This window comes from Dictyobacter arantiisoli (genome assembly GCF_008326305.1).
Classification (GTDB): Bacteria; Chloroflexota; Ktedonobacteria; order Ktedonobacterales; family Ktedonobacteraceae; genus Dictyobacter; species Dictyobacter arantiisoli.
In genome coordinates, this window is sequence record NZ_BIXY01000052.1 from 1 (window position 1) to 50,963 (window position 50,963).

Below are 50,963 nucleotides of genomic sequence, written 5' to 3' on the forward strand. Positions count from 1 at the left end.
CTCGGATGCAGATCATGGAGCGGTGCCGATCGGTCGTCCGATTGCGAATACGCAGTTGTATGTGCTGGATGCCTGGTTCCAACCCGTCCCGATTGGCGTTCCAGGCGAGCTCTACATTGGGGGTAGCGCGCTGGCTCGTGGCTATACCCATCCCGACCTGACGGCGGAACGCTTCCTTCCTCATCCTTTCAGTACCGAGCCGGGAGCCCGCCTCTATCGGACGGGCGACCGGGTGTGGTATCGGGCCGATGGCACCCTGCAATACCTGGGGCGGATCGATCAGCAGGTCAAACTGCGCGGCTTCCGCATCGAGTTGGGAGAAATTGAAGCCGCCCTGCTGGCGTATCCGGCTATTCGCGAGGCGGTCGTCGTGGTACGAGATGATCCCCCCATCGGGAAACAGCTGGTGGCGTATCTGGTGGGACACCCCGAGCAGCCGCTGATCATCGACAAGATCCACGCCTTCTTACAGGGACGCCTGCCCTCCTATATGCTCCCCGGAGCCTGGGTCTGCCTGGACGTGCTACCTTTGACCCTGAATGGCAAAGTGGATCGACATGCCCTGCCAGCACCAGCAGAACAACCGGAGGCCGAAGGTCAGGCACGAGAGGGAGCCCAGACCCCCCTGGAAGAACTGGTCCTGGGAACGTGGAGCGCGGTGTTGGGCCGGCAACAGGTAGGACGACACGACAATTTCTTTGCGCTCGGTGGTCATTCACTCCTGGCGACGCAATTGATGACCCGGCTCCGCACCATATTCAACATCGAGCTCCCCCTGCGCACCGTGTTTGAAACCCCAACCGTCGCGGGCCTGGCGCACACAATCGAGCAACGTCTCACGCAGGAGCACACGCTCTCGGTGCCGCCACTGCTGGCCGGGACACGTCCCCTGCAACTTCCACTCTCCTTCGCCCAGCAACGCCTCTGGTTTTTGGATCAGTTAGAACCAGGAAATGCCGCCTATCTGGTTCCCAGCGCATTACGTGTGCAAGGAGAGGCAAACATACGATACCTGGAGGAGAGTTTTCAGTCACTGATCAGCCGCCATGAGAGCTTACGCACGACGTTCGCCGAGCACGATGGACAACCGCTACAGGTCATTCATGCCACCAGACCGGTCCAGTTACCCGTGATCGACCTCCAGGGACTCGATCCAGAGCGACGAGAGCGGGAGGCACACTACCTGGCCGAGCAAGAAGCACAACGCTCCTGTGACTTGACACAGGGACCGTTGCTCCGCACGTCCATCCTGCGCCTGGAACGAGAAGAGCATATCCTCTTGCTTACGCTGCACCATATCATCACCGATGGCTGGTCCAATGATGTACTGGTCCGTGAGTTACTGACCTTCTACCGTTCTTTTGCCGCTGGACAAACATCGTCTCCCCTGCCCCCACTGTCTCTCCAGTATGCCGATTACACCCTCTGGCAGCGGCAGTGGCTGCAAGGAGAGGCTTTAGATGCGCAATTAGCCTATTGGCGTGAGCAGTTAGCAGGCGTGTCTCCACTCGAATTACCCACTGATCATGCACGTCCCGTGATGCAGCGCTATCGAGGCGCAAATCTGACATGGCAATTGCCTGTTACGCTCTCTGAGGACTTGCAGGCGCTGAGTCGGGAACAGGATGTCACGCTGTTCATGCTACTCCTGGCTTCATTCCAGGTATTACTGATGCGCTACAGTGGACAGAGTGATATCAGCGTGGGGACGCCGATTGCCAATCGTCAGCATGAAGAGATTGAAGGCGTGATCGGCTTCTTCGTCAATACGCTCGTGCTACGCACCGATCTTTCGGGCGATCCGACCTTTGCCCAGGTACTCCAACGCGTGCGTGAGGTTTGTCTGGGAGCCTATGCCCACCAGGATCTCCCTTTTGAAAAAGTTGTGGAAGAGCTTGCGCCAGAGCGAGACCTCAGCCGTTCTCCTCTCTTCCAGGTCATGCTGACCATGCAGAATGTTCCCGAGGACCAGGGCACACTGGCAGGATTGAGCATGAGTCCCCTGGAAGTGGAACAACTGGTAAGTAAGTTTGATCTAACCCTCTCCATCGCCGAGATAGGACACCTCTTATGCGGAACACTCACGTATAATACCGATCTTTTTGCAGTGGAGACAGTGACGCGCTTGCTCAATCACTGGCAGGCATTGTTGGTGAGCATCCTACACGACCCACAGACGCGCGTTTGGGCGCTACCGCTGCTTTCACAGAAAGAACACGATCAAACAGTACGGCAATGGAACGAGACGCAGCAAGACTATCCACAGCACTCTGTCCATCACCTGTTCGAACAACAGGCCCGGCAAACTCCTGACATGGTAGCTCTGGTCTTTGAGGAACAAATGCTCACCTATGGAGAGCTTAATCAACGGGCCAATCAGCTTGCTCATTACCTCCAACAACAAGGAGCAGGTCCTGAAGTTCTGGTCGCGATCTGCCTGGAGCGTTCTCTAGAAATGGTCGTTGGGATATTAGCTGTGCTTAAAACAGGCAGCGCATATGTTCCGCTCGATCCCACGCTCCCCCAACAACGCCTGGCTTACATGCTTGAAGATGCTCAGATCTCATTCGTACTGACACAGTCCCACCTGCAAAACCATCCGACCCTTCAGGAGAGAAAATTATTCTGTATCGATACGAAGGATTTCTCGCAAAAAGCTGAGTTTACGACGAATCTCGATATTGCTCTCCAACCTGATAATCTGGTGTATATGATCTATACATCAGGTTCGACAGGCCAACCAAAGGGTGTCATGAACACGCAGCATGGCCTTCTGAATCGTCTGGCCTGGATGCAACAAATCTATCAGTTAACGGATCATGATCGCGTTCTCCACAAAACGCCTTTCAGCTTCGATGTCTCCGTCTGGGAATTTTTCTGGCCGCTGATCACTGGGGCTCAACTCATTGTGGCACAACCCGGTGGTCATCAAGATCCTGCCTATCTCAAACAATTGATCATTCAGCAGCATGTTACCACCATCCATTTTGTGCCATCTATGTTGCAAGCCTTCCTCTTTGAACCGACAACCCTGCGTGATTGTACAAGTTTGCGCCAGGTGATGTGTAGTGGGGAAGCTCTTTCTGCTGAATTACAAGCTCGTTTCTTTGCACTGGCACCACACCATATGCTACTCTCTAACCTCTATGGACCAACCGAGGCATCCATTGATGTCACCTATTGGCACTGCCAGCGGAATGATACGCGAGCAATTGTACCCATTGGCACCCCCATTGCTAATACACAGATGTATGTGCTCGATACACAGATGCGGCCTGTACCGATCGGGGTCACAGGCGAACTCTATATTGGTGGAATAGGTCTGGCACGTGGATACTTCGATCGACCAGATCTGACGGCAGAACGGTTTCTCCCTTCCCCATTTGGTTCACAAGGTGAACGGATTTACCGTACAGGAGATCTCGCCCGTCATCGGGTAGATGGGACCATTGAGTATCTGGGCCGCATTGACTTCCAGGTAAAAGTACGCGGCTTCCGCATCGAGTTGGGAGAGATCGAGGCAATCGTTGGATCACATCCAGACGTACAGGATACGGTGGTGCTAGCGCGCGAAGATATACCCGGCGAAAAACGCCTGGTTGCCTATGTCGTAGGTCGACAGGCAGCCACGCTTACAAGCAAAGATATGCGTTCCTATGCACAAGAACGCCTCCCAGCTTATATGATTCCCGCTATGTTTGTCTTTCTCCCATCACTACCGCTGACACCTCATGGCAAACTAGATCAACGGGCGCTCCCATTGCCACAATGGGAACAGAGGCAAGCAGATGACAATTTCCTGGCTCCGCACAACGAGCTTGAAAAAGCGCTGACGACAATCTGGGAAGAGGTGCTGCAAGTCCCGCAGATAGGCATTCGTGACAACTTTTTTGAACGGGGTGGTGATTCCATTCTAGGAATTCAACTCGTTGCACGCACCCGACAACAAGGATTGTCTTTAACGCTCAAGCAACTTTTCCACTATCAGACCATCGAGCAACTCAGCACTGTCGTTCACAGTGAAACGTTCATGCCAATTGAGCATCATCCGGCTGAAGGCAGCGTGCCTCTAACTCCTATTCAGCACTGGTTTTTTGACCTTGAACTTGTTCATGCCCGGCATTGGAATCAAGCGCTTTTGTTGGAAACGGCTACCCATCTGAAACCATCCCTGCTTGAAGAGGCGATTGGAGCCTGCATCAAGCAGCATGATGCATTCCGCCTCCGTTTCACGCATACAGATGAGAAATGGCAGCAAGCATTCTCGGAATTTGCTGATGCAATCCCCTTCACTCACATGGATCTTACAGATCTGGCTGTGGCAGAACAGGATGCAACGATCACATGTCTTGCGGAACAGACTCAGGCCAGCCTTGATCTGGATCATGGGCCTTTGATGCATGTGGTCTTATTTAGCAGGGGCGAGCACCGGAGGCAACTCTTACTGCTCGTCATTCATCATCTGGTTATCGATGGAGTTTCTTGGCGTATCCTTCTCGATGATTTACAGACTGCTTACCAGCAACGAGTACAAAGGCAAGCCATTCAACTCCCTGGCAGGACAAGCTCATTCCAGGCATGGAGTCAACGTCTCCTGGCATATGCGCAGTCAAATACGCTCCAGCAGGAACGGCAGTATTGGCTCACCCAGGCTAGAAAGCAGGTCTATTCGCTTCCCTGTGAAGTTTCTCAGGATGCGTTAGATAATACAGTCGCTACAGCGCAGGTTTTCTCAGCAGCGCTCGATAGCGAGGAAACGCGAGCATTGTTGGAAGAGCTTCCCTCTATCTATCACACCCAGATTAACGAAATTCTCCTGGCAGCACTGGCACTGACCTTGAGACAGTGGACACAGGCATCAACCATCCTGATAGATCTAGAAGGACACGGTCGTGAAGAGCTCTTTGAGGATATAGATCTCTCCCGCACCATTGGCTGGTTTACAACCCGTTTTCCAGTCCATTTGCAGATTGGAGAAGCATCCGACATAGCAGAGACTATTACTGCCGTCAAAGAACAACTCCGCTCTATTCCTCAACATGGAATTGGCTACGGCTTGTTACGCTATCTGAGTATGGATACAGAACTCGTTGCCCAATTGGCCGCTCAACCTCAGCCTGAAATCTCATTCAACTATCTGGGACAACTGGATCAGCAACGCCTGTCTTCCCTGATCACAGGAGCTTCTCCCTTATCGTCAGGATCAGCACAGAGCCCATTGGATAAACGAGCCTATCTGTTGGACATTATCTGCCAGGTCAGTGATCATCAGTTGCATGTATCCTGGGAATATTGCACGCAAGCCCATCACCAGGCGACGATTGAGCAGCTATCTAACGGCTTCCTGGATGCTTTGCGAGCGATCATTCAGCAGAGTACCTTACCCGGAGCTGGCAGCTATTCATCTTCTGACTTTCCGCATGTGCCCCTGCGTCAGGAGGACCTTACACAGATCCTGGCAACAATGGCTCCAGAAACACGGATGATTGAAGCTATCAACCTGGTCACACCTCTACAACAGGGTATGCTCTATGAAACCATTCGCAATCCAGGCTCTGGCATCCATATCGAGCAGTCTCTCTCGACCCTCATGGGTCCTCTGGATGTTGCAACCTTTGAACGCGCCTGGCAATGGGGCGTTCAAAGACACGACATTCTACGCACTGGCTTTATCTGGCATACACAATCAGAACCGTTGCAGATCACGCTACCTCATGTTTCTCTTTCCCTCGATTATCAGGATCTATCCGACCTTGCGAGAGATGAGCAAAGCCTGTTCGTGGAAAACGTCCTGCGCCAGCAACGTATGGAGGGTTTTGATCTCATTCATCCTCCCCTGATGCATGTGACGCTCTTCTGCCTGGAAGAACAGACCTATCGTTTTCTCTGGACCTACCATCATCTGATCATGGATGGTTGGTCCCAACAAGTCTTGCTCAGTGAAATCGTTGCCCGTTATGCGTCGCTACGCCAGGAGCAACCCCTGGCAGTATCACCAGCCCATCCCTATCGGGAGTATCTGACCTGGTTGCAGCAACAAGATCGCTCGCAGGCAGAAGTATTCTGGCAGACAACGTTACGTGGTTTTACGCAACCGACACCGCTGGGACGTGTACAGCCAGTAACACAGAGCCACGTTCAGGGGGATGAGCGTTCTGCGTCCGCGTACCTGTCGCTACCAGCATCATTCAGTAACGCCTTACAACGGGTAACGCAGAGTCATCGACTCACGTTGAGTACCCTGTTGCAAGGTGCCTGGGCACTCCTCTTGCAGCGCTACAGTAATACTGAGGATATCGTGTTTGGTATCACGGTTTCAGGACGTCCCGCCGAGTTGCCAGGCGTAGAGACAATGGTTGGACCCTGCATCAACACCTTGCCATTACGCGTCCAGGTCCCGCTGTCTCGCTCTTTATGGTCCTGGCTGGAGGATCTGCAAACGCATACGTTAGAAATGCATGCGTTTGAGTATAGTCCAGCCGGACAGATTCATCGCTGGAGTGATGTACCTGGTAAATCTTTATTGTATGAGAGCTTGTTGGTAGTTGAAAACTATCCCATCAGCACTGAGGATGCCTGGGCAGAGCATCAGATCGGCTTCACGGTAGGAGAGACGCTCACAAAAGGGGCCCAGACAAAATATGCGCTCACCTTTCTTGTGGGCAGAGACTCCATCCTGTGCATCTACGATTCAGCTCGTTTTACACTGCCAATAGTTGAGCAGATCCTGTCTCATTTCCAGGCTGTATTGACCGCCATGATGAACGATGCGACGGATGTGACGCTCGCCACACTGTCTGCCTTAATTCCAGAAGAACAGATCCCGCTCGTATCTATGCCAACCACTGAATTGCAAACGCCGCCAGACGCTGATGAACGCATGCCTCGCAGTCCTCTTGAGGAGGTGGTAGCAGGGGTGTGGTGTGAGGTGCTTGGCCTTGATCAGATTGGGCGCGAGAGCAACTTCTTTGCCCTCGGCGGGCACTCGTTGATTGCGACGCAGGTAATTGGTCGACTCCGAGCGATGCTTACTATCGAGGTACCATTGAGCGTGATGTTTGAGTACCAGACGGTAGCAGAGATGGCACGCTGGATTGAACAAACTGGCCGCGCTGGTGTCGCTCTCCCGCCGCTAAGTGCAGGCGAACGGCCCCAGGATCTCCTGCTCTCCTTTGCCCAACGACGCCTCTGGTTCCTGGATCAGTTAGAGCCTGACAATACTGCCTATCTGGTTCCAAACACACTCCTCATCCATGGAGCAATTGATGTGCCAGCGCTGGAGGAGAGTCTCCAGGTCCTGGTTCAGCGGCATGAGAGTTTGCGGACGACCTTTACCGAGCACAATGGACAACCTGTCCAGATTATTCATGCAAACGGACAGGTCTGGCTACCAGTGATCGATTTACAGGGACTTGATCCTGAGCGACGCGAGCAGGAGGCGCGCCACCTGGCTGAACAAGAGACGCAGCGACCGTGTGATCTTGTCAAAGGACCACTGCTGCGTACCACGGTACTACGCCTGGAGCAAGAAGCCCATGTACTCTTGTTAACGCTGCACCACATCATTACTGATGGCTGGTCCAATAATATACTGATCCGTGAAATGAGCATGCTCTACGGTTCATTCGCAGCGGGACAATCGTCACCACTGCCTCCATTGCCATTGCAGTATGCAGACTATGCCCTCTGGCAGCGGCAGTGGCTCCAGGGGAAAGCATTGGAGACACAGGTCTCCTACTGGCGTGAGCAGTTAGCCGGGATTACACCACTCGATCTGCCCACAGATCATCCCCGTCCAGTCGTTCAGAGCTATCGAGGTGCAAGTCTGGCCTGGCAACTACCAGCAGCCATATCAACAGAACTGCAAGAGTTCAGTCGACAGCAGGATGTGACGCTGTTTATGACACTACTGGCCTCTTTCCAGATACTCCTGATGCGTTACAGTAGACAGAATGATATTAGTGTGGGAACGCCGATTGCCAACCGTCAACATGCCGATATCGAAGGAGTGATTGGCTTCTTCATCAACACACTCGTGCTGCGCACCGACCTCTCCGCACATCCAACCTTCATCCAGGTGCTCCAACGCGTGCGCGAGGTCTGCCTGGGCGCCTATGCCCATCAAGATCTGCCTTTTGAGTATGTCGTAGATGCGCTCGAACCAGTACGAGATCTCAGCCGCTCCCCACTCTTCCAGGTGCTGTTCGTCTTGCAGAATACTCCACACGAGCAACATGAGGTAGCTGGCATCCAGATGAGTCCATTGGAGATTTCGCATCTGGTAAGTATGTATGATCTCACGCTCTCGGTCGTTGAGGACAGTCAAGGACTCCATGGAATCCTTGAGTATAACACTGATCTCTTTGAAGCTGAGACCATGCAACATCTCATTGACCATTGGCAGACGCTACTCCAGGCTTTGCTGGCTACTCCTGAGTCTCCTATCGGAACGCATTCCCTGCTCACAGAGGATGAGCAGGCGCAAGTGCTCGCTATCTCCACAGGGACCGTACGTCCCGCCTTCCAGGAACAATATGTCCATGTACTCTTTGAAGAGCAGGTTGCACGTACACCCGATGCAGTGGCTCTGGTCTTCCAGGAACAATGCCTGACCTATGAGGAACTCAACCGTCGTGCCAATCAGTTTGCTCATCATTTGCAGAAACTGGGAGTGAGACCTGATGTTCTGGTCGCGCTCTGCCTGGAACGTTCTCTCGCTATGCCGCTGGCCGTGTTGGCTGTGCTCAAAGCAGGAGGAGCCTACCTTCCCCTCGATCCAGGCGCACCATCCCAGCGTCAGATCCTCCTGCTCACACAGGCCCAACCGGCATTGCTCCTGACACAGCAGCACCTGGAAGCGCTCTTTACGGAAACATCCTGTCCAACGCTCCTCGTCGAGGATCTTGAGTCCAGGGTGTTCCATGGTCCAGCGAACACTCCACAATTGGATCTGTCATTGGATCATCTGGCATATCTCATTGCGACTTCTGGATCAACCGGTGTGCCCAAAGGCGTGCAGGTCACGCAACGCGGCCTGGGCAATCTAGCTCAGGCGCAGGCTCAGGCTTTTGCCGTGGCTCCAGGCAGTCGAGTGCTCCAGTTTGCAGCCTTGACCTTCGATGCTTCAATCTCTGAACTGCTGATGGCCTTACTCATGGGGGCCTGTCTGCATCTGGCTCCAACAACTGATCTCATGCCCGGCCCCGACTTGTTGCAGTTATTACGTGAACAGGCGATCACAGTGGTAACCTTGCCACCTTCGGCTCTGGCAGTTCTGCCCTCAACACCTCTGCCAGACCTCCAGACCCTCGTGGTCGCTGGAGAACCATGCCCGGTTGAGGTAATGACACACTGGGCTCAGGGACGAGGCTTTTTCAATGCCTATGGCCCTACCGAAGCAACCGTGTGTGCCAGCATTGCAGACTACTCTCTTGTGCCAGTCCCCCAACGCTCGTTGAGCCTGGGAGAGCCACTGAGCAATACCGAACTGTATCTGCTGGATGAGAATCAACAGCTTGTACCGACTGGTCTGGTTGGAGAGATCTATCTGGGAGGACCAGGATTAGCACGGGGCTATCTGCACCAATCTGGGCAGACTGCCGAGCGCTTTATCCCTCATCCCTGGAGCCTGGAACCAGGAGCACGCTTGTATCGTACCGGGGATCTGGCCCGCTGGCAGTTTGATGGTCGTCTGGAATACCTGGGACGAGCGGATCAGCAGGTAAAACTGCGGGGCTATCGCATTGAGCTGGGAGAGATTGAGGCGGTCTTGCGGCAACACGAAACCATTCGCGACATAGCGGTTGTTGTCCGAGATGAACCTCCGACGGGCAAACGTCTGGTGTCCTATGTAGTGGGACAGCCAGGATTACGCGTGTCTTTCAGCGAGTTGCGTGACTTCCTGCAACAGCGCCTCCCCTCCTACATGCTTCCCAGTGCCTGGGTTGCTCTCGATGCCTTGCCCCTGACTCCGAATGGGAAGATAGATCGTCGTGCATTGCCTGCTCCAGACGAGGTACGAGAAGTGGAGACCGTAGACGAAGCCCAAACCCCACTTGATGAGTTACTGATTGGAGTGTGGAGCGCACTCCTGGGTCGTCAACAGGTGGGACGCCACGATAACTTCTTTGCTTTAGGAGGTCATTCACTGCTGGCGGCTCAACTTGTCACGCGGCTCCGCACGCTGTTCAAGATTGAGCTACCGTTGCGCGCGGTGTTTGCAAATCCAACCGTGGCAGGTCTGGCTCAACAGGTTGAGCAGTACATACGCCAGGCTCAAGCGTTGCCGATGTCACCATTACTAGCTGGTCCACGCCCCCAGGAACTGCCTCTCTCTTTTGCGCAGCAGCGTCTCTGGTTCCTGGATCAGTTAGAACCAGGCAGTGCCGCCTATCTGGTTCCCAGTGCGTTGCTTGTACAAGGAGCACTTGATATATCAGGAGTGGAGAAAAGTCTCCAGGCTCTGATGCAGCGTCATGAAAGTTTACGCACGACCTTTACTGAACAGCATGGGAAACCAGTCCAGGTTATTCATACAACCGGGCAGATATGGTTACCATTGATTGATTTGCAAGAGCTCGATCCTGAGCAACGCGAGCAAGAAGCACGACATCTGGCCGAACAAGAGGCCCGGCAATCCTGTGATCTGACACAGGGACCGTTGTTACGGACGGTGGTAGTGCGCATGGAACCACAAACACACGTCCTATTGCTGACACTCCACCATATTATCACCGATGGCTGGTCCAATGGTATATTGGTACGCGAGTTGACAATCCTCTACCGCTCGTTTGCTGCTGGACAATCGTCTCCATTGCCCCCTTTACCAATCCAGTACGCAGATTATGCTCTCTGGCAACGGCAGTGGCTCCAGGGCGAGGCCCTCGCGACTCAGATGGCCTACTGGCGTGAGCAGTTGGCTGGAGCCCCACCGCTCGACTTGCCTACAGATCATCCCCGACCGGCAATACAAACGTTACGAGGTCGTAACCAGGCATGGCAGTTCTCTCCAACCTTGTCTGCTCAATTGCAAGAGCTAAGTCGGCAACAGGATGTCACGCTGTTCATGTTACTTCTGGCCTCTTTCCAGGTGCTGTTGATGCGCTATAATGGCCAACATGATATCAGTGTGGGGACGCCGATTGCCAACCGTCAGCAGGCTGAGATCGAAGGGGTGATTGGCTTCTTTGTCAATACCCTTGTGTTGCGCACGGATCTCTCTGGACATCCTACCTTTGCTCAGGTGCTCCAACGCGTACGCGAGGTCTGCCTGGGTGCCTATGCTCATCAGGATCTCCCCTTTGAAAAAGTTGTGGAGGAGATTGCGCCCGAGCGCGATCAGAGTCGCTCGCCTCTCTTTCAGGTCATGTTAGCCTTGCAAAATACTCCACGGGAACAGGAGACACTGGCAGGAGTACATATGTATCCTTTAGAGGTAGAGCATGCGGTGAGCAAATTCGATCTAACCCTCTTCGCAGAAGAAACAGAACAAGTCCTCCATGGTATCTTGCAGTATAATACCGATCTCTTTGAAGCAGAAACAATCACACGTATGCTGGGCCACTGGCAGAATTTGCTGGAAGAGGTTGTACAGAATCCACATGTATCTGTTGGGGAAGTGTCATTGCTGTCGGCTACAGAGCAAGTTCAAGTGCTTGAACAATGGAATGCTACACGCTATGAATATCCGCAACAGGGTATTCATCATCTGTTCGAGCGACAGGCCCTGCAAAATCCTGACGTGGTAGCCCTGGTCTTTGAGGAGCAAATGCTCACCTATGGAGAGCTCAATCGACGGGCCAATCAGCTTGCGCACTATCTCCAAAAGCAGGGAGTACGCCCTGAAGTCGTAGTGGGGATCAGTATGGAGCGTTGTAGCGAGATAGCCGTGGGAGTATTAGCCATACTCAAAGCAGGAGGGACATACATGCCAATTGACCCATCCTATCCGCAGCAACGTCTCAACTATATGCTACAGGATGCTCACCTCACCTGGCTTTTAACGCAAAAATCGCTCTTGCCAACGTTTGAGGGATTAACTCCAGATGTGCAGCGAGCATATATCTATCTGGATCAACCTCCGGCTGAGCTGTATCAACAACCTGACAGTAATCCTGCTTCGTTTATGACGAGAGACCAACTAGCGTATGTAATCTACACATCAGGCTCGACAGGTCGCCCCAAAGGCATCATGCTGCCTCATCAAGCACTCCTGAACTTGTTCATCTGGCAGGCACATGACCTCCCGCTACAGAGAGGGACGCGTGTTTTACAATTCGCCCCTCTCAGCTTCGATGTTTCCTGTCAGGAAATGTTCACAACCTGGCAGGGTGGTGGCACGCTTGTCGTTCTTCCTGATGATGAGTTGAGGCGTGATCCCGACGCGGTTTTACAACTCCTTGCGCGCCAACAAATCGAGCGCATTTTTGTTCCGTATGTCGCGTTACAACAACTGGCTCTGGCAGCAGAACAGCAGGTCAACGTCCCACTCGCTCTACACAGTATCATTACCGCTGGCGAACAGCTTCAGATCACACAATCCATCGCAACCTGGATGCAGCGTCTGCCAGAGAGCTCTCTCTATAATCATTACGGACCAAGTGAAAGCCATGTCGTGACCTCTTACATGTTACAGGATGATCCGCAGCGCTGGGCCACACTTCCACCCATCGGACGCCCCATCAATAACACGCAGATCTATGTATTGGATGCTGACATGCAACCGATGCCTGTGGGTATTGCTGGTGAACTGTATATCGGAGGCCATAATCTGGCCCGTGGCTACCTTGCAAGACCTGAATTGACCGCTGAACGCTTTGTAGCACATCCATTTGCGCAGGAACCAGGAAGTCGCCTGTACAAAACAGGAGATCTGGCACGCTACCGATCGGATGGCAATATCGAGTTCCTGGGACGTATCGATCAGCAAGTCAAATTGCGCGGTTTCCGCGTTGAGCCAGGCGAAATTGAAGCGGTACTCACATCTCACCCCTCGATTAAAGATAGCATTGTAATAGTACACAAAGAACACGCAACAGCGTCTCATCTAACAGCGTATGTTGTTCCACAAACAGATCAAGATCTCGATGTGAACGAGGTGCATCGCTTTGCACGGGGACAGCTCCCTGAGTATATGGTTCCAACCTTTATCATCAGTTTACCTGTCTTCCCGCTGACGCCGAGTGGTAAAATCGACCGCCGTTCTTTACCACGTCCTGAACAGGATATGCAATTCGTTGATGAAGTACGAATGACTCCACAAACTCCGATACAAGAATTGGTGGCATCCCATTGGCACGAAGTTCTACAGAGGTCAATGATCAGTATTGACGCAAATTTCTTTGATTTGGGAGGCCATTCATTACTGGCGACCCAGATTATCGGTCGTTTGCGTCAGTCATTCCAGATCGACCTACCGGTGCGTAGCCTCTTCCAATTTCCGACCATTCGAGGATTGGCGCTAGAAGTTGAACAACTGCAAAGAGGTTCTGTTGCTCAGTCTATGCCATCACTTGTACCAGGAGATCGCCGCAAACCACTGGCACTTTCTTTTGCTCAGGAACGTTTCTGGCTGCTAGAGCAGCTTGATCGCAAAAGTGGTATTTACATGCCTGCTATCCTGCGTCTGTATGGTCATGTTGAGGTTGAGGCGTTACAACATAGCTTTGAGGCCTTGATACAGCGACACGAAATACTACGCACCACATTTACTAGCTATCAAGGACAACCTGTACAGATTGTGGCCTCGGCAGGAGTTACATCGCTTCCCGTTATCGACCTGAGTGAGCTATCTGAAGAGAGACGAGAATCTTTACTTCAACAGTTATTACAGCAGGAGGTCCATCAGACATTTGACCTGGTGAACGGCCCTCTGCTGCATATGACCCTTCTCAGGTTGGCAGAGCAGGATCATGTGCTATTGCTTACACTCCATCATATTCTCTCGGATGGTTGGTCTGAAGGGCTGCTGGTGCGTGATCTGACTGCGCTCTATCGCTCCGAAATTACCGGGGAGCCAGCCCTGTTGCCTGCCTTACCTATCCAATACGCCGATTATGCTCTCTGGCAGCGTCAGTGGTTCAAGGAAGCCGTACTACAAGAACAGATGAACTACTGGCAACAGCAGCTTATGGGGATTCCGGAGTTCCTGGATCTTCCGCTGGACCATCCACGACCAGCGCTCCAGACGTATGCAGGTAGACGCATCTATCGGCAGCTCCCAAATACATTGACAGATAAACTCAAGCAACTCAGTCGGCGTGAGAATGCAACGCTGTTCATGACCTTACTGGCTTCATGGCAGATCTTGCTGATGCGCTATAGTGGACAGCAAGATTTCGCAACAGGCACTTTTATCGCCAATCGCACACGACCTGAACTCGAAAACTTAATCGGCGTATTTGTGAATACACTCGTCCTACGTGCAAATCTGACCGGCAATCCCAGCTTCCAGCAACTGCTCAATCGGGTACGCAAAGTGGCACTGGATGCTTATGCACATCAGGATGTACCGTTTGAAAAGCTCCTGGATACCTTGCCCATCGAGCGTTCATTAAGCCATTCGGCACTCTTCCAGGTTCTCTTCACCCTCCAAAACTACCCACATACACCACTGGAACTGCCGGGGTTATCCTGGAAGCTGTTGGGTCGAGAAATACAGCAGGCACGCTTCGATCTGATTATTGAAGCCAGTGAAAATAATGATGGGCTCATGGTTTCGCTTGAATATAATACAGATCTGTTTGAAGATAGTACCGTGCAGCGCATGCTTACACACTGGCAAGTGCTTTTGGAAGCGATCGTGGAAGATCCTGAACAGCGGATAGAACAGCTACCGTTGATGACTCCTCCTGAGGTGCTGGCACAGTTAACACAAACCCGGAGAACGGCAATCCAAAAGTTTTCCGCTGACAGTATCCAGCAAATTTTTGAATACCAGGTTGAGCAGGCTCCAGACGCCATCGCTATTATCATCGAGGAGATCGCATTGACTTACGGCGCTTTAAATCGACGCGCCAATCAACTTGCGCACTATCTGCGTGGGCAAGGAGTCGGGCCGGATATCTTTGTTGGAGTAGCCATGGAACGTTGTTCTGATCTGATCGTTGCCATGCTTGCGATCCTCAAAGCCGGAGGAGCCTATGTCCCACTTGATCCATCGTATCCAATCGAGCGATTGGCGCTGATGTTAGAAGAGGTAGATCCTCTGGTTGTGTTAACACAATCACATATTGAACCAAACATAGCGGCTCATACAACACAATGCCTCAGTCTGGATACTGTATGGGAACGTTGGAGTGGCGAACCTTCCAGCAATCCACCCACATGGACCTTGCCACAGCATATCGCGTATATGATCTATACATCCGGCTCCACAGGCAAACCCAAAGGAGTCATGATTCCGCACGCCAATGTTGTGCGCCTTATCACGCAGACACAGGATTATTTTCACTTTACACAGCAGGATACCTGGACATTTTTCCACTCCTATGCGTTTGATTTCTCGGTCTGGGAAATCTGGGGCTCACTGCTGACTGGCGGGCGCATGATCATTGTGCCCTACTGGCTCAGCCGTGAGCCTGGCAAGTTCTATCAACTATTGTGTCAGGAAGGAATAACTATTCTCAATCAGACTCCCTCAGCCTTTCAGCAATTGATGCACGTTGAAGCAAGAGAGACTCCCTCATCCTTGCTAGCATTACGTACGATTATATTTGGGGGTGAAGCGCTAGATGTGTCTCGTCTGGCTCCCTGGATCACGCGCCATGGCGATCAACATCCCCAACTCATTAACATGTATGGCATTACCGAAACAACTGTCCACGTGACCTATCGACCTATCGTACAGCAAGATAGTAGCGAGAATGCAGGTAGCGTAATCGGGAGCACCATTCCAGATCTGGATGGCTATGTTCTCGACAAGCATCAACAACTTGTCCCCATTGGTGTGCCTGGTGAATTATACGTTGGAGGACAAGGACTCGCTCGCGGCTACTGGCAACGACCCGATAGCACAGCAGAGCGCTTTATCCCACATCCATTTAGTGCTCTGCCAGGTGAGCGACTCTACCGTACAGGAGATCGTGTACGTGCACTGGCGTCAGGAGAGCTAGAATATCTAGGACGTAATGATCAACAGGTCAAACTGCGTGGCTTCAGGATCGAACTGGGCGAGATCGCAGCTGTTCTTCAGAAACTTGCTGCGATACGCGAGGCTCTGGTTGTATTGCGTACGGAAAACAATGAACACCACTATCTGGTAGCCTATGTCATTCCACAGAATAGAGATGACACGCTGACGATTCCTCAAATCCAGGCCCATACACGCATCCATCTTCCTGAATACATGGTCCCAACCTATATTGTCTTCCTGGAAGCATGGCCATTAACACTCAATGGCAAAGTAAACTATCAGGCTTTGCCTGTCCCCAATGAACAGCATCTCAGTCATCGCACACAGTACATGGCTCCACAAACGCCTTTACAGGAGGAACTAGCATTAATGTGGGCCGATCTCTTGCATACTTCCCAGGTTGGGATTCACGATCACTTCTTTGATATCGGAGGTAATTCGCTATTAGCTGTACAATTGCTTGATCGTATGCACCAACGCCTGGGAACGTCACTCTCCTTCGTCTCATTGTTCAATGCATCAACAATTGAGCAACAAGCAGAGTTGTTACAATCGCAGACACAACATAGGCGCTCCTGGACACCGCTCGTAGCAATACAACAAACTGGACACAAAGCGCCATTCTTCTGTGTCCATCCTGTCATCGGCACCGTTTATAGCTACGTACGCCTGGCTCATCTCTTACGGGACGATAGACCATTTTATGGCTTGCAAGCCTATGGTTTCTATAGTGATCAAACGCCGTATACAACGATAGAGGAGATGGCTACTAGCTATGTTGAAGCACTGTTAGCGGTCCAACCAGAGGGTCCCTACTACCTGGGTGGACACTCATCCGGTGGTATGATCGCCTATGAAATGGCACGGCAATTGCAATCACGGGGAGCAGAAATCGCGCTTCTTGCTTTGTTGGACTCTGTTCCCTGGCAAGATCCTCGCAGCGGAAATACTCCGCTCTCATTAACGGTGCCGGATAAAAAGATACATGCTGGCGCTGTGATCGAATATCTCAACTTATTCAGCGGATACCGGGATCAATCCATTGCTCTAACTTATGAGCAGTTATGTGATTTGCAACCAGAAGAGCAGTTAAAGACGCTCTTAGAACAATTAAAAGCAGCCAATCTGCTGGCACAATCAATGAGCATGGATGAGTTTTTGCATTTCATGCAAGTACTCATCACAAATAACGAAAGTTATCAGCATTACCAACCAGGAAGATATCAAGGTCAGATTACCTTATTGCATTGTGAACAAACTTCAGATGATTATCAAACGCAATGGGCACCATTTATTACGCAACCAATCGATGAGCATGTCGTCCCTGGAAATCACTTCTCGATGCTCACAGAGCCTCATGTGGCGATACTTGCAGCCCAACTACAGCGTTGCCTTGATGAAACGGATACTCATAGCTAATCTTGTTAAGGCAAAAAAATAAGCATTGTGTAACGAGGAGAGCACAATCTGCTTTGATGCATTACTTTGACCTGGTAGGACAAGATTTCGTTGACCCTTCCCGCGGGAACTTTTTCTCGGACTGTTTCGCACAACGGTATCAGCAATGCCAGCCCGCAACGCTGACCTAATGATTTTTTACAAATGAAAATGGTACAAAAATGAAAAGGTGGATGGGGAGAACCAACGTAGCGACCACCGTCCTTAATGATTTCTCCTTTCGTTTATGGTCATCAATTATTTGAGTTCTTTTCAGTTCCAAACCTTTTCATGGATCTTATGCGAGCACGTTCGGCTTCGAGCTCGCGATCATGCGGCTCGGCACTCGTCACCAGCGAATCTAGGAAATTCCGAGCAACTGTACTCACCTCTTCGAGAGCCGCATAGAATGCCGCTTCATTTGCCTTTGAAGGCTTATTGAAACCCGAGAGCTTTCTCACGAATTGGAGTGAGGCTTCTTTAATCTCCTCGTCGGTGGCCGGGGGATCAATATTGAATAAGGTCTTGATGTTTCGACACATTCCTGTCTCCTTTTTCTTACTTCGAACAGCTTCAGATGAATCCAGTTCTTACCTCACGAACTGGTTCTCGTTGATGGGTAGAAAAGTGGAAGAGTTCTTAATAGACCTATGCCTCGCCTTGTGTAGATATTTACTCACACACATGGTAGATCGCATTATCTCATCCTCTGCCAGGGGCAATAGACTAATTTTAGTGTATAATACAGGTTATAGAGCAAATATGCGGGATTGCAAAGGGCGGCGAGCTCTTTGCCGGGGTTTGGGGTGTCCCCAAATACCCCTTTTTCTTCTTTTCTTCGCCGCCGCGTGTGGCGGCGAGAGGGAGGTGAGAGGCCGGGGCACAGCCCCGGGCCCCAGATTAAGGGTTGCACCCTTAACAATCCCGCTTCTGTTCGCACCTATGGAGCTGCCGCCCCTTGCATCCCCGCTGAGGCTGACACATTCTAATCAAATCTTTCGATTTATCCGCGTAAAAATGATGCTTTGGATTGAGACAATTGCATTTCAGTTTCCTTGGATGACAAATAGAAGAACGCCTCAGCTTCTGTATATTTTCCTGGCAGTGGAAGAACAGAGCCAACGCGTTAAGGCTTTTTGCCATTTCATCAGGTACAGTGAATAGTAACTGGTAAGAAATACCCAGAGTATATTAAAAAGATTCTATATGTGGAAAGATGTGTGCTAAACTAAAGCTACAGAACCAGACGAAAATAAAAAAACTGCTTATTGTTTATGGATACAAAAGATTTGTGTTCATGCGTCTGTATGTCTGTATACACTATAATGCACCGTTCTATGGTACATCTCCCATCGTATGCTTTAAGCATTCGTGGTTTTTGTGGCATCAAGGTTATTAGCATGTAAGGAAGCATCTGCGATAAAGATTATATGAGTAACGTCTATACTATTTCAGAGCTGACAAAAGTATATAAAGGAAACACGAAAAAGGCCAATGATCACATCTCGTTTACCATTCAGGAGGGCGAAATCTTTGGTCTTTTGGGGCCAAACGGAGCAGGGAAATCGACACTTATTAACCAAATCGCTGGTTTAACTCGTCCTACATCCGGCTCTATTCATCTTTATGGCATGGAGGTTACGAAGAGTCCGCATATCATTCCTGAATATGTGGCGCTACAAACGCAACAGATGTCTGCGTTGCGTGATGTCTATCCTGAAGAGGCATTACGCTATACTGCGCAATTGCGAGGTTGTTCACGTGCCGAGGCTCGTAGGCAGACCAAAAACCTCATAGAAGAGTTAGGCCTGGGAGAGTTTCGCGAAAAACTTATTCGTAACCTCTCAGGTGGTCAATGTCGCCTTATTCATCTTGCATTAACATTCGTGGGTGATCGGCCGATTCAAATCTTTGATGAACCAACCAATGACCTGGATCCAGTTGTGCGCCTCATGGTCTGGGAAAAACTGTTCAAATTGAATCGTCAGGGAAAGACCATTATTCTGGTCACACATAATGTTTTAGAAGCCGAGCGCATTATTCAGCGTGTGGGTATTATTAACCATGGGCAACTCCTGGCAATTGGGGGTATTGGTGAATTAAAGGAACGTGTTGATCAACGGATCAGGCTTGAACTCCTCCTGAAAGCCGAATATGTATCTGTACCAGCATATCGGGATTTATTTGCCTTGCTTGGTGAGGTCCATAACTTGACTCTACAGCATGTAATCATACTTTGTCGTCGTGATAGCACGCGTAGCGCGATTGACCTTATTCTGCTGCAAATCGGCATCGATAAACTGGACGATTTTCGTATCCAGACACCTTCGCTGGAAGATGTCTATCTGCAACTTGGAGGAGGAGGCAGTTTTGGCTCATAGTACCATCTTACCCAAGCCCCTTGAAGAAGATATGGCATTTCCTCCCTATCCTCGACAACGCGCTTCTGCTCGTGCTGTTGTCTGGCAATATTGCGTCGTGACTCGCATCATGTTAATGGAATATCGCACAAGCTGGTTTATCCAGATATTTATGGCGCTGATCCTTCCCATGGGTATCATCTTTTTTTTGAAATCGGTTGGAGATGTAAAAAGTACGACTCAGGCAATCTTTTTGCTCGGTGGCAACATGGCAACGTCAATTGCATTTGGCCCGACTAATTTCCTCGTCACGAAGATTGGCTGGGCGAAGCAGATCCAGGAGTTTGATTTTTGGATGGCTCTTCCTTTGTCAAAGTTGACGCTCGTTTTTGCGATCATCGCCGTTTCTCTTCTTTTTGCTTTGCCGGGCCTTGTTGGCGTTTACGTTCTTGGTAATCTGCTCTTTGGCCTGCCCTTCATGGGTCAGCATCTCTTATTAGTGCCATTCATTCCATTATGTGTCTTACCTATGGCTGGTTTAGGAACGTTGCTAGGGCATTATGCACCTAATGGCCAAACGGCGAATGTATTGGGCAATCTTTTAATCGTATTTGTCGGCTTTCTTGCGCCAATGATGATTCCGATGGATGTCTTGCCATTGCCTTTGCAGATCGTTGCACGCTTTGTACCGACGACCTATGTGGCCGATGCTTTTCGCGCTATTTTAGCAAATCAGATCAATCTTATGGTGGCATTTGATGTGTTGATTCTCTCCTTCTTTTCTGTCCTTCTCTTGACATTCTCTTATATTTTCCTTGATTGGCGCACAGCATAGGAGTATTGATGCATTTTCAGGTCCCTTTAGTACGTACTCCGTATTTTGTGATTGTGTCCCACTTTCATGCAAGAGTCACAAAAGTGGGACACAATCACATCACACCTTTTGCCAGGGTGGCATTTCAGGATGACCTCCGCAGGCTCTTAAGCATGAACTTCTTCCAGGGCAACAAGGTGTCCTGTCCCCTTGAGCGTTGCTAGATCAATATCGGCGATACAGCGAACTTTGACGTAATTCAATGTCAGTGTACCCTCGATATGGGCGTTGCCTGTCCCCTGCTCAAAGTTGGCCTGGCTGATATTGGTCGCATCGGTGTCAACACGCACACCCAGGTCAGTCCCTCCGCGTGTACCAGTGAACTTGATAAAGACATAGTGCATCTCAATAATGCGTTTTTTTAGTTCTGCCAATGTTGGCTGAGGACCACCAACAGTGACGGGGTGATCTCCGTCTGCGAGACGTTGTACTAGTTCGTTCATAGTTTCGACATTCTCCTTGTCCTATAATTGTGCGTGTGACAGGTACACAAAAAACATGCCTATCAGGCTATGTAATGGTTACTCAACCTGATAGGCGTATTGTAGGTCTTCCGGAATTGCGAAATTCAGCGTTTCTGTACAGAAAGTTTTCCACTCAGGGGTCACAGTATCAAAAAGGTTTCCTTGCTGCAACACCGGGCTTTCGACAACGGTAAAATCATCCCAGAGATATACAATCGTCTCATCTGTCAGGGCTGATGTGTTTGTATCGACAGGATGTTCCTGCCAGCGGGGATAGCGACGCAGATCCTCCAGATGGTATGCTTTACAGTATTTACGCATATCGTTGCTCCTTTATATACCTGCATAAGGAATATTTAAACTAGATCAGCTCACTGATACTGCTCTAATTCTACGTTGCTTGTCGCGCTATGCGTGCTTTTGCTGCTCTTGTTCAGCCATCTTCTTACGCAGGCTTAACGGGCGCATATCAGTCCAAACTTCTTTGATATATGCCAGGCATTCGGCCTTCGTACCACTCTTATTAGCTTCGAACCACCCTAACGGGTTCTCACGATCGGCCAACCAGATCGAATATTGCTCCTCATGGTTGAGCACCACTTTATACATTCTAGTATCTTCTTGCTCATCTCGTGTTGTCATGGTATACCATTCCTCCTTAAATGTTTGTCTCAGCCAATAACTATACACATCCATTCTTGTTCTTCTGAAATAGGGATTAAGGCGAATCGGGCAGTTAAAGACCAGTGGTCGTCTCAAAGCCAGTAGTAGTTTATCAACCATCCTTAGTAAACACAATATGCTTCCTACAAGATGGCCTCAATGCAGGTCAAATTGTAATGCAGATGTGGAGCGTAAGCTGGAACCGCAACCACACTGACAATACAAATAGCCGAAATTCTCTTCTATTATGCCTGAATGAGTCAGCAAAAACAAAGACGAAAATGTATCAAGTTAATGTATCAAATTGTTGTAAGCCTGGCATTAACGGTTGTTTCCTTTAGCCTCCTCATATCACAATCAATGAGGTAACTCATATATTTATGGTTTTATATATCACACGCACCGATTCATTGTCCAGCCAGACGGGCGTGCTGGCCCAAAAGTACAACCAGAAAGGGAAAGAGACGGGATAGTCAGTGATCGCTGGTTGGTATTTGGCGGCTCCTGGGGAGCACCCTGGCGCTTGCCTACGCCGAAAGGTATCGGCGCTTTCATCCATCGAGTTCCAATTCAGATTGGTCTGTTTGGGAGGAAATGACAACAAGACCGAGCATCCTCGATGCACCTTGACATCGTGGTATCTACCATGGTATTCTCTCGAGAGAGAAAATACCACCGTAAATACCATCATATTCACCGAAAAAAAGGGGACAGAGAAAGGAGCAGTGGTATGCCATCAAGTAAGGATCGTCAGCGTGTCGAAGTTCCAGTCCATCTCTATGAGCAACTGGCGCAGATCGCCGAGACGGAGGATCGCACAATCACCAGCGTCCTCAACCAACTGCTGTTTCAAGCGTTACAAAGCTATCAGCCGACATGGATACCCAGTAAACATCTCAATCGCTTCAATGGGCATGCTCAGCATGTCCTCTCCCTCGCCCGCGAGGAGGCACTGTCCTTCAATCACCAGTTTATCGGGACCGAGCACCTATTGTTAGGTTTGTTGCGCGAACAAGATGGTCTCGCAGCCCTGGCGCTGGAAAAATTGAGTGTCGCACTTGATCCAGTCCGTGCTGCTGTTGAAAAGAAAATAGGGCGTGGAGATCACCCTGTCGAGGAGGAAATCGACTACGTGCCCCGATCTCGCAAGGTGCTCTCACTGGCGCTGGACGAAGCAGAGCGGCAGGGAAGTGCCTACGTTCGCACCGAGCATATCTTGCTGGGAATGGTGCGCGATGGTAGCGGGGTCGGAGCTGATATTCTCGATACGTTTGGGGTTTTGGGAAAGGTACGCGCCCAGGTTTTCGAGCTTCTCGGCTAGCGCTTCATTCACCTGCTGCAAAAAGGAGAAGACAATATGCGTGATTCCAGTGATGTTTGGACTGGCAAAGCCAGCAGCTACGATCGGGTGCGTCCGACCCCGCCACTGGCTTTACTCAATCTGCTAACGCAGTTGATTGGTATGCCGTATCCCGCCCTGGTGGTGGATGTGGGCAGCGGGACCGGACTGTCAACCGCGATCTGGGGTGAGCGAGCCGAGCGGGTGATTGGGATCGAACCCAATGCCGACATGCGGAAAGAGGCCATACACAACGTCGAGGACCATCCTTACGCGGCACATATCACCTATCGAGAGGGGCTTGCTCATCAGACGGGTCTGCCTGATGGGTGCGCTAATATCGTCACTGCTGCCCAGGCGTTCCATTGGATGGAGCCGACTGCGACCCTGGCCGAGGTTGCTCGGATTCTGCGACCCGGAGGACTCTTTGCGGCATATGACTATGATTCGCCACCAGCAATCCATTGGGAGCTTGATCAGCTCGCCCAGGAGGGAAGTTTGCGCATAATGGAGCTTGTCCGGGAGCGCGGGCTGGCTCAGAGCTTCAAGATATGGCCGAAGAACAAATCTCTCGACCCCCTGCGCGAGAGCGCTCACTTCCGCTTCACCCGTGAGGTGTTGCTTCATCATATCGAGCAGGGAGGCGCTGCACGGTTTCTTGAGATGATGCAGAGCAGTGCGCTCAGCCACCAGTTCCAGTTCACCGAACAAGAGATCGGGTTTGATCGCCTCAGACAGGCCGCACTCCAACATATCGGGTCCGAACCCATTCCCTGGTATTTTAGTTACCGAGTCCGCATTGGGATCAAGTGAGTGCTCTGATGTGAAAAAGCAAGCCTATCGTGTTGTAGGGAGCAATGCGGTCGTCGTCAAGGTCGCTGCTGCCTCGGTCGAGCACCTGGAGAACATCGTCGATCAGCTCTCTCGCCAAAGCACTGTTTGCTCCGTTGTTTCCTGGCTGCTACAATCCATGCAGGATGCTGGAGAGGAGAGAAGGAGGAGAGAAACATGAAACCGACTATCGATCAAACCGCCTTTGGCTCAATTACCATCGAAGGCACAGTCTTTACGCATGATGTCATTATTAGACGCCACGGCCAGGTGGAAAAACGCAAGAAGAAATTATCTAAGGCACTCTATGGAACATCACACATCCTTTCTCAAGATGAAGCAAAATTTGTCTATGAGAAAGGCACACACTACCTGGTTGTTGGAACAGGTCAAAATGATAATGTCCGACTTTCGGATGAAGCCACCACTTACTTCAAAGAGAAAGAGTGCCAGGTCAGTTTGCTTCCCACACCTGAAGCTATCCAGGCGTGGAATCATGCCAAAGGAGATGTGATTGCGCTATTCCATGTCACCTGCTAACAAACGTGATTCTCTTGCACCTATCATAAATGTGGGCAACAGAATCTGTTACACGAGCTCCTTTTTTTGACGAGTGAGAGAAAGGCAACACTCATACTGCTCCCTACGCTCCCGAACGTGAAATAGAAGATCTCGAAGCGATCATCGTGGAAAACCTCAACAGTTCTCAGAAAGGCTTTTCTTCGCCGCCGCACGCGGCGGCGAGAGGGGGGTGAGAGATCGGGGCACAGCCCCGAACCCCAGGTTAAGGGTTGCCCCCTTAACAATCCCGCTTACGTTCGTACCTATGGGGATTTCCCCAAATACCCCTTTTCCTTCTTTTCTTCGCCGCCGCACGCGGCGGCGAGAGGGGGGGGTGAGAGATCAGGGCACAGCCCCGGACCCCAGGTCAAGGGTTACACCCTTAACAATCCCGCTTACGTTCGCACCTATGGGGCACAGTCCCCGATCCCCCGCCGCCCTTTGCATCCCCGCCTCTCATCACACGATGTCTGACAGACTACTAGCAGCGGCTTCTCAATAATAAGGGAAGCCGCCTTCGGGGTGCCAGAGAGGAAAATACAGCCAGCCAGCCCTACAGAATACAGGGAAATATCTTGGTTTCGCGCTGGCTAGTCTGGTCAATAGCTTAAATCCCTCCTTTTCCAGCTTTTCACTCTCAGGTCTCTACTTCTGCCTCATCTAAATCAGTTGAGAGGTTTCTCTCATCTTCAACCAAAATGGAAACACGTTCAACATCCTTCTTTCTGCGATGCGCATATGGGTATTTTTTGTCTCGAAATGAGTTATTCGTGCATTGACATTGCTCAAATCGCGCTTTATACTATACTTACCCCTTCCTTTTGAAGGGGCGATGAGGAACTGCCCATAGTGGTGGAGAACAACGAATGTGTGGTTATTCCATGAATGTCCATGACAAATCCTGCCGGTCGTTGTTCTTCAGATCCATGGATCGTCTTGTTGCAATGGTGCGAAAGCAAGGGAATCTGGAATGAATACGGCTCTTTCGTTATCGAACATCCGTATGTGTGCTTGTTGTGACAATGTCAGATCTGCTTATTGTGATCTCCAGATAGTGGAAAGGACACAAGGACGTGAAACAATCTATCTCGGGTTATCGTGATCTTTGCTCTCACAGTTGGAGAGCCCTCCTGGCGTTTATGGTTGTTGTGGGCATTGCCGTTGTTGGACTGCCGGGAACAACAAACAAGTCTGCATTGGCCGCAACCTCACTGCCCTGTGACATTTATGCATCTGGCGGCACGCCATGTGTTGCTGCCCATGGCACGGTGCGCGCGCTGTTCGGCGCCTACAATGGGAACCTGTACCAGGTCAAGCGCGCGTCGGATAACGCAACATTGAACATCGGCGTCCTGAGCACAGGCGGCTATGCCAACGCAGCCGCGCAAGATTCGTTCTGCGCTGGCACGAGCTGCGTCATCACCATCATCTACGACCAGTCCGGGCATGGCAACGATCTCACTCAGGCGCCCGGCGGCGGGGCCGCTGGCGGCCCTGATAACCTCGCGAACGCGAGCGCACTGCCATTGACGGTCAGCGGTCACCACGTCTACGGCGTCTACATACCTTCTGGCACCGGTTACCGCAACGACCACACATCGGGCATCGCGACCGGCGACAATTCAGAGGGCGAGTACGCGATCTTCGACGGCACGCACTATAATGGCGGATGCTGCTTCGACTACGGGAACGCTGAGACGAGCAACAACGATACCGGCAACGGCCACATGGAAGCTATCTATTTCGGAAATATCAAAGTGTGGGGCTACGGTTCTGGCAATGGCCCCTGGGTCATGGCGGATCTCGAAAACGGCCTTTTTTCCGGAGTAAACGCTGGTTTCAACAGTGGCGACCAGAGCATCACTTCTCACTACGTCACCGCGATAGTAAAGGGCGGACCGAATCTCTGGGCGATCAAAGCTGGCAATGCGCAATCCGGTGGCCTGACAACTATGTACAGTGGACCGCGTCCTAACGTCTCGGGTTACAACCCCATGCACAAGGAGGGCGCGATTATCCTGGGCATTGGCGGCGACAACAGCAAGGGTGCAGCCGGTTCCTTCTTCGAAGGCGCGATGACTTCCGGCTACCCATCGGACGCGACCGAAAACGCAGTGCAGGCCAATATCGTCGCGACCGGTTACGGCAGTGGATCCACCCAGAGCTCGAATTTGTTGACCAATGGAGACGCAGAAGCTGGAACGACGGACTGGTCTGTCTTTGGCAGCGGCTCTCTGACGTCGAATACGAGCGTCGTCCACAGCGGAACCAGATCCCTGCTGCTGACTGGACGGACCGCATCGTGGAACGGCATCAGCCAGAATATTACTTCCCAGTTGACAAACGGCAAGAGCTATACCACGAACGTATGGGTCAGGACGCAAAGCGGAACACCCAGCGCGAAGGTGACGATGGCGGTGACCGCCAATGGGTCTACCTCCTACATCACCCTGACCCCTACCACGGCGGTCAACTCATCCGGTTGGACGCTACTATCTGGCACCACAACAGTCTCCTGGAGTGGGACACTATCAAATGCAATGTGGTATGTTGAAACCGCCTCTGGCACAGACAGCTTTTACGTCGATGACGCATCGCTCCAGTAAACAGCTGGCAATTGAGTGAACTATTCCTCTCCTCTCTGCACGGCGATAAACCAGTAGGGAGGAGAGGCTCATGCTTCCGCGTTTTACCAGATCTCCTCTATTTTTGTCGCTCCCCAACCGGGCCAAATCGGCCAATAGAAACATCCCTCATCTGCATTTTCTACGGTGCTCAAATATCTTTTTAGTGTGCCGTGCCGAAAAAGGGCGCAGGCACGTACCGATCAGATAGAGGCTTTTACGACGGAAACCAGTTGTCTGACCATCGTTTGGGCAATCATGCAAGATTCCCGCCTGCCGAAAATTCCCGTCTCGTAAAAGTTGAACACTGAGCGCAATGAGTGGTGAAACAACCAACCAGAAAGGGTGGATTGGAGGGAGATGGTGTTTGCAGACGGTCCTGTGTAACCATGGCGTTCTCTGTGATATACTGAACTACGCAAGAAAACTCATTTTCCTCTTATCTCTCAATCCCTATCTGTCAAGAAAGGCAAAACAGATGCCCAACAAAGCACGAGCAGCCCTCACCGTCCTCGATCTGGAAACAAGCATCGCTTTCTATACCACATTGCTGAACTTCGAATTGGTGGAGTCTCAGCCCGATATGGGAATAGCCTCTCTACGGGCGAGCGATGGGGAGCTTCTGCTACTTGCCCTCCCGCATCAGACCGATATGCGCGGCCTTCTCGACGAACCCCGCCTTGTCTTCAAGCCTGGTGACACCCTTGACTTCTTTATTGACACGTTTGAAACGCAGCAGGCTAGACTGGTCGAGGATGGGCTCACCGATATGCGCGTCGAGGAAGATGAGCGTGGTGAGCGCAAACTGCTGGTGACTGATCCCAACGGCTATCACTTCGCTTTCGTGATCCCGGTGAAACGCTCACCCGAAGCGATGATAACTGCCTATGCGGGACTCAGCGACGATATTGCAGCAGCACTTGATGGCCTCAGCGAAGCAGATCTCGATCTGGAGCGTGCTCCCAATGAGTGGTCGATTCGCCAGATCATCCATCATCTTGCTCTGAGCACCTCGTTGTCTTTGATGTCCATCGAAACCGTCCTGGTGAACCCGGGAAGTGTCTTTGTACGGCCTCCTTACGATCAGGAAAAATGGGTTGAGGGGCTGGATTACAAGCATCGACCCATCGGGACGTCGCTGGCTCTCATCCGTACGGTGCAGGACCATATTACCCAATTACTGCTCCATGTGCCCGACAGTTGGGATCACTCCATCGTGAGGAAGTTTACTACGGAGGATGAGGGCCTTACAGCCACGCTCAGCGATATGATTACCATCCAGATCGAGCATACGACTGCACACCTCGACGAGATCCGCCAGACCCGCAAGATCCATCACCGCTAACGCCTTCAAATGATTGGAGAGCATCTAACTTGTAGGTGAGAGTGCCCTCCGATACGATTTGCAGAAAATGACAGACACCCGGCAAAAATGGGATTTTCGGTGAAGCATGAGCTACGGTACCTCTCTGTTTAGACTCTCTGCTGTGGCGTCATCAGCGACCCGATGGCGAATGAAGGTGCAACAACACCATCGCGTGGCAATCACAGGGCAAGGGCTGGCACTCATTGAGACGCTCCAAATAATGCGTGCTGATGTCCAGGTAGAGATTATGGAATATCTCTCACCGGATGAGCAAGCAGATGTCGTGCAAGGCATGGCCTTGCTAGCTAAAGCTGGATGAAAATGGAGAGAACACCATGAGTCTTCCGCAACAAGAACAGAAAGATCAAGCACAACCTGATTCGAATAATTTCGTGCTCCCTTTTAGTGCACTGCATCGTGACATACTGGCTCTGGTCGGTGGCAAGGCAGCCAATCTCGGGGAGCTTACCAACGCGAAGCTACCAGTGCCACCCGGTTTCTGCGTAACGACTACAGCCTACGCACTCGTTGCTGAGGATGCTGGCCTGCAAAGCGTTCTGGACACACATGCACCTTCACAGGCCGGGGAAGGCAGAGATGCTCAACGGCTCACAGATATGGCACAGGCAGCGCGCCACTGCATTCTGGCAACAACCATACCAACAGAAATTGCTGATGCTATCATCGAAGCCTATGACGTTTTGGGCTCTGGAAAACCTATCCCTGTGGCTGTACGCTCCTCTGCTACGGCAGAAGATCTTCCCTTTGCCAGCTTTGCAGGCCAGCAGGACACCTACCTCAACATCGTGGGCATCGAGGCTGTATTGGATGCAGTACAGCGCTGCTGGGCCTCGCTGTGGACTGAGCGGGCGGTGAGCTACCGGGAGAACCTGGGCCTCGATCAGAGTAGCGTCAAACTGGCCGTTGTGGTACAGCGCATGATCCAATCCTCGGTGGCTGGCGTACTCTTCACAGCTAATCCAGTAACAGGCAAGCGGCGTCAAGCAGTCATCGACGCGAATCCTGGCCTGGGAGAAGCCGTCGTCTCCGGTGCGACCAATCCAGATCACTTTGTGGTGAATACCACAACAGGTGAGATTGTCGAGCGCAGGCTTGGAGATAAGCGCGTCGTCATCAGAGGAACCCCTGAAGGAGGCACGCTGCGCAGCGAGATCAGCGACAACAGTAATGAGGCAAGCCTCTCCGATGAGCAGATCCGTTCCCTGGCCGAGCTTGGAGCAAGCGTCGAGGTGTATTACGGCCAGCCGCAGGATACAGAGTGGGCCATTGATCCCTCAGGCCAGCTCTGGCTCACACAATCGCGACCGATCACTACGCTCTATCCTCTGCCAGCTAACGTATCGATGAGCGACGATGAGCTGCGGGTCTACTTCTCGATCAACGTGTTCCAGGGCGTCTATCGTCCCTTCACTCCAGCAGGACGCTCGACGTTTCGTTTGATCGGGTCAGGGATTGCCGCAGGATTTGGCTATCCGCAGCCTGATCCTTTGAACGGCCCATCTGCACTGATCGAGGCTGGTCAACGCCTCTTCTTTGACGTGACGCCAGCCTTACGCAACAAATTGGGACGCCGCGTGCTCATAGGTGCGGCGAGCAAAGGGGAGGCCCTCTCGGCGCCACTCTTCAAGCAACTTACCAACAATCCACGTTTCTCGATCATTTCGACGAAACGATGGCCCTTGATGCGCGCTTTCGAGAAAGTGTTTGAGAAAACACGGGCCCCCATCTATATCCTGCAAGCTTTGTTCTGGCCGGAGGCGGCGGTAAAGCGGGTGCAGAAGACCGCCGAGCGTATACGAGCGCTAAATTTCATCACACCTGGCCTCAAGAACGAAGAGCGTCTGAGAGGGATGGAACATTTTGTAGGGAATTTCCTGGATGTCATTGGCGGTATCGCGCCAGTCCTGCTTGTTGGTCTGGGCAGTCAGGCGCTGGCAGGCAAGCTATTGGGCGACCTTGCAAAGCCAGAGGAGAGACAAGTTGTGCTACGTGGTCTACCTCATAATCCAACGACAGCGATGGATCTGGAACTCTGGCACCTGGCACAAAGTGTATCTGCACATCCCGACAGCGTTGAGCATGTCCACGCAAACACACCCGAGCAACTGGCGCAGGAGTATCGAACAGGCACCTTACCACCTCTGCTCCAGCAGGGATTGACTGCATTTCTCGCCCTCTATGGACACCGTGGAGTAGCCGAGATCGACCTGGGCCTGCCACGCTGGTCAGAAGACCCGACGCATATTCTCGGTGCGCTTTCAAACTACCTGCATTTGAATGATCCATCCTTAGCTCCTCCTGTGCAATTCCAACGGGGCGCTAAGGATGCCGAAAACATGCTCGCAGAACTGGTCCAGCGGACAAGGAGCAAGGGCTGGCTGCGGAGTCGGCTCGTTCACTTCTTCCTGAGAAGGACGCACGATCTTGTTGGGTTGCGTGAGATGCCAAAGTTCACCATCGTCTTGCTGATAGCGCGCATGCGTGACTTGTGGTGGACAGTGGGTAAAGAACTGGAACAGGCTGGTCGTCTGGAAACTGCCGGAGATGTCTTCTTCCTCTCCCTGCCAGAGATCCACACTGCACTGGCAGGAGAAGATATGCATAACACGGTGCTCGATCACCGCACAGTCTACGACTTCGAAATGCGCCGCCGCCATATTCCGCGTGTGCTACTCTCCGACGGTACCGAACCCGGTGTTGTTTCTACGGACGCTGATGACTCGTCTCAAGGCGTGCTGCGGGGGACACCAGCATCGCCAGGAACAGTGACTGCGAAGGCGCGCGTTATCCTCGATCCGACGGGTGCGCAACTGCTTCCCGGTGAAATCCTGGTCGCTCCCTCCACCGATCCTGGCTGGACCCCACTCTTCCTCACGGCTGGCGGGCTGGTCATGGAAATGGGCGGGGCCATCTCTCACGGCGCTGTTGTGGCCCGCGAGTATGGCATCCCGGCAATCGTCGGAGTCCCAGAAGCCACAGAGCGTATCACCACCGGCCAGCGCATCACCGTTGATGGGGCAACTGGGAAGATCACCATTGAGGAAGATGCCCAGACTCCAGAGCAAGGGCTTGTTGAATGATCTATAGCAGCACAAGAACCATCCATTTCGAGCAGATCGAGACCTTGAAAACCTCACAAGGCTTCATTAAACTTTTTCTCACAATTTTCATAAGATATATGAATATGCAGCATATATATGAGCACCAATGCCAATTTTCGTAGACCATTCACTATCCAAATCACATGAGAGGGAGGTTATTAATAGATGAGGTATTATGGATCACCGGAAAATTTATCCAGGGAGCAAGTTAGAGAAACTTCAAATGGGGCAAGCAACAGAGAGGTAGAGCAATTCCAGAGCGGTCTCTATCGGACAGAGCATCCCACAATAATACCAGAGAGCGACCTTTCAAGAAGACAGGAAGAAAGTCAACTATTAAAAAACTGGGTGAGTACATCGACCGTTAAGGTCAAGTTTCTTAGAGTGGACAAGCCCAGATCAGAGGCTTTACAAGGGGTCGATAAAACAGTCGCCTCGCTCGCCGTGGCATATGAGGGGAGAGATGATAGGAGCAAATTCAACGCAGCTTTGGATATAAGAGACCAATTGGAACACTGGCGCGAAACGAAGCAACCTGAACATATCAGCGAAAGAGAAGATGCAGTAACACAACTGGAGCATGTAGTTCAAAGCGTCATTGACAATTTTTACAGACCAATGGAACAAAGGATGAGAGCGCTACCAGCAAGTAGTGAGAATACCTTTGAGCGTGTATGGATTCATGGAACAGACGCTATCGGGGAAATTATGGAGAGCGGTGAGATTTGGGGTGGCACTGCAGCGCTTAAAATCCTTGGCCGTGATAACAGGCAGAGGGAAGCAGTCGCAGGCCAAATAGCATTTGATCAAGCACAAGAGCAACATTTTTTTATGGCTCTAACGGAGGAAAATGGAGCAACCGCTTCACCTGGAAACGCCTTTACGAAAGGAAGGCAAGCCGCAGATCATAAAATTCGTGAGGGTTCGCAAAGCTATCTACACTCATGGAAATATGCGGATCGTCCATTGATGGGCGTTATAGAGTTCCCCTCTCATCAAGAAGATGCAGATCCCCAGGAATCTGAAACAATTCGTGCAATTCGAACAAATGAGAGTAGCGAGGATTATCGTTCCACTTTGCCATTACATGATTTGAATCCAATAGGAATACGGATGGTCAATGAGGGTGATGTCGTGCGAATGCTCAGCTATATCCATGACACAAATAAAGAACAGTTGTCTCAACTCCCCCAAACGATCAAGGTATTGAGAAATTCTTCCTGGAATGGAGGCAGTCCGAATGAGTGGTCTGCCCTGCTAGGAGAAAAGGGAGACTATAAGCGCTTGATGACTGAGAATAATCCATCCAGATGGAGCGTTTATAGAACAAACGACGTTTTACGCGCATTAGGGTATGCATAAAGAGGCTGCGGGCGACCATCTGATCCTTTCTCGCCGCGCCCACCACAAAACATGCATCTGTCCCTTGCCTCCTGCCAGGCAGCAACCCGAACAGGTATGCTGTTGCTGCCTGGCAGGACGGGTTGGCGAGACTTACCAGGTCACGGGCAGATGCTCAGGACCAAAGGTCAGCGTCTCGTCTGGACGCCAGGGGACCTCCGAAGGCGCGACCGCCAGGCGGACGTTTGGCAGCCGGGTGAGTAATGTCTGCCAGAGCACTTGCAGTTCCATGCGGGCAATCTGCTGGCCCAGGCAGGCGTGAATGCCGCGCCCAAAGCTCATGATAGGCTGCATGTCTCGATCAAAGCGAATCTCGCGGGCATCGGGAAAGACGGATGGATCGTAGTTGGCTCCGTGCGTCGTGAGGAAAAGCACTTCCCCGGCGGGAACCGTCGTCTCACCCAGTTGGACGGGCTCGCGGGTGATGCGTGGCCTGCCCACGCCGATCGGAGTGACGCGCAAGATCTCTTCAATCGCATTAGCTAACTGATCGGGCTGCTCCAGGTGGGTCCGTAACTGCGCCACCACTTCTGGTTGTTGCAAGAGAATAAAGGCGGAATTCGTGAAGGTCGTGCTGACCGTTTCAAAACCCGCCCCGATCACGGCCATGGCAAAACCATACATTTCGGACTCCGTCATCACCTCGTCCCCTTGCTTTTGGGCTCGGACAAGCAGGCCAAGGATGTTCTCTTGCGGATTCGTTTGCGCCTCTTTGATAATAGGCGCGAGATACTGCATCAACTTCGTGGCCTGTACCTGTTTTTCTTGTAGGCTTGCCGTCGTCGAGATCATGGTGTGTGCTGATTCGCGGTACAGGTGTTCATCTTCCCCAGGAATTCCTAGCATTTCACAGAGCACCGTCATCGGGACCTGGATCGCATAGTCCTCAAACAGATCTGCAGGCGGACCGGACCGCTCCATGGCATCCACCAGCGCATTGGTGACATCGACCACCCGTGATCGCAGCTTATTGGCCGCCGACACCGTAAAGGCCGGAGCGATCACGCGGCGCAGCTTGTTATGACGGGCATTGGAGACGGAAAAAAGTTCTGATGCCGCGGAACCCTCTGTCCCGGTGACTTTGCCAGCTTCCAGCCGGGGAACATCTCCATCTGAAGCCCGGATTGCACCACATTTGGGATCAGCGAAGGCTTGCCCAATCTCCTGGTACCGGGTGGGCACAAACGCATCGCCGCCATAGGGCATATGGACCCTGGCGACCGGACACTGTTGCCGCAGTCGATCGTACTCATCGGGAACTTGTAAGCTATGATCGGCAAACGGAAATGGAAAGGAGGGAATCTCTTGCTGGTTGGTTTTATCGATGTGTGTCTGTTGCTCCTGACTCATCTGTGTATACTCCAATCTATCTGCTCTTCCAGCCTTCGGCAGGGAGCGTGGTTATTCGTGTGGACGCTTCTTAATGACCATGGGTATGGAATAGAACACGCCTGCTCTGCTGGCGTGACGATCACATCTCCTCATCATTGGTGCTCAGCGTGAGTTCGGAGAGGTTGTCTTCCTCCTCCACGACAAAGACCTGGGAAGGACATGCGGCGACTGCCTGCCGCACCTTCTGCAACTGTTCCAGGGACGGGTGTTCCTGGAGCAATTCCACAACGCCATCACTCTCGCGCTGGCTAAACACCGCTTTCGCCGCCAGGACACAGGTTCCACTGGCAATACATCGATTTCTCAATGCGGTTACTTTCATTGCTCTTTTTCTCTCCTTTCACATGGGGATATTTTCTTGAGCATCTTCTTAAAGAACGACAGAAACATTGTGTTGGTTGAGGACAGGGTGATCTTGACCAGAACACTAATCACGATCCTGTTTAGATTCCCCATCTTCTATTCCTTCTCTGGATCTTCTGGATGTGCTTCAGGCGAAGGAAACCGCTGGGGCACATTCCTCAAAAATCGTCATTTCAAGAGATCGACAAAATGTGGATACTGTCTCCATCTGTCACATGTGTCTACTTAAATTATAGTGACACTGAGTGACAAAAAGTCAATAGAAAAAAAAGATAATTGGATGACATATTATCTTCACGGAGTCACCGCATGCAGAGAGAGAATGAGAAATACTGTAAAACCCTATCTCCGAGCACATGTGTTCTAAAACGGTATGTGGAAACGAACAATGAAGAGATGCTATTTGACGCTCAAAAAATCGGGAGAAGTCCCTTGCTCCCGGCTCTCCGAGCGGAGTACTCTGGGGTTCATTCCTGGGCCCAGAGGCTCACCCCAAAGCTTCGGCCTCCATCGAACGGACCTTTTTCGCAATGGAATCTCCAATGACGTGCAACACGAGATCAGCGACGAAGTGGGCCAGTATCGCCGCTTCGAGGCCATACTGCCAGAAGAGATAGCCGACGGCGACTCCAATGATGCCGTTCAAGAGAATGGCACGCCCGATCAACAAAGGGGTCAGCTTGACCAGTGCGGCAGTGGTCGGCAGATGACCCAGGCCAAAGATTACCGCAGCGAGGATGTTAGCGAGCCACAATGCTCCCAGTGCTGGTTTGCCACCAGGCATATGCCAGGCCAGGCCGATGAGCCAGGCCAGCAAAGAGAGCAAAAACAAGCGGCACAGAAGCTCCTCAGCGATGCCGCCGTAGAAGCACGCCAGGAAGCGTTTCCACAGGGCCGGGATCGGAAACGTGGTACGCATGACCTGGGGCAGGCGCGGCCAGAACACCGTGATCTCCAGGAGCAGCAGGACCGTAGCGAAAACTGTCCCCAAGATCAACGCTGGCGCGATGGCCGCCTGCGCCTGAGTCGTCACCGACTTGCCTGCGAGCAGACCCTCAAGCAACGGCGCGCCCAGGCCGATATGATGCGCAATGAGCAATCCCAGGCCGGTTGCTACTCCCATCAGGACGAAGCTCTGCGCATCCTGGAGTAGCGCGAGTACCCACAGAGGCCGATGCATGCGCTCCTGCGCCTTTTTGAACGCATCGCGGCTCAGTTCCAGAACATAGGGCGTGACGCAGATGATGCCCAGCAACGCCGCGCCACACAAGATGGCAAATTCAGGCCAGAAGAAAATGAACATAGTGTCACCTCATTTTTGTATCTTAATAAAGGGGAGACAGAGGTCGCCCCTGTCGCCCCAGGATCTCCGCAATGTTCTTGTTGTGTGCATGAATGACGCACAATCCAGCTAATACGCTTGTTTGCGAAACAGTGGAATTGCCAGTAGCACCGGCACCAGTGCCGCAACCAGGCAAATCAGCAGCGCTTTCAGCGGAAACATCGTTCCTTGATAGGCTGCGAAACTGGACCAGTAGAACGTCAGATTCCAGGCATTGAGCGTGGCATTGGAAATGAGACCCGGAATACTCAGCAGCAGTGTGAACAAGAGTGAAAAAATCAGAGGACGAAGCACGTCATGAAATAGCACCGAGAAAAGCAGTGCCAGGCCCAGGACAAAGAGCATCCCCAGCCAGAGCAGAATCGTCGAGATCAGCACTCCGCCCACATTTTGTGGATGACCCACCATTGCCGACGCGACGAGAATTGCGACGCCGCTCAGTAGCGACACCCCTAGCAGAATAAGCACACTGACTAGATATTTCGTCAGCAGCACACGATCACGACTCACCGGCTTGCTCAACAGAAAGAAGATCGTTCCTTTGTTGACTTCACTGGCAATCAGGCTAGCCCCCAGCACAGCCGCCAGAATCGCCAGGATATCTGGCCCATTCTTCGAGAACCACTGCGACCAGACATACCCATCATAACTGCCGGTCAGCTGTTGAATCTGCCCCTGCAATTGCGAACGCGCCTCAATGAACTCCTTAACGACCATTGCTTTCCTCTTTCATGTATTTCAGGAAGAGATCTTCCAGATCAAGATCAACGATGTCCACATTGCGCAGCGCGTGGGACCGTGCCTGAATCGTCTGCGAGAGAGACTCCACATCGCCATGTGTCAGCAACCTCACACTCCGCCCCTCCTGCTCCAGGCTCATCACGCCCGGCAGGCTGCGCAGCATGGTTACTTCCGCTGCCGGTGGGAGTTCAACGTAAGTCAGCTTCAAAACCTTCTGTGTTTGCTTCAAATGGTCTAATTCATCGCACACAATTAGTTTTCCATCGCGGATAATGCCCACCCAGTCGGCTACCGCTTCTACCTCGGAGAGAATATGCGAAGAGAAAAAGATCGTCTTGCCCTGGGCGGCAATCTCTGCCACCAGATGGTTCAAAAACTGGTGGCGTGCCACCGGGTCCAGTCCCGCTGTTGGCTCGTCCAGAATCAGCAGATCAGGATTGCTGCCCATCAGCAGGCTGAGCGCCAATTGCGATTTCATCCCCTTAGAAAATTTGCCAACCTTGCGGTTCGTTGGGAGTCCGAACAGGCTCACATAGCGGTCCACCATCTCTTGATCCCATTGCCGGCTGACCGAGCGACAGAAGGCGCAATGCTGCGGGATTGTCAGGAAATCGTACAGGCTATTGACTTCACTCATATAACCCACGCGAGCCCGCACCTCCAGGCTTTGCATGACGGCATCATAGCCCAGCACGCACACACTGCCGCCATCCGGCTTGCGCAATCCCAGCATGGTTTTGATCGTCGTCGTCTTGCCTGCGCCATTGGGGCCAAGAAAACCAAAGATTGCTCCTGCTGGCACCGTCAAGCTCAAATCATTCACGGCTGAGCGCTCGCCATATTTTACCTCCAGATTGTGCAGCTCAATCGCTGCCGATGCCTTGCTTGCTGCTCCCGTCTGATTCACTGCTTCCACAGATGTGTTACTCCTTTCCCAAGAACCGCTATTGACCAGGGATGATTTCTGTGTGCTCGTCATCACTCTTCTTCCTTTGCCTGTCTTGCTGCCCGCGATAGAAGCGAGTCAGATCGCTCTCAAAATGGTCGCGCACCTCTTGCTCGCTGATTCCCAGGTTTGCAGCGTCACGCACCAGTGCAGATAGATGCTCGAAGATCGCTTCGAGCTGGTGCTGATACAGCGTGCCATGCAGATTCGCGGTCACAAGCGTTCCCACTCCCTGGCGACTCTCAATCAACCCCAGCTTCGCCAATTCGTCATACGCCTTGACAATGGTATTGGGCGCAATAGTCAGCTCGCTTGCCAGTTGACGCACCGTGGGCAATTGGTAGCCAGGGCGCAAAATACCGATCTCTAGCGCGTGGGTGATTTGCTGCACCAGTTGCACATAGATCGGCACGCCGCTGCGAGGATTGACATCGAGCCAGTTTGGCATCCTTCACCTCCTCTGCTAAATTGTGTCATAGATATGACACATTGAAACATTGAGACAGTCAAGAGCAGTGGAAGGGTAGGTAGGAAAGGCGGATAACAGCATATGACCTGACTTTCACCTTTTACGTTTCCATTTTTCTGGGACAATTCCAAATAGTGAGCAGGAAGCTTGATAGATATTTCTTTATGCTTTTTTAATAGAAAAAGTGTATTGTATCTGTCAAAATAGAAGTATCTCTCTCTGCTTTTAGAGAAGAGATAATACGATGCCAATGGTAGATGAAAGGATCAGCAGTCGATTGGCAGAAAGAGAGAGGTTTATGGTCATTCAAGAGCGGAGGGTCCAAAAAGATGTCTATCGACGGGCATTTGAATTGTTGGCAACCACAGAGGATGAAACACGCCACTGGAGAATTGCCCAGGCTCTTTTTGAGCATATGCTCTTTTTTTTTGATGCGCCCACCCAGGGACTTGCCATTTGCTATGCAAAGGTAGGGTCTGACGCTGGGGATGGGATTCATTACCTCCATGAGGTCTCCTTGTATGGAACCCCTCCCTGGCCCACCACCGCACAACAACTGCTGTATTGGGGGAGCACTCATCTGGGTGGCTTAGCAGCTGGATTTCAACGCGTGCAACTCTGGGATGCGCATGATGGGCAACAGCGCTGGCCGCTTGACGTGGATGTCCTGGCACAAAGTTCCTGCGCGCATCCTGTGATGCGTGGTAAGTACTTTGCCGGGGTGTTGCTGGTTTCCAGTACGCAACCGGGCTTTTTCTCTCATCTTCCTACCCGCCAGGCTCTGCATGAGTATGCATTGTTGTTCGCGCTGGCTGTCCCCGATCACGATTTTGTTCCTGCCGATCGTCTGAAGCTCTGCGTCATGCCAGATTTGGACTGGCAACGCGAAGAGATGAAACGAATGTATATTCCGCGCTTACTCGAGATGGTGCGTCAGCAGGGGTTGAGCTATAAGCAGGCAGAGACACAGTTACGGTGTACTATGGCGTTGGAGTTTGCACAGGCCGCCCAGGGGCACCGACAAGACCAGGAGCAGTCAGTTGTTCGCATCTTCAAATGAAAGAGATGAAGGCACCACAAGCGCGGTATTCTTTCCGCCTTTGTAGATGCACATGCCTCTACAGGCTGCGTTCGTCACAAAAACGCTTTGCCCCTCGTATTCAGAAAAAGAGAAAAGGAGAGACAATATGACAGAAACAGCCATTGTGTCAACCCAGGTCGCTTCCAGTTCTAAAGCGGGCAGGGATCTTGGCCAACAAATTGTGCACGCGATGACCCATGTTCCTGATGTGGTCATTCTTTTTGCCTCCCCACGCTATGAACATGCAGTTCTCCTGGCAGCATTGACCGAAGTGTGTCAGCCTCGCTGTGTGATGGGATGCTCATCCGCAGGTGAATTTACCTCTGTAGTTCAAGGGGAAGGATTAGCGTGTGCCGTGGCGATCTACTCAACAAGCATGCGTTTTACCGTGAGCGCCGGGCATGGCGTCCATGCCAATGCACTCGGGGCAGCCAAAGAGGTTGTGGCCGGCTTTCGAGGTGATACCTGGACCGACTTTCCCTTTCGTACTGCATTGGTGTTGGCTGACGCCCTTGCCGGGCATACCGATGTCCTGATTGAACAGTTGAGCGCCCTCACCGAAGGGACATATCAGTTCTTCGGTGGTGGAGCTGGCGATAATGCTAACTTTCACCATACGCCTGTCTTCGCCATGACGGATGTCGTCACGGATGCCGTCGTCGCTTTGGAGATCTGTTCTCAGAAACCACTGGGCATTGGTTCAAGCCACGGCTGGACCCCTGAAAGCCTTCCTATGCTGGTTACCGAGTCTAACGGCATGCATCTTATTCGAGTGAATGATCGACCAGCCATCGAGGCTTTCCAGGCTCATGCCCAGGCAACCGGGCAGCCATTAGATCTGACCGATCCGCTTCCATTCTTCCTCCATCATCTCATTGGGATTGAGATGGGCCTGGGGTATAAGTTACGGGTTCCCCTCGCAGTAGAAGCTGATGGAAGTGTGCTCTGTGCCGCAGACATTCCGCAGGGAGCCACCATTCGCCTGATGGGTTCAACGACCCATTCAGCGAAAGAAGCAGCCAAACAGGCTACCCAGGTTGCGCTCCAAAAACTCTGTGGAGCCAAACCAGCGGTGGCACTCTTCTTTGACTGTGTCGCCACCCGTTTGAAAATGGGCCAGGAATTTCGCGCTGAACGAGACGTGGTCGCTCAACTGCTCACTCCTACAAACGCGATTGGTTGTAATACTCATGGACAAATTGTGCGGGCGGAAGGACAGTTCAGCGGCTTCCATAATTGTACGGCCGTCGTGTGTCTCCTTCCAGACTAGGTTGGTGGGGACTCTCATTCATCTTCCAGAGAGCTTTTTCGAAGATGTCGGTAGTGATATATCGCAGCCATTCCAGCAAACTCTTCCTTTTCTCAATCGATTGGCGAACACTACAATCGACAAAGGATAGGCAGGCAAAGCGATAGAGAAGAAGGAAAGGAGAGCGGCCCGCTGTAGAAAAATACAACCGGGCCGCTCCCGTTCATCCTGATACATCTATCCACACGCACCACCGCGTGTCAGCCTCATCCAGATAACGTCTTCGTTGCGCCGATGCCCTGCACGACGTACTATATTTGTACGACGGTCTTTAGCTCATGCAGCAGGTTGGCAACCGTGCGTGTACTGTAACAAAGTGTTTGATTCCCATGCTCTCCACGATCTCTGTGCATGATTTTTCGCCCCTGCAGCGCCCACCTATGGGTGAGCCACAAAATCCCGATGGTGATGGGAATCAAACACATTGTTAGCAAAACTTCGTTTCCTCGTGTAGTGCAAAAGGCCAGCAATATAATCAGGGGAACTTTCTTTTCTGTCAACCTGTCAATTATGTAGAGGCAATTACCCATAAAGATATAGAAAAATTTTCTCACACCTGCAATACGGACAGAAAGGAAAATTCCCCTCATACACTTGACAGAAACCGGTTCCTGGTGTACATTTTCATTAGTAGTATAAACGAAACGTATAGACAGAGAGCAATGATGCACTGTCACATTTTCTAGTAGCAGAGTGCAGAGCAACAAGGAGGTAGCATGCACAGTACACTAACGATCCAAGATATTGCACGCCTTGCCGGGGTCTCGAAGGCAACTGTCTCGCGTGTCCTCAATCATAATCCCTCCGTTAATGCGCTCCTGCGTGAACGCGTGCAACACGTCATACAAGAGTATGATTTCGTTCCCAGTGTCACCGCTATCGGGCTGGCAGGTGGTCGCACACGCCTGATTGGGGTACTTGCTCCTCCATTAACATGGCCTTCTGTTCCCGAAATCATGCATGGGATTGCCGAATATCTAGAATGTACAGACTACGAAATGGTGTTGTATAGCATCGGCTTTGAACGCAATCATTCCGACGTGCTCGACCATATTTTGAATATGAAGATGGTCGCGGGTCTACTGGCAATTTTCCCGGGAGAACTTTCCAACCATCTTGCTCAACGCTTTCAACAAGGGTTTCCACTCGTCACGATAGATGATCAGTCAAAACCATCGGCCCTTCCCTGGGTAGGTATCAATACCATGACCGGTGCATATGAAGCCACACGCCATTTACTCGAACTCGGTCACAGACGTATTGCGCATATTTTAGGGCCGCAGCACTACTACTGTGCCGTTGAACGGTACCAGGGATACTGCCAGGCCTTACAGGATGCTGGTATTGCGCTCAATCCAAACCTTCTCTTTCAGGGAACGTTCACACCTGCCAGCGGACGTCAATGCGCCACGATGCTCTTCTCACGCGAGAGGCAGGATTGGCCCACGGCAATCTTTGTTGCCAATGATCAAATGGCCTATGGAGTCTTAGAAGTCGCTGAACAGCAGGGCATCTCTGTGCCAGAAGAGATCGCGGTGGTCGGCTTCGATGATAATATGTTATCCGCTCATTTACGTCCCTCACTTACCACGATTCAACAACCATTTTCCGAGATGGGACGTCAGGCGATTGAAGCTCTTATCATGAGCATTGATCAAAACCATAGCATGGAGCAAGGACGGCTGAAGCAATCAACTCAATCAGGATCAGAACACGTGCGAGAGGATCCACAAACAACTAATCCTCTTCGTATCCAGGTGCCAACGCGTCTGATCGTGCGAGCATCGAGTGGATCTCCTCGCACGCTCCCGATTGGATAAATAGAAGATCTTCTCTTCACTACAAATAAGGATGCAAAGACACCCACTCTGTGCATTTGTTTTTTACAGTGCGCACAGAGATACTATCGTCATGTTGTCTACTTGTTATTATCTTATCAGCTTTCTGCGGGAGCACACTTCAAGCTTCCGTTTCTGATATCGCTGTTTGTCTGGTGAGAGAAGTGAGGTGGCCCTTGCTTCTCGCCATCCTGTTCATTTATGGAAAGGAGCAACCAATGTCCATGTTTCCTCAAGGGGATCGAGCAAACGATCCCCGGCAGCATCAAACGCCGATAGTACTTCGGCTATTGGCTGTGCTGCTGATTGCAGTATCTATGGTCGCATCGATAGGGATCATTTCCGCGCATGGCATAGGCCAGGCCCATGCGGACACAACCTGGACGCCCATCTGGAGTGATGACTTCACCGGGGCAGCTGGTACAGGAGTCAATACGTCCAATTGGAAATATGATATCGGCACCGGTTGGGGCACGGGAGAGATCGAGACGATGTCGAGCAGTACAGCGAATGTGCAGCAAGACGGAAATAGTCATTTAAAGATCACGGCTCTCCGCGATGCAAACGGGAATTGGACCTCCGGGCGTATCGAAACACAACGTGCTGATTTTGCAGCCCCCGTTGGTGGACAATTAGAGGTCAGCGCTACTATCCAGCAACCCAATGTTTCTGGTGCAGCCGCGGCTGGCTACTGGCCTGCCTTCTGGATGCTTGGTTCGCAATACAGAGTAGATCAGAACTGGCCCAATGATGGTGAAATTGACACAATGGAGGATATCAACGGACTCAGTTCTGTGTTTGGCACACTCCACTGTGGCGTCAATCCAGGAGGTCCCTGTAACGAAACCACGGGAATTGGCAGTGGGCAACACGCCTGCCCCGGCTGCCAGACCGGCATTCATACCTATTCAGTAATTGTGGATAGAAGCGTGTCACCTGAACAGATTCGCTGGTATCTCGATGGTGCCAACTACTTTACGGTCAATGCCAGCCAGGTTCCCGCAGCAACCTGGAGCGCTGCGGTAGATCACAGCTTCTTTATCATTCTGGATCTGGCAATGGGAGGCGGCTTCCCTAACGCTTTTGGTGGTGGTCCAACCGCTGCAACCCAATCGGGAGCCTCTATGATTGTCGATAACGTACAGGTCTACACTTCGGGCGGTTCTACTGGAGGAACCACTCCAACACCGACTCCACCGACTCCAACCCCTACCTCAACGAGTGGGAGTGGGAGTGGTTTTAGTCAGGGAGCCAGCAGTACCGGTACAAATCAGGCTCAACTCTGGTTCCAGCCGAGTGGTTGGGCCGCCGGATATGTCATCCTGCACTACACGGTAGCCGGTGGCAATCAACAAAACCTGAACATGACCTATAACACGGGTGACTCACGCTGGGAGTATACGATTGGAGGTCTGGCAACAGGTAATGTCATCTCCTACTCATTTACCTATCAACAAAGTGGCTTACAATATGACACAGGACCCTATAGCTATACCTTTGGAGCCACAACTCCAAATGGAAGTTTTAGTCAGGGAGTCAATAATTCAGGTGCCAGCCAGGCACAATTCTGGTTCCAGCCAGGCGGTTGGACCGCCGGATATGTCATTCTGCACTACACGGTAGCCGGTGGCAATCAACAAAACCTGAACATGACCTATAACACGGGTGACTCACGCTGGGAATATACGGCAGGAGGCATAAGTGCAGGCAATGCTGTCACCTACTCTTTTACCTACCAACAAAATGGACTTCAATATGACACAAGTTCATACTCATGGACGCATCCATAGGATATTCTCTACAGATATGATGCATTCTCACAGCACGGCAAGAAGGACTGTTTGAACCCTTCTTTGACCGCGGATACCAGATACAGGAGCGAAAAGGGAGCTAAGTGACGCATTGCTTTTACTTAGCTCTCACAGGAGTTACAATTGACACGCTTTCAACAGAAAAACAGCGTAACAGGACAAGAATATCCAGAGAGAGTGGAGATGACGAGCCTTAGAGCTTCATCTGCTCTCGTACCTGCCTCACCATCTGTTGAATTACCTCAACAATCAATTCAGGTTCATCTTCGTTGATGAGATGTCCACTCTTACTGGCGATGATGTGTCGGCTCTGAGAAGAAAGTTGCGTTAATTCGCGCTGCATCTGTCGCCATATCTGTTCCATTTCCTCGATTAATCCAGGAGGATAGTTCGCCGGGTCTCGAACTGAGCGTCCTCGGCTGATGACCGCCAATGGCAAATCGTCCAGGTTTTGACAGGTGCGCAGCAGTGTACTGTTGGCAAGGTTGTCGATCTTTTCTTCATTCTGGTTGGGATTTACCCAACGAACCTCCCAGATATGACGCAAATGAGCGAGATGGGGCAATTTATTTGGCTGTGGAGGAATGACAGTCAGATAGCGGTCTCGCTGGTCTTCATGCGATGCATCAATCAGGACGAGAGCCGCAACCTCTTTGGGATACTGCTCGCGATAGAGCCGTACCACTTCTCCCCCCATTGAGTGACCAGCAAGTACATAGGGAGCAGAGATATCAGCCTTTTGCAACAAGGCATGCAGGTCCAGCACGATATCTTGGATGGTTCTTGGCGTTGGTGCAGGGTCACTCTGTCCCAACCCGGCCCGATCGTACCAGACGACGCGCGTAAACGTGGCAATCTGTCTGGCAATAGCGTCGTACGTACTTGCGGTACCTCCCAAACCCATTTCTAGCACGACGGCTGGTGCGCCAACTCCCCTGGTTTTCATAGCGAGCCGACGACCACCAATAGCCACCAGTGTCAGTTGATTCTTTTCTTCCATATGTTGTCTCCTTCCCCTCAAAATGGCTGTATCTTATTCCTTTTTGTTTTCGACCAGACAAGCAAAATTATTACTACTCCTGATGGCATTAGAATGACTCTCGCCTGCCCCTATACAGCGACTTGTATTCAGCAATCACTGTAACAGAAAGTTCAGAGAATTTGATCCTGGTCAGGTATTTCGTCGATGCAGTCACATCTATGCTTGCTATATTGGACTTGCCTGAAGCTGACGCCTCAATCTCACGGTTCAGATGACTTTACTTCGCGCTTCTGTGGTGTAAATGATTGTAATAAAGAGGTCCATTGGAGATGAAAAAGCTTGACAGCATCCGTCTTCCGATCTATTATAGATTCAATGAGTCTGGAATAGAAAGGAGAGAGGAATGAAGTATTCACAGGCGAACATGTACAGGTAAACTATTACGAAGCAAGGAAGGATACATCGGATATGAATCATGGGAGTACCCATCGACACACAGCAGATCAAGACGATCCGCACAACCACAAGCATACGGGGACGTCAGCGTTTCTGAATCTCTCCGACCGTTTCTTTGCGCCACTCGATAGACAAATTGTCGCGTGGCTCCAGCTTGCACCGGGTAGCCGAGTGCTGGATGCCGGGTGTGGTGGCGGCGGCATGACCCGGCTACTGGCCCAGGCGGTCCGGTCAGGTGGTGAAGTGGTCGGGCTGGATGCCAACCCTCAATTGATCGAGGGGGACCGGAGTCAAGTAAAAGATACAGACGTGGCCGGACAGATACAATTTCAGGAGGGCGATGTGTTACATCTGCCGTTCGAGGATGGCACGTTTGATCTCGTCTGGTGTAGCCGCGTTGTTCACGGTCTGAGCGATCAAGTTGCTGGAGTACGCGAACTCGCACGAGTAGTACGACCTGGCGGGCGCGTAGTGCTGCGCGAGGGCGGGCTGCCCCTGCAATTCCTCCCCTCTGACGTGGGCCTGGGTGATCCAGGCCTGGAAGGACGGCTAAGGGTTGCACACGCGCAGCGGTTCGCCAACTGGCGCAGTTCGCTGCCGAACGGGGTTGCCTACCCCTACGGCTGGAGCCACATGTTGCGTGAAGTCGGGTTGAACTCCGTTATGCCCAAGAGTTTTTTGCACGAGTTCGCTTCACCCCTTGAAGCGTCTCAAAAGGACTATTTAGAGGCCCAGTTGAGCGGCTACCTTCGCGCTCCAGGGCATGAGCAGCGGCTTTCGACCCGGGATATCTCTACCCTCGAACAGTTGCTCGATCCAGCTAGCCCACAGTATGTTTTCGCCCGCGATGACTTGCATGGTATTGTGGTCCAAACCATTTATGTAGGCTCTCTCTCGGACGGAAACCATGTGTGAGCTGTTTCTTGCAAGACAATGACACGATGGGTATGATGCAAATCCCACAAGTATCCTGGTGAGTAAACTATTCTGGAGAGCCTTGGCGCATGGAAAGCGTGCCGGGCCTGGGTTCGGGAAAGGGCGGCGGGTCAACGTGATAACCACAGATGATGTGGATAACATGCTGCCCCGCCGTCTCCTTCATCTTTCTCGTCAAAATCTTCCTCTTAACCGGCTTATCAAGGCAGTTGAGTGCTTAACGTTGTATTTTTCAAAGGATACCATGCAGCACGCTTATATCTCGGCTCCAATGCCATAAAATTGAACATCTTCCCGGAAGCCGCCCTGCCCCTCACCAATGGAGGCATATTCCTCCACAAATTCGATAGAGCGCAAGTATTTAACCATTTTATAGCCAAGCTCGGTCTCAAGACGCAGACGCAAGGGAGCCCCATGCTCAAGTGGAAGTGGCTCTCCATTCATGGCATAGGCAAGAATCGTCTGGGGATGGGTCGCTAATTCCAGAGAAATCACTTCATAGAAGGGAGCATGATGACTCTCTTCCGGCCCCTTGGGATAAGCTTGCATGCCTTCTTGATAGGAGGTAAAGACAACATATTTCGCCGTTGGCAACACTCCACATAATTTCATGATCTCGCTGAGCGGCACACCTGTCCACTCGCCCACACCACTCCAACCCTGGATGCAGTTATGTTTGGTGATCTGTGAGTGCCGGGGCAGCTTCTGAAGATCGTCCAATGAGAGCTGGAGAGCATTGGCAACCAGACCGTGTACTTCCAGCCGCCAATCCACAAAATCATTATGGGCCAGTGCTTGAAACTCTTCAGTGACCGGCGGACGACCATTGACCCAGAAGTACGTCGTAATAGCTGACTTTGTATACTGTTGCCTGGATTTCAAGCGCTGCAGGAGCATCCTGCGCACTGGATCCACAATCGCTCCCAGTACGTGCTGGATCTGACGCTTCCGCCGCAATGAATACCAGGAAGCCCAGGCATAGAGCACGCCCACAAGGAGCAGCGCACCAATAGCAATCGTCAGAGCCAGCGGAAAACTTCCCTGCTCATTGCCAAGCACAATGTTGCGGATGTTATCGCTAAAATGCACAATCACAACCAGCGAGACATGCACAATCACAAAGAGCAGGTACGCAACCAGGCAGAGAAAATGGATGCTGCGTGCCCCTTGCTTGCCACCCAGCATTTTGCTATACCAGGGGAAACGGGCCTCGATGGCGGGCGACATGGCAGCTCCGGTCAAAATAGTGAGAGGCGCCAGCAGAAAGATCACGCCCGCATAGGCCAGTTGTTGCAGTGGATCATAGGGCTGAAAATCACTGACCGGTGGTATATGGAAGGTAATATAGGTCAGAAAAGTCTCCCAGGCCCGTGGGATAATAGACCAGGAAGTGGGGATTAAACGTGTCCATTCGCCAGTTGCGAAAAGCAATACCACATAGACCAGGCCATTCAATATCCAGAAGAGGATCGAGAAGAAGTGCCAGTGTCGGCCAAGGCCAAGGTTTTCTTTTCCCGGCAACGCCAGGAGAGGAGATACCGACACCTCTTCATCCATAGAGGTCCATAACTTGCCCTGTGCTGGCTTTTTACGGGTAAATTTGAGCCAGTTACTCTCTGGCTTACAGCCGTCGTTCCAATATAAGCGCGGATGAGCGGCCAGGATTTGAATACCACTGCGTATTAAGAAGCCAAGAAACAACAGGTTTATGAAATGAGTGAGTCGTAACCATAAGGGGAATCCAAGAGAGGCTATAACCATCATATACATAGCAACTTACTCCCAGGCTAAATATTTCGTGTTCGAAATCCCGGTCGCGTCGCAACACAGGAAATCCATCTGTGACAGGCACGAGGAAATAAAGGGGATAGTTTCAAAGAAAATTTTTACATAATTATATAATTAAAACAGGATGCTCTTTTAGATGCTAAAGAAATTTAACATTCTATTTGCAATTAAAAGCATAAAATAAAGGTTACAGGTGCTATGGCAACTCATAATAATAAGACCACGACCTCATCGAGGCATAGCGAAAAAACAATTCTTAGCCTGATGCGGACGTTTCTTCATGAAGAAGATCTCCCCATCAGGCTATATGAAAATATTACCGATAGTTAGAGTTGATCAGAGGAGTTCTTAAAGCAAGCTAAGGAAGAGCCTATGATCTTCATTCAGCACTACTCAAGAGATCATACAAAAGACTTGAAATGGGTGTGGGTGACGCTACCTGCTGCGCTGTCTTTTTGAAGAGACCAACATCCTTCAGCGGTATCTTACTCTGGCCGAAAAGCGTAGCTTTCTCGGCGATCCTCTTGCCATAGCTCCGATAGATGGGAGCATTAAACAACGTGCTTGTCAGCATGTCGATCACTGCCTTGGGATCGACTCCGTTTTTCTCTGCCATCAAGAGGGCTTCGCGCATAGAGTATCCAGCCGAACTAATCAGGAAGTTTCCAATCAGCTTGACAAGCGTTGCCGCGCCAACCTCTTCGCCAAAATCGAAGATGCCCTGTCCCCCCATCGCCTGAAGGAGCGGTTGGACTCGTTCTTTGGCTTCCCGTGGACCCGCACAAGGAATCCAGAGCTGGTGGGCGACAGCTGCCTCAGGTACGCCAAAGATGGGAGCCTCGATATAGACACAACCATGTTGAGCATGGATTGCCGCCAGCTTCTTTGCCGTTTCCGGCAACACCGTACTCAGCGAAAGATGGATACCACCTGGTCCCAGACGCTCTAAAAAGCCGTCGCTCATAACGACGCTTTCCAGTGCCGCATCATCCCATACAATGGTTGCGACAATCCTCCCACTCGTCACCACATCAGCGGGCTGGTTCGCCAGATGCGCTCCCCGGGCAAGCAGTGATTCCGCTTTGCTCGCCGTGCGATTATACACCCGAAGAGGATACCCGGCAGCGAGGAGATTGGTAGCCATCGGCAGACCCAGCTGGCCGAGTCCGATAAATCCGATCATTTCACTCATGTCTATTACTCCTTTTGAATGAGTTGATATCCAAAACATAACGTTAACGTTATGTTTTGGATAAAAAAAGACTGGCGTTATTCTCTTTCCTCAAGCCAGCGCTCGAAGCGTTCGATATGGAACTGAACATCAGCACGAAATTGCTGGAGCGCACCGATCTTCTGGTCCACCTCAGCGAGATGCTGACGCAGGATAGCAAGGACTTTCTGTTTTGGTTGTATTCCACTGGGATCAATGAAATAGAGGTCGATGACGTCGTGTATCTCATCCAGGCTGAGTCCAAGCTTCTTCAACTGGTCAATTTTCTGCAGCCGGGCAAGCGTCTCCTCTGTATAATAATGCTGACCGTGGCCTTCACGCTCACCTGGAGGGATCAGACCAATGCTCTCGTAGTAGCGAACGGTACGCGGAGTTACCCCGGCTCGTTCCGTCAAATCACCTATGCGCATGCGGTCATCCATCGCTCACCTCTTCCAATGTTACGTTAACGTCATGTTGATAGGATACCATCTAAGCGTAGTATTGTCAAGGCGGGCATGGAGCCATCAGACTGAGAGCACGGAAGTCCAGGCCGTTTTGTAGCAAAATTCAACACCTTACCTTTAACACATCCTCATGCTTCGGTTTCAGATGCAAATGATGGAACAAGCAAACATTCATATTGAGCGTCGACCCGGCACTGTCGATCTTCTGCGTAGTTATAAAGTATATATTAATGGTCAGCGAGTGGGAAAACTCCGAGAAAGTGAACAATTTGTAGTACCAGTTCAACCAGGCGATCATGAGATTGTTTTGAAAGTAGATTGGGCCTCCAGCCATCCCGTTACCATTCATTCAGTACAGCGCCTTCCTGGGCGAGCTTACGTGGAGCAGCGTAGGTGCGTGCCGAGGTCGCAACCCTCGTACCGAAACCTCGCCCCAACGCTCTCTGTCAAATCCCCACTCCGTTTTTGGGGTACGAATGAGCCTACGGGAGAGCCTATCGTACGAATTACGGGAAAGCGCACCTCGGTTGCGACCCTGTCTGTTACCCACATATTTCTATTCAAGTGTGAGTTCAGAAGCCAGGTGAATTCCTTCTACAAGCGTTTGGATGTATAGCCAACCTTTCCAGAGGGTTTTCCAGCCTGGCTCTCCGTCTCC

Annotated in this window: 30 protein-coding genes and 1 pseudogene; 17 read left to right on the forward strand and 14 right to left on the reverse strand. The window is 51.5% G+C overall.

What is annotated here, in order from left to right:
- Nucleotides 1–22 precede the first annotated feature (22 nt).
- Nucleotides 23–17,551: pseudogene (locus F1593_RS16890) on the forward strand (non-ribosomal peptide synthase/polyketide synthase); the annotation flags it as partial.
- A gap of 272 nt (nucleotides 17,552–17,823) precedes the next feature.
- Here the strand turns inward: F1593_RS16890 and F1593_RS16895 are convergent.
- Nucleotides 17,824–18,111, reverse strand: coding sequence for a DUF2277 domain-containing protein (locus F1593_RS16895; RefSeq protein WP_149402737.1), 288 nt, complete (start codon nucleotides 18,109–18,111; stop codon nucleotides 17,824–17,826).
- Between the two features lie 888 nt (nucleotides 18,112–18,999).
- Between F1593_RS16895 and F1593_RS16900 the strand changes: the two genes are divergently transcribed.
- Nucleotides 19,000–19,950: an ABC transporter ATP-binding protein gene (locus F1593_RS16900; RefSeq protein WP_149402738.1), complete on the forward strand. Its 951-nt coding sequence runs from the start codon at nucleotides 19,000–19,002 to the stop codon at nucleotides 19,948–19,950.
- Entirely contained in the window at nucleotides 19,940–20,764 is an 825-nt protein-coding gene (locus F1593_RS16905) for an ABC transporter permease (protein WP_172632186.1), read from the forward strand. Before F1593_RS16900 ends, F1593_RS16905 begins: the two co-directional genes overlap by 11 nt.
- Nucleotides 20,765–20,910: 146 nt before the next feature.
- Here the strand turns inward: F1593_RS16905 and F1593_RS16910 are convergent, their stop codons facing one another.
- The 3 genes from F1593_RS16910 to F1593_RS16920 form a co-directional block, all read right to left on the reverse strand.
- Nucleotides 20,911–21,246, reverse strand: coding sequence for an MbtH domain protein (locus tag F1593_RS16910; protein WP_149402740.1), 336 nt, complete (start codon nucleotides 21,244–21,246; stop codon nucleotides 20,911–20,913).
- Between the two features lie 78 nt (nucleotides 21,247–21,324).
- The gene (locus tag F1593_RS16915) at nucleotides 21,325–21,588 is read right to left on the reverse strand and encodes a hypothetical protein (RefSeq protein WP_149402741.1); all 264 of its coding nucleotides are present in this window, start codon (nucleotides 21,586–21,588) and stop codon (nucleotides 21,325–21,327) included.
- A gap of 87 nt (nucleotides 21,589–21,675) precedes the next feature.
- Complete coding sequence (locus F1593_RS16920) at nucleotides 21,676–21,909, reverse strand: MbtH family protein (protein ID WP_149402742.1); 234 nt, start codon at nucleotides 21,907–21,909, stop codon at nucleotides 21,676–21,678.
- A 751-nt stretch (nucleotides 21,910–22,660) separates the two neighbouring features.
- Between F1593_RS16920 and F1593_RS16925 the strand changes: the two genes are divergently transcribed.
- From F1593_RS16925 to F1593_RS16960, 9 genes are all read left to right on the forward strand, one after another.
- The gene (locus F1593_RS16925; protein ID WP_172632187.1) at nucleotides 22,661–23,251 is read left to right on the forward strand and encodes a Clp protease N-terminal domain-containing protein; all 591 of its coding nucleotides are present in this window, start codon (nucleotides 22,661–22,663) and stop codon (nucleotides 23,249–23,251) included.
- Nucleotides 23,252–23,287: 36 nt separating this feature from the next.
- The gene (locus F1593_RS16930; RefSeq protein ID WP_149402744.1) at nucleotides 23,288–24,082 is read left to right on the forward strand and encodes a class I SAM-dependent methyltransferase; all 795 of its coding nucleotides are present in this window, start codon (nucleotides 23,288–23,290) and stop codon (nucleotides 24,080–24,082) included.
- Nucleotides 24,083–24,092: 10 nt separating this feature from the next.
- The gene (locus F1593_RS16935) at nucleotides 24,093–24,281 is read left to right on the forward strand and encodes an Lrp/AsnC ligand binding domain-containing protein (protein WP_149402745.1); all 189 of its coding nucleotides are present in this window, start codon (nucleotides 24,093–24,095) and stop codon (nucleotides 24,279–24,281) included.
- On the forward strand, nucleotides 24,278–24,640 hold the full coding sequence (locus F1593_RS16940; protein WP_149402746.1) for an Mth938-like domain-containing protein: 363 nt from the start codon (nucleotides 24,278–24,280) through the stop codon (nucleotides 24,638–24,640). The genes F1593_RS16935 and F1593_RS16940 overlap by 4 nt, the downstream gene beginning before the upstream one ends.
- Nucleotides 24,641–25,800: 1,160 nt before the next feature.
- A complete protein-coding gene (locus F1593_RS16945; RefSeq protein ID WP_172632191.1) occupies nucleotides 25,801–27,267 on the forward strand; it encodes an arabinofuranosidase catalytic domain-containing protein in 1,467 nt (488 codons plus the stop codon).
- Nucleotides 27,268–27,763: 496 nt separating this feature from the next.
- Nucleotides 27,764–28,630: a DinB family protein gene (locus tag F1593_RS16950; protein WP_235932612.1), complete on the forward strand. Its 867-nt coding sequence runs from the start codon at nucleotides 27,764–27,766 to the stop codon at nucleotides 28,628–28,630.
- A gap of 175 nt (nucleotides 28,631–28,805) precedes the next feature.
- Nucleotides 28,806–28,970, forward strand: a complete 165-nt coding sequence (locus tag F1593_RS28405; protein ID WP_172632188.1) for a hypothetical protein — start codon at nucleotides 28,806–28,808, stop codon at nucleotides 28,968–28,970.
- A gap of 16 nt (nucleotides 28,971–28,986) precedes the next feature.
- Nucleotides 28,987–31,752 (forward strand): PEP/pyruvate-binding domain-containing protein, encoded by a 2,766-nt coding sequence (locus F1593_RS16955; protein ID WP_149402749.1) that lies wholly within the window; start codon nucleotides 28,987–28,989, stop codon nucleotides 31,750–31,752.
- Between the two features lie 186 nt (nucleotides 31,753–31,938).
- Nucleotides 31,939–33,135: a p24 family protein gene (locus tag F1593_RS16960; protein ID WP_149402750.1), complete on the forward strand. Its 1,197-nt coding sequence runs from the start codon at nucleotides 31,939–31,941 to the stop codon at nucleotides 33,133–33,135.
- A 132-nt stretch (nucleotides 33,136–33,267) separates the two neighbouring features.
- Here the strand turns inward: F1593_RS16960 and F1593_RS16965 are convergent, their stop codons facing one another.
- The 6 genes from F1593_RS16965 to F1593_RS16990 all read right to left on the reverse strand — a co-directional run bounded on the left by F1593_RS16965 (nucleotide 33,268) and on the right by F1593_RS16990 (nucleotide 38,406).
- On the reverse strand, nucleotides 33,268–34,524 hold the full coding sequence (locus tag F1593_RS16965; protein WP_149402751.1) for a cytochrome P450: 1,257 nt from the start codon (nucleotides 34,522–34,524) through the stop codon (nucleotides 33,268–33,270).
- Nucleotides 34,525–34,645: 121 nt separating this feature from the next.
- Nucleotides 34,646–34,888: a ferredoxin gene (locus F1593_RS16970; RefSeq protein WP_149402752.1), complete on the reverse strand. Its 243-nt coding sequence runs from the start codon at nucleotides 34,886–34,888 to the stop codon at nucleotides 34,646–34,648.
- Nucleotides 34,889–35,416: 528 nt separating this feature from the next.
- Entirely contained in the window at nucleotides 35,417–36,232 is an 816-nt protein-coding gene (locus F1593_RS16975; protein ID WP_149402753.1) for a CPBP family glutamic-type intramembrane protease, read from the reverse strand.
- A 108-nt stretch (nucleotides 36,233–36,340) separates the two neighbouring features.
- Nucleotides 36,341–36,988: an ABC transporter permease gene (locus F1593_RS16980; RefSeq protein ID WP_149402754.1), complete on the reverse strand. Its 648-nt coding sequence runs from the start codon at nucleotides 36,986–36,988 to the stop codon at nucleotides 36,341–36,343.
- A complete protein-coding gene (locus tag F1593_RS16985) occupies nucleotides 36,978–37,928 on the reverse strand; it encodes an ABC transporter ATP-binding protein (RefSeq protein WP_172632189.1) in 951 nt (316 codons plus the stop codon). The genes F1593_RS16980 and F1593_RS16985 overlap by 11 nt, the downstream gene beginning before the upstream one ends.
- A gap of 28 nt (nucleotides 37,929–37,956) precedes the next feature.
- Entirely contained in the window at nucleotides 37,957–38,406 is a 450-nt protein-coding gene (locus F1593_RS16990) for a GntR family transcriptional regulator (protein ID WP_149402756.1), read from the reverse strand.
- A gap of 319 nt (nucleotides 38,407–38,725) precedes the next feature.
- On the opposite strand from F1593_RS16990, the gene F1593_RS16995 reads away from it, so the two are divergent.
- The 4 genes from F1593_RS16995 to F1593_RS17010 all read left to right on the forward strand — a co-directional run bounded on the left by F1593_RS16995 (nucleotide 38,726) and on the right by F1593_RS17010 (nucleotide 44,445).
- Nucleotides 38,726–39,487, forward strand: a complete 762-nt coding sequence (locus F1593_RS16995; RefSeq protein WP_149402757.1) for a hypothetical protein — start codon at nucleotides 38,726–38,728, stop codon at nucleotides 39,485–39,487.
- Nucleotides 39,488–39,614: 127 nt separating this feature from the next.
- Nucleotides 39,615–40,778 (forward strand): FIST signal transduction protein, encoded by a 1,164-nt coding sequence (locus F1593_RS17000; RefSeq protein ID WP_149402758.1) that lies wholly within the window; start codon nucleotides 39,615–39,617, stop codon nucleotides 40,776–40,778.
- Nucleotides 40,779–41,533: 755 nt separating this feature from the next.
- The gene (locus F1593_RS17005) at nucleotides 41,534–42,637 is read left to right on the forward strand and encodes a LacI family DNA-binding transcriptional regulator (RefSeq protein ID WP_149402759.1); all 1,104 of its coding nucleotides are present in this window, start codon (nucleotides 41,534–41,536) and stop codon (nucleotides 42,635–42,637) included.
- 236 nt (nucleotides 42,638–42,873) lie between these two features.
- Nucleotides 42,874–44,445, forward strand: coding sequence for a glycoside hydrolase family 16 protein (locus F1593_RS17010; RefSeq protein WP_149402760.1), 1,572 nt, complete (start codon nucleotides 42,874–42,876; stop codon nucleotides 44,443–44,445).
- Nucleotides 44,446–44,659: 214 nt separating this feature from the next.
- Here the strand turns inward: F1593_RS17010 and F1593_RS17015 are convergent, their stop codons facing one another.
- Nucleotides 44,660–45,466, reverse strand: coding sequence for an alpha/beta fold hydrolase (locus F1593_RS17015; RefSeq protein ID WP_149402761.1), 807 nt, complete (start codon nucleotides 45,464–45,466; stop codon nucleotides 44,660–44,662).
- Between the two features lie 450 nt (nucleotides 45,467–45,916).
- Between F1593_RS17015 and F1593_RS17020 the strand changes: the two genes are divergently transcribed.
- Nucleotides 45,917–46,819, forward strand: coding sequence for a class I SAM-dependent methyltransferase (locus F1593_RS17020; RefSeq protein WP_149402762.1), 903 nt, complete (start codon nucleotides 45,917–45,919; stop codon nucleotides 46,817–46,819).
- A 276-nt stretch (nucleotides 46,820–47,095) separates the two neighbouring features.
- Here F1593_RS17020 and F1593_RS17025 read toward each other — a convergent pair whose 3' ends face one another.
- The 3 genes from F1593_RS17025 to F1593_RS17035 all read right to left on the reverse strand — a co-directional run bounded on the left by F1593_RS17025 (nucleotide 47,096) and on the right by F1593_RS17035 (nucleotide 50,281).
- On the reverse strand, nucleotides 47,096–48,610 hold the full coding sequence (locus F1593_RS17025; protein WP_216368895.1) for a molybdopterin-dependent oxidoreductase: 1,515 nt from the start codon (nucleotides 48,608–48,610) through the stop codon (nucleotides 47,096–47,098).
- 397 nt (nucleotides 48,611–49,007) lie between these two features.
- The gene (locus F1593_RS17030; protein ID WP_149402763.1) at nucleotides 49,008–49,820 is read right to left on the reverse strand and encodes an NAD(P)-dependent oxidoreductase; all 813 of its coding nucleotides are present in this window, start codon (nucleotides 49,818–49,820) and stop codon (nucleotides 49,008–49,010) included.
- Between the two features lie 77 nt (nucleotides 49,821–49,897).
- Entirely contained in the window at nucleotides 49,898–50,281 is a 384-nt protein-coding gene (locus F1593_RS17035; RefSeq protein WP_149402764.1) for a MerR family transcriptional regulator, read from the reverse strand.
- Nucleotides 50,282–50,963 lie beyond the last annotated feature (682 nt).

Coding starts and splice junctions, on each gene's coding strand:
- F1593_RS16955 (WP_149402749.1), top strand. CDS start 28,987: ATGAGTCTTCCGCAACAAGAACAGAAAGATCAAGCACAACCTGATTCG.
- F1593_RS16975 (WP_149402753.1), bottom strand. CDS start 36,232: ATGTTCATTTTCTTCTGGCCTGAATTTGCCATCTTGTGTGGCGCGGCG.
- F1593_RS16895 (WP_149402737.1), bottom strand. CDS start 18,111: ATGTGTCGAAACATCAAGACCTTATTCAATATTGATCCCCCGGCCACC.
- F1593_RS17000 (WP_149402758.1), top strand. CDS start 39,615: ATGACAGAAACAGCCATTGTGTCAACCCAGGTCGCTTCCAGTTCTAAA.
- F1593_RS16980 (WP_149402754.1), bottom strand. CDS start 36,988: ATGGTCGTTAAGGAGTTCATTGAGGCGCGTTCGCAATTGCAGGGGCAG.
- F1593_RS16960 (WP_149402750.1), top strand. CDS start 31,939: ATGAGGTATTATGGATCACCGGAAAATTTATCCAGGGAGCAAGTTAGA.
- F1593_RS17035 (WP_149402764.1), bottom strand. CDS start 50,281: ATGGATGACCGCATGCGCATAGGTGATTTGACGGAACGAGCCGGGGTA.
- F1593_RS16990 (WP_149402756.1), bottom strand. CDS start 38,406: ATGCCAAACTGGCTCGATGTCAATCCTCGCAGCGGCGTGCCGATCTAT.
- F1593_RS17025 (WP_216368895.1), bottom strand. CDS start 48,610: ATGTATATGATGGTTATAGCCTCTCTTGGATTCCCCTTATGGTTACGA.
- F1593_RS16900 (WP_149402738.1), top strand. CDS start 19,000: ATGAGTAACGTCTATACTATTTCAGAGCTGACAAAAGTATATAAAGGA.
- F1593_RS16970 (WP_149402752.1), bottom strand. CDS start 34,888: ATGAAAGTAACCGCATTGAGAAATCGATGTATTGCCAGTGGAACCTGT.
- F1593_RS16950 (WP_235932612.1), top strand. CDS start 27,764: ATGCCCAACAAAGCACGAGCAGCCCTCACCGTCCTCGATCTGGAAACA.
- F1593_RS17020 (WP_149402762.1), top strand. CDS start 45,917: ATGAATCATGGGAGTACCCATCGACACACAGCAGATCAAGACGATCCG.
- F1593_RS16995 (WP_149402757.1), top strand. CDS start 38,726: ATGGTCATTCAAGAGCGGAGGGTCCAAAAAGATGTCTATCGACGGGCA.
- F1593_RS17030 (WP_149402763.1), bottom strand. CDS start 49,820: ATGAGTGAAATGATCGGATTTATCGGACTCGGCCAGCTGGGTCTGCCG.
- F1593_RS17015 (WP_149402761.1), bottom strand. CDS start 45,466: ATGGAAGAAAAGAATCAACTGACACTGGTGGCTATTGGTGGTCGTCGG.
- F1593_RS16945 (WP_172632191.1), top strand. CDS start 25,801: ATGGTTGTTGTGGGCATTGCCGTTGTTGGACTGCCGGGAACAACAAAC.
- F1593_RS16930 (WP_149402744.1), top strand. CDS start 23,288: ATGCGTGATTCCAGTGATGTTTGGACTGGCAAAGCCAGCAGCTACGAT.
- F1593_RS16925 (WP_172632187.1), top strand. CDS start 22,661: ATGCCATCAAGTAAGGATCGTCAGCGTGTCGAAGTTCCAGTCCATCTC.
- F1593_RS16965 (WP_149402751.1), bottom strand. CDS start 34,524: ATGAGTCAGGAGCAACAGACACACATCGATAAAACCAACCAGCAAGAG.
- F1593_RS16920 (WP_149402742.1), bottom strand. CDS start 21,909: ATGACAACACGAGATGAGCAAGAAGATACTAGAATGTATAAAGTGGTG.
- F1593_RS16940 (WP_149402746.1), top strand. CDS start 24,278: ATGAAACCGACTATCGATCAAACCGCCTTTGGCTCAATTACCATCGAA.
- F1593_RS17005 (WP_149402759.1), top strand. CDS start 41,534: ATGCACAGTACACTAACGATCCAAGATATTGCACGCCTTGCCGGGGTC.
- F1593_RS17010 (WP_149402760.1), top strand. CDS start 42,874: ATGTCCATGTTTCCTCAAGGGGATCGAGCAAACGATCCCCGGCAGCAT.
- F1593_RS16910 (WP_149402740.1), bottom strand. CDS start 21,246: ATGAACGAACTAGTACAACGTCTCGCAGACGGAGATCACCCCGTCACT.
- F1593_RS16915 (WP_149402741.1), bottom strand. CDS start 21,588: ATGCGTAAATACTGTAAAGCATACCATCTGGAGGATCTGCGTCGCTAT.